Source organism: Glaciibacter sp. 2TAF33 (assembly GCF_052114945.1).
Lineage (GTDB): Bacteria > Actinomycetota > Actinomycetes > Actinomycetales > Microbacteriaceae > Cryobacterium.
Genome location: NZ_JBFRFS010000008.1, coordinates 1 through 57,671 on the forward strand (window position 1 = coordinate 1; position 57,671 = coordinate 57,671).

The window sequence follows — 57,671 nt, forward strand, 5'->3', positions numbered from 1 at the left end:
CTGGCGCACTGACTGGATGGGGCAACAGGCCGGCTGATGGCTGTCGGCGAGTTATACGATGCGAAGCGGCAACGGCCCAGCCGACGGTCGAGGGCCACCGGACCTGTCGGTGCTACCAGCCGGGCGAGGGCTGGGCATGCGCGATCAGCCGCCCGTCAATAGCCCACGGCTATGGTGACCCGCCCCAAGATAGCGCCCGGCTCAGCAGCAGTGCAGGCGTGGCACCTAACGCACCCGTGGCGGTAACGCACGCCCAGCCATCGCACGCCGAGCGGGTGCGGACGCCGACCGGACAAACGGATGCAGCGCACTACTGCGCGTTAGCCGAAGTACACGCCCTCACGCAGTGCACGCCTCACGAAGCGCCCGCCTTGCGGAGGGGCCCGCCTCGTCAGCATCCGGGCAAGTGTTAAACGCAGCGCAGAGCGGAAAGCGCGACGCGCAAGGCACGCCCGGGAGCGATCACTCGTGCAGGTCCTGTTAGCTGGTGGCTGTGAGCTTCCCGCGGCGCGCGCGCAGCTGCTCCAACGCCTCTTCGAGAAGGGACTCAGCCTCTTCCTCGGTGCGACGTTCCTTCACGTAGGCGAGGTGAGTCTTGTACGGCTCGAGCTTGGCGACCGACGGCGGGTTTTCCTTGTCGCGGCCGGCCGGAAGCCCGGACTGCGGGCTGTCGATGATCTCCGGGATCTCCTCGTCGGGCAGGTTGGCCGCGAAGTAGCGGACTGTCTCGTTGCCCAGCGCGTCCCAGTAGGACACCTTGATGCGCTCCGCGTGGAATCCGCGGTCCTGCTCGCCCATCGGCCCGGCTCCGACGCGGGAACCCCGAATTGCGCTTCCACCAGATGCCATTATGTTCCTCCGTTTGAACGATTGACCGGCCGCAAGGACCGGTCGGGTGAAATTGCAGTTACGCGCCGGTGTCGAATTTGGTGATCAGGCCGAGAACCACGATGCAGGCGATCCACAGCAGTCCGAGGATCACGGTGATGCGGTTGAGGTTCCGCTCCGCCACACCGGAAGATCCCAGGTTCGAGGTGACGCCGCCGCCGAACATGTCGGACAGGCCGCCACCGCGACCCTTGTGCAGCAGAATGAGCATGGTGAGCAGGAGGCTCGTAATTCCGAGCAAAACCTGCATCACAACCTGGAGAATCTCCACGCGAAACCTTTCACAATGCGGTGGGCATCACGAAGCACCACCAAGTCACTGGCAATTATAGCCTGACACCCGATCGGCCCATCGGCCCGGCATCGGCCAGGCATCTGCCAGGCCGACTGGCGGGCTTAGACGCCGACGTGCTTCTGGTACCTGATGATGCTCGAGAATTCGTGGATATCGAGGCTGGCGCCGCCGACGAGTGCGCCATCGACGTTCGGTTCGCGCATGAATGCGGCAATATTCGACGCCTTCACCGATCCGCCGTAGAGAATACGGGTCTTGTCCGCGACATCCTGGCCCAGTGCCTCGCTGATCACGACGCGCAGTTGCGCCGCAACCTGCTCCGCCTGCTCGGGCGTTGCCGCCTGGCCGGAGCCGATTGCCCAAACCGGCTCATAGGCGACGACGATATCCGCGGCGGTGTCCACGCCGGCCAGGGCGGCGCGCAGTTGCGACACCGGCACAGCGCTCGGGCCGTGTTCCTCGAGGTCCGCCGCGGTCTCGCCGACGCAGATGACCGGCACCAGGTTGTGCTTGAGCGCGGCGGTCACCTTGGCTGCGACGTGCGCGTCGGTCTCGGAGTGCAGGGTCCGTCGCTCGGAGTGCCCGATGATCACGTACTGGCACTCGAGCTGGGCCAGGAAGGCACCGGAGATCTCACCGGTGAACGCGCCTGAGTCGTGCTCTGACAGGTCCTGGGCACCGAAGGCGAGCGGCAGCTTGTCGGCGGAGACCAGGGTCTGCACGCTGCGGAGGTCGGTGTACGGGGGGAAGATCGCGACCTCGACGGTATCGAAATCGTGGCGGGCGTCTTTCAGGCTCCATGCCAGCTTCTGCACGAACGCGATGGACTGGAGGTGGTCCAGGTTCATCTTCCAGTTGCCTGCGATCAGGGGGGTGCGGCGGGTTGAGCCTGTTACTGCCATCCGAGGACCTCCAGTCCAGGCAGTCGCTTACCCTCGAGGAACTCGAGGCTGGCGCCGCCACCGGTTGAAATGTGACCGAATTGGTCGTCGTTGAAGCCGAGGATGCGCACCGCAGCCGCGGAGTCGCCGCCGCCGACGACGCTGAGGCCGTCGACCTCGGTGAGGGAAGCCGCGATGGTGCGGGTGCCCTCGGCGAAGGGGGCGAGTTCGAAAACACCCATCGGCCCGTTCCAGAACACCGTCTTCGACGAGCGGATGATGTCGGCGAACGCCGCCGCCGTGTCGGGTCCGATGTCCAGGCCCAGACCGGCGCTGCCGAACGGGGTGTCTTCGATCGCATCCGCTGCGGTGACCACGTGGTCGGCGTCCGCGCCGAACTTCGAGGCCACCACGATGTCGGTGGGAAGAACGATCTTCACCCCGCGACGTTCGGCCTCGTCGAGGTAGCCGCGAACGGTGTCCAGCTGATCGCTCTCCAGCAGGCTCGCGCCCACGGGATGGCCCTGCGCCGCCAGGAAGGTGAAGAGCATTCCGCCGCCGATGAGAAGCGAATCCACCCGGGGCAGGAGGTGGCCGATGACGCCGAGCTTGTCTGACACCTTCGACCCGCCGAGCACGACCGTGTACGGCTTCTCCGGCGTCTCAGTGAGCCGGTCGAGTACGTCGAGCTCGGTGGCGATGAGCAACCCGGCTGCGCTCGGGAGAATCCGGGCCAGGTCGTAGACACTGGCCTGCTTGCGGTGCACGACACCGAAGCCATCGGATACCAGGACGTCTCCGAGGGCGGCGAGTTCGCGGGCGAACGCCTCGCGTTCGGCGTCGTCCTTGCTGGTCTCCCCCGGGTTGAACCGGAGGTTCTCGAGCACGACCACGTCTCCGTCGGCGAGGCGGCCGACGGCATCCGTCGCCGACTGCCCGGTCGTGTCCGTGGCGAATGCCACGTCGCGCTCGAGCAGCTCGCCGAGGCGGACCGCGACAGCCTGGAGGCTGTATTTCGGGTTGGGTTCCCCGTCGGGGCGCCCCAGGTGCGAAACGACCACGACGCGGGCGCCCTGCTCGATCAGCGCCGTGAGGGTCGGCAGTGACGCCCGCACGCGGCCGTCGTCGGTGATCCGCCCGTCTTCCAACGGCACGTTCAGGTCACAGCGAACTATGACGCGCTTGCCCTGGAGCTGGCCGAGCGAGTCGATGGTGCGAAGCGTCACTGCCGGGGCCCCTTAGAGTCGCTCGGCGACGTACTCGGTGATGTCGACGAGGCGGTTGGAGTAGCCCCACTCGTTGTCGTACCACGACGCCACCTTGACCTGGTCGCCGATCACCTTGGTGAGTCCGGCGTCGAAGATCGAGGAGTGCGGGTCGCCGACGATGTCGCTGGAGACGATCTCGTCCTCGGTGTACTTGAGGATGCCCTTGAGGGGGCCCTCAGCAGCGGCCTTGTACGCCGCGTTGACCTCGGCGACCGTGACCGGGCGGGAAGCCGTGACGGTGAGGTCGGTGATCGAACCTGTGGGGACCGGAACGCGCAGCGCGTAGCCGTCGAGCTTGCCGACCAGCTCGGGGATGACCAGGCCGAGGGCCTTGGCCGCACCGGTGGAGGTGGGGATGATGTTCGCGGCTGCGGCGCGGGCACGGCGGAGGTCCTTGTGCGGGCCGTCCTGGAGGTTCTGGTCGGCCGTGTACGCGTGGACCGTGGTCATCAGGCCGCGTTCGATGCCGAAGTTGTCCATGAACACCTTCGCGAGCGGCGCGAGGCAGTTCGTGGTGCAGGAGGCGTTGGAGATGATGTCGTGCACGGCGGCGTCGTAGCTGTCTTCGTTCACTCCGAGAACCAGGGTCGAGACGTTCTCGCCGGTCGCCGGGGCGGAGACGATGACCTTCTTGGCGCCGGCCGTGATGTGCTTGCGGGCGTCGTCGGCCTTGGTGAAGAAACCGGTCGACTCGATGACGATCTCGACGCCGAGGTCAGCCCACGGCAGGTTCGCGGGGTCGCGCTCGGCCAAAACCTTGATCGCCTTGCCGTTGATGACGATGTTGTCGCCGTCGAGCTCGACCGTGGCATCGAGGCGGCCGCTGACGGTGTCGTACTTGAGCAGGTGGGCGAGCGTCTTCGGGTCGGTGAGGTCGTTGACCGCGACGATTTCGAGTTCGCTCCCCTTGGCGAGGGCTGCGCGGAAGTAGTTCCGGCCGATGCGGCCGAATCCGTTGATGCCGATCTTTACGGACACAAATGACTCCTGTTACTGAGGGCGCCGACGGCGCGGTTTATTGGGTAAACACGGGGAGTGCACAAGACGGACGCCGGTGTCCCACGGACGGGTCGCGATTGTTCCGCGGGACACCATCACGGTCATGACAGTATCAGCAGGCCGTTCGTCTTCTCGCGAGCCGTCTGGAACCTGGTCTGGACATTGTCCCAGTCGACGATGTTCCAGAACGCCTTCACGTAGTCCGCGCGCACGTTGCGGTAATCGAGATAGTAGGCGTGCTCCCAGACGTCGAGCATGAGCACGGGAACGAGACCCACGGCGAAGTTCGCCTGCTGGTCGAAGAACTGCTGGATCACCAGGCGCTGCCCGATGGAATCCCAGGCCAGGACGGACCAGCCGGAGCCCTGCACGCCGAGCGCTGCGGCGGTGAAGTGCGCCTGGAACTTGTCGAACGAGCCGAAGTGGTCGTCGATGGCGCTGGCAAGTTCGCCGGTGGGCTTGTCGCCGCCGTCCGGGGACATGTTGGTCCAGAACACCGAGTGGTTGACGTGGCCGCCCAGGTTGAAGGCGAGGTCCTTTTCGAGCTTGTTGACGTTGGCCAGCTGACCGGAGTCACGCGCCTCAGCCAGCTGGGCGAGGGCCGTGTTGGCACCCGTCACGTAGGCCTGGTGGTGCTTGCTGTGGTGGAGTTCCATGATGGTGCCGCTGATGCTTGGCTCGAGAGCCGAGTAATCGTACGGCAGTTCAGGCAGGGTGTATTCAGCCATTGCGTGTCTCCTTCGTTGTGAGCGACGTTTTCAGTTTAGTCGAGCGTCTCAAGGTCGTCCGGGAGGTCGGCGTCCGTGCCCGGGATACCCAGGTCGGCCGCCTTCTTGTCCGCCATGGCCAGCAGGCGACGGATGCGACCGGCGACGGCGTCCTTCGTCATCGGCGGTTCGGCGTGGTGGCCGAGCTCGTCGAGGCTGGAATCCCGGAAGTTCAGTCGCAACTCGCCCGCGTACCGCAGGTGCTCGGGGATGTCGGGCCCGAGGATCTCCATCGCGCGGGAGACGCGCGAGCAGGCCGCGACGGCGGCCTGGGCCGACCGGCGCAGGTTGGCGTCGTCGAAGTTGACCAGGCGGTTGGCCGTTGCCCGCACTTCGCGGCGTTGGCGCATCGCCTCCCAGGTGGCCACGGTCTCCTGAGCGCCCATCCGCACCAGCATCGCGCTGATGGCGTCACCATCCCGGATGACGACCCGGTGCACCCCACGCACCTCGCGGGCCTTGGCGGGGATGCCGAGCCGGCCGGCGGAGCCGACCAGCGCCATCGCCGCTTCGTTGCCGGGGCAGGTGATCTCGAGTGCCGCGGACCGGCCGGGGTCGGTGAGGGACCCGCTGGAGAGGAACGCCCCGCGCCAGACCGCGGCGATCTCCTCCTTGGAGCCGGTCGTGAGCCGGTTGGGGAGGCCGCGGATCGGTCGGCGGCGGGCGTCGAGCAACCCGGTCTGCCGGGCCAGGGTTTCACCGCCATCGAGCACACGCACCAGGTAGTGGCTGTTGCGCCGGACGCCGGAGGCTGCGACCACGGAGACCGCGCTGCGCACCCCGTACAGTTCGGCGAGGTCTTTCCGCACCCGGCGGGCCAGGATTGCGGTGTCGAGCTCAGACTCGACGGCGATTCGCCCGGAGATCATGTGCAATCCGCCGGAGAAGCGCAGGATCGTCGCCAATTCCGCCGCCCGCACGGTGGTCTTCGAGACTTCAACGCGGGAGAGTTCGTCTTTGACGTCGATGCTCAGTGCCAATCGGGTGTCCATTTCTGTTTGTGAGCCCGGTCTGCGATCACGCCTGCGGTACCGGGTGGAGGCTATTCGCGACCGAGGTCGCGGTGCTTGACGCTGATGGCGACGCCGGGATAGCGGCCGATCATGCCGGCCAGCTCCCGAGCCATCGCCACGGAGCGGTGCTTGCCGCCGGTGCAGCCGATGGCGATCGTCGCGTGGCGCTTGTTCTCGCGCTGGTATCCGGCCAGCACCGGCTTCAGCGCTGCGGCGTACGCGTCGAGGAACTCGCGGGCGCCTTCCTGCTCGAAAACGAAATCGGCGACCTCGGGGTCGAGCCCGGTGTGCGGGCGGAGTGCGGGAATCCAGAACGGATTCGGGAGGAAGCGGGCGTCGGCGACCAGGTCGACATCCGTTGGCAGGCCGTACTTGTAGCCGAAGCTCATCACGGTCACGTGCACGCCGGCGGTGTCTTCGTCGGCGAAGCATTCGGTGATGGTGGTCGCGAGCTGGTGGATGTTGAGGTCCGACGTGTCGATGACCATGTCGCTGGACTCGCGAACAGCCTGCAACCGACGGCGTTCGGCGCCGATGCCGTCGAGCAGGGTGCCGTCACCCTGCAGCGGATGCGGCCGGCGCACCGATTCGAACCGGCGCACCAGGGCGTCGTCGGTGGCTTCGAGGAAGATCACCCGCACCTGGGTGCCGCTCTTGAGCGACTGCACGATCTCCTGGAAGTCGCTGAAGAACGACCGACCCCGGATGTCGACGACGGCGGCGATTTTCGGCAGGTTGTTGCTGGCCCGTTCCGCGAGGTCGACCAAGGGCCGGAGCATCTGCGGCGGCAGGTTGTCGACGACATACCAGCCGAGGTCTTCGAGGGCGTTGGCCACCGTCGACCGGCCCGCTCCGGACATTCCGGTGACGATCAGCATTTCCTGCTTTTCGTTGTCGGTCGTCATTGTGGAATCTGGCCTTCGGTCGGTGCGGAACAGTCAGTCAAGCCTATCGACCGTGGGAGGGTCAGGCGCGCAAATGCTCGTGAATGGTGGCAGCGAGCACCGGTCCGACTCCCCGCACTTCGGCAATCGACTCGATCTCGGCCTCCTTGAGGCGGGAAACGGAACCGAAGTGGCGCAGCAGCACCTTCACCCGGGCCGGGCCGAGACCGGGGATCTCGGCGAGAACGGTGGTGATGTCCTTCTTGCGCCGGGTGCGCTGGTGGGTGATCGCGAATCGGTGGGCTTCGTCACGGATGCGCTGGATCAAAAACAGTGCGTCGCTGTTGCGGGGCAGGATCACCGGGTAGTCGGAGTCGGGCAACCAGATCTCCTCCAGCCGCTTCGCGATGCCGCACAGCTGGATTCCCTCGATGCCGGAGTCGGCCAGCGCCCGGGCCGCGGCGGCGACCTGCGGCTCGCCTCCGTCGACGATCAACAGGTTGGGACGGTAGCGGAACTTCTTGCGCCGGCGTTCGGCGGCGGCGGCGTCACCCGGGCTGTCATCGGCGGCAGTTGTGCTGTCCGCCTGCGACGGCGCATCCGTGCTCTTCTCGACGGCCTCATCGGCGGCCGGTTTCAGGTAGGCCAGGCGACGCATCAGGGTGCGGTAGATCGAGTCGGTGTCGTCGGTTGATTCGGGGATGCTGAAGCGGCGGTATTCGTCTTTCCGCGGCAGGCCGTCCTCGAACACGACCATGGACGCCACGATGTTGGTGCCGCCGAGGTGGGACACGTCGTAGCACTCCATCCGGAGCGGCGCGTCGGCCATTCCGAGCGCCTCCTGGATGTCTTCGAGCGCCTTCGACCGGGCGACGAAGTCAGAGCTGCGGCGGGTCTTGTAGAGCATCAGGGCGTGGGCGGCATTCTGCGTTGCGGTGCCGAGCAGCGCCGCCTTCTCGCCCCGCTGGGCGGCAGAGAGCTTCACCTTGCGACCGGCGATGGCGCCCAGCCAGGACTGCATGGCCTCGGCGTCCTCGGGGAGTTCCGGCAGCACGATCTCCTTCGGCGGCCGGGCGTCCCCGGTGTACACGGTCTGCATGACCGAGTCGATGAGGTCCCCGGTGGTGACGTCGAGTTCCTTGTCGACCACCCAGCCCTTGACACCGCGGATGCGCCCACCGCGGACGACGAACAGCTGTACCGCGGCGGCGAGTTCGTCCTGCTCGATGCCGAACAGGTCGATGTCGACGTTCTCCCGCAGCACCACGGCGCTCTTCTCGAGCACCGCGTTCAGGGCCACGATCTGGTCGCGGCGCTTGGCGGCCTGCTCATAGTCCTGCTCCGCCGCGGCAGTCTTCATCGAAGCCGTCAGCGCGTTGATCATCTTCCGGTCCTGGCTGGCCATGAAGCTGACGAACTCGTTGACGATCTCGCGGTGCTCCTCGAGCGTCACCTTCTGGGAGCACGGTCCGAAGCAACGGCCGATCTGGCTGGCGAAGCAGGGTTTGCCGCTCTGCATGGCCCGCTTGTAGTTGGCGTTCGAGCAGGTGCGGATCGGGAACGCCTTCAGCATCAGGTCGATGGTCTCGTGCACCGCCCACACCTTCGGGTACGGGCCGAAATACCGGGCGCCGCGGATGCCGGTGGTGCGCGTGACGAGGGCGCGCGGGGCTTCGTCTGCGAGGGTGACCGCCAGGTACGGGTAGGACTTGTCGTCCTTGAACTGCACGTTGAAGGGCGGGTCGAACTCGTTGATCCAGGTCCACTCGAGCTGCAGGGCCTCCACCTCGGTGCCGACGACGGTCCACTCGACGCTCGCGGCAGTGGTGACCATGCGCCTGGTGCGCTCGTGCAGGCTGGCCAGCGGCGCGAAATAGTTGCTCAGCCGGGCGCGGAGGTTCTTCGCCTTGCCGACGTAGAGAACCCGCCCGGTCTCGTCGCGAAACCGGTACACCCCGGGGGTCGTCGGGATTTCGCCCGTCTTGGGGCGATAGCTCAGCATGTCGGACATGGTCTTCTCCGCCGGCGTCAGCTCGCGGCGAGGATCTCCTTCAGGAACGTGCCGGTGTGGCTCTTCTTCACGGTGGCGATGTGCTCCGGCGTGCCGGTGGCGAGAACCTTGCCGCCGCCTGAGCCGCCCTCCGGGCCGAGGTCGATCACCCAGTCGGCGGACTTGATCACATCCAGGTTGTGCTCGATCACGATGACGGTGTTCCCCTTGTCGACCAGGCTGTTGAGCACCAGCAGCAGTTTACGCACGTCTTCGAAGTGCAGCCCGGTGGTCGGTTCGTCGAGCACGTAGACGCTGCGGCCGTTGGAGCGGCGCTGCAGTTCGGTGGCGAGCTTCACTCGCTGCGCTTCGCCGCCGGACAGGGTGGTGGCGCTCTGGCCCAGTCGCACGTATCCGAGGCCGACGTCGACGAGGGTCTTGAGGTAGCGGTGGATCGCGGAGATCGGTTCGAAGAACTCGGCCGCCTCGCTGATCGGCATGTCGAGCACTTCGGCGATGTTCTTGCCCTTGTAGCGGATGGTCAGGGTCTCCCGGTTGTACCGGGCTCCCCCGCAGACCTCGCACGCCACATAGACGTCGGGCAGGAAGTTCATCTCGATCTTGATGGTTCCGTCGCCGGAGCAGGCCTCGCAGCGCCCGCCCTTGACGTTGAAGCTGAACCGGCCGGGGAGGTAGCCGCGCGCCTTGGCATCCATCGTCTCGGAGAACAGCGTGCGGATGCGGTCGAAGACGCCGGTGTAGGTGGCCGGATTGGAGCGCGGGGTGCGGCCGATCGGGCCCTGATCGACGTGGATGACCTTGTCGAGCTCGTCGAGCCCGGTGACCCTGGTGTGTTTGCCAGGCAGCTTGCGTGCGCCGTTGAGCTGGTTGGCGAGCACCCGGTAGAGCACGTCGTTCACCAGCGACGACTTGCCGGATCCGCTGACGCCGGTGACCGCGGTGAACGTGCCGAGCGGGAAGTCGACGCTCACCTTGCGGAGGTTGTTGGCCTGGGCGCCGACCACCGAGATCTGCCGTTCAGGGTCGATCGGCCGCCGGGTTTCCGGGGTGGCGATCGACTTGCGGCCGGAGAGGTAATCGCCGGTGATCGACTTCTTGTTGGTGACCAGGTCGGCGTAGGAACCGGAGTGCACGACCTTGCCGCCGTTGACGCCGGCGCCGGGGCCGATATCGACGATCCAGTCGGCCGTGCGGATGGTGTCTTCGTCGTGCTCGACGACGATCAGGGTGTTGCCGAGGTCGCGCAGGGCGACCAGAGTCTCGATCAGTCGGCGATTGTCGCGCTGGTGCAGGCCGATGCTCGGCTCGTCCAGAACGTAGAGCACGCCGGTGAGGCCTGAACCGATCTGCGTGGCCAGGCGGATGCGCTGTGCCTCGCCACCGGAGAGGGTGGCCGCCGCGCGCGCCAGGCTGAGGTAGTTCAGGCCGACCTTGAGCAGGAAGTCGAGGCGCACCTTGATCTCCCGCAGCACCTGCGCGGCAATGGCCTGCTCCCGGTCGGTGAGCTCCAGCTTGTTCATGAAGGCGCGGGAGTCGGTGAGGCTGAGCTCGCAGACATCCGCGATGCTCGCCTCGTGGACCAGCACGGAGAGGACCTCCGGCTTCAGCCGTTTGCCGTCGCAGACCGGGCAGTTCACCTCGCGGAGGTACTCGCCCCAGCGCTGGCGCTGGGTATCGGTCTCCGCCTGCTGGTACTGGCGTTCGATGTACGGCACGACGCCCTCGAAGCCGGAGGTGTAGCTCATCTCCCGGCCGTAGCGGTTCTTCCACTTCACCTTGACCTCGAAGTTGTCGCCGCGCATGACGGCGTTCCGCACCTCCTCGCTGAGATTCCCCCATGGAGTCTTCAGCGAGAAGTGCAGGTCGCGGGCCAGGCCCTCGAGCAGCTTCTCGTAGTATTGGAACAGTCCCTTGCCCTGGGTAGTCCAGGGCAACACGACGCCCTCGGCGATGCTGAGCTCCGGGTCGCCGAGGAGCAGGTCCTGGTCGACGGCCATCCGGGTGCCGAGGCCCGAGCACTCCGGGCAGGCGCCGAAGGGCGCGTTGAACGAGAACGTGCGTGGTTCGATCTCGGTCAGCTGGACCGGGTGATTGTTCGGGCAGGAGAGCTTCTCGGAGAAGGTCTGCCAGGCTTCGTCGCCGTCCAGGTCGACGAAGTTCACCTGGACCAGGCCGTCGGTGAGCTTGAGCGCGGTCTCCAGCGAGTCGGTGAGCCGGCTGAGGATGTCGGGGGACGCGACAAGGCGGTCGACCACGACGGAGATGTCGTGTTTCTGCTGCTTCTTCAGGGTGGGCGGTTCGTTGAGCTGCACCTGGGTACCGTCGACGAGGGCCCGGGAGTACCCGGTCGCCGCCAGTTCCTTGAACAGGTCGACGAACTCGCCCTTCTTCTGCGAGACGACCGGGCTGAGGATCTGGTACCGGGTGCCGGTCTCCAGTTCCATCATCTGGTCTGCGATCTGCTGCACCGTCTGCGACTGGATGACCTCGCCGCACACCGCGCAATGCGGCACGCCGATGCGGGCCCAGAGCAGGCGCATGTAGTCGTAGATCTCGGTGATCGTGCCCACGGTGGAACGCGGGTTGCGGTTGGTGGACTTCTGGTCGATCGACACGGCGGGGCTGAGGCCCTCGATGAAGTCGACGTCCGGCCGGTCGACCTGGCCGAGGAACTGGCGCGCATAGGCGGAGAGCGATTCGACGTAACGGCGCTGGCCCTCGGCGAAGATGGTGTCGAAGGCGAGGGAGGACTTCCCCGAACCTGACAGGCCGGTGAAGACGACGAGCGAGTCCCGCGGGATTTCGAGGTCGACGTTGTGGAGATTGTGCACGCGGGCCCCGCGCACGCTGAGAACGGACCCTGACTCTACCTTGGAAATTGACACCAGATGAGTCTATGCAGTGCCACTGACACTCTTCGCCGGGCGGGGCATGCCGTCAGCGAACGGGCGGTCAACGCCGTGGTTGGCCGCTCTTGATCGGACGCTAGTTCAGGTGACCGGCGCGTTCCATGTTGCGGAGCTCCCGCTTGAGTTCGGAGACCTCATCGCGGAGGCGGGCGGCGAGTTCGAACTTGAGCTCCCCCGCCGCCTCGAGCATCTGCCCGTTCAGGTCGGCGATGATCGACTCCAGGTCGTTCGCGCCGTTGGCGGCCAGTCCTTCGCGGCGCAGGTTCGGCACCGGGCTCTTCTTGCGGGCGTCCCGGTTGGCCAGGAGTTGCGCGGTGTCGGCTTCCTCGCGCGCCAGGATGTCGGTGATGTCCGCGATCCGCTTCCGCAACGGGGTCGGGTCGATGCCGTGCAGCGTGTTGTACGCCACCTGCTTCTCCCGGCGCCGGTTGGTCTCCTCGATCGCCTGCGCCATCGACGGGGTGAGCCGGTCGGCGTACATGTGCACCTGGCCCGACACGTTCCGCGCCGCACGCCCGATGGTCTGGATCAGCGAGGTCGACGACCGGAGGAAACCCTCCTTATCGGCGTCGAGGATGGCCACCAGCGACACCTCGGGCAGGTCGAGGCCCTCACGGAGCAGGTTGATGCCGACCAGCACGTCGTAGATGCCTGCGCGCAACTCGGACAGCAACTCGACCCGGCGCAGGGTGTCGACGTCCGAGTGCAGGTACCGCACCCGCACCCCGGCCTCGGTGAAGAAGTCGGTGAGTTCCTCGGCCATCTTCTTGGTCAGGGTGGTGACGAGAACGCGCTCGTTGCGTTCGGCGCGCAGCCTGATCTCCTCGAGCAGGTCGTCGATCTGGCCCTCGGTGGGCTTCACGACCACTTCGGGGTCGATCAGGCCGGTCGGGCGGATGATCTGCTCGACGACGCCATCCGCTATGCCCATCTCGTACTTGCCGGGCGTGGCCGACAGGTACACGGTCTGGCCGACCCGGCTCTTGAACTCGTTGAACTTGAGCGGGCGGTTGTCGAGGGCGCTGGGGAGCCGGAACCCGTGTTCGACCAGGGTGCGCTTCCGCGACGAGTCGCCTTCGTACATGGCGCCGATCTGGGGCACGGTGACGTGGGACTCGTCGATGACGACCAGGAAGTCGTCGGGGAAGTAGTCGAGCAGACAGTGCGGGGCCTCACCGGGGTTACGCCCGTCGATGTGCCGGGAATAGTTCTCGATGCCGGAGCAGAACCCGATCTGCTCCATCATCTCGAGGTCGAAGTTGGTGCGCATCCGCAGCCGCTGCGCCTCGAGGAGTTTGCCCTCGCGCTCCAGCTGGGCGAGGCGGTCGGCCAGTTCCTCCTGGATGGTGCCCATCGCCCGGTGCATCACGTCGGTGCTGGCGACGTAGTGCGATCCGGGGAACACGGAGACGGCGTCGAGCTTGCGCACGATCTCCCCGGTGAGCGGATGCAGGCTGTACAGCGCCTCGATCTCGTCACCGAACATTTCGATCCGGATGGCGAGTTCCTCATACATCGGGATGATCTCGATGGTGTCGCCCCGCACCCGGAAGTTGCCGCGGGAGAAGTCGACGTCGTTGCGCTGGTACTGCATCGACACGAACTTGCGGATGAGCCAGTCGCGGTTGATGTTCTGCCCGACCTGGAGGGCGATCATCGCCTCCATGTAGCCCTCCGGGGTGCCGAGGCCGTAGATGCAGGAGACCGTGGACACCACGATCACGTCACGCCGGCTCAGCAGCGAGTTGGTGGTGGAGTGCCGCAGCCGCTCCACTTCCGCGTTGATCGAGCTGTCCTTCTCGATGAACGTGTCGGTCTGCGGAACGTAGGCCTCTGGCTGGTAGTAGTCGTAGTAGGAGACGAAGTACTCGACGGCGTTGTTGGGCATCAGTTCGCGGAACTCGGTGGCCAGCTGCGCAGCCAGGGTCTTGTTGTGGGCGAGTACCAGGGTGGGCCGCTGCACGGCCTCGATCAGCCAGGCCGTGGTCGCCGACTTACCGGTACCGGTCGCACCGAGCAGCACGACGTCGGTCTCGCCGGCGTTGATCCGGCCGGCCAGCTCCTTGATCGCACCCGGCTGGTCACCGCTCGGTGTGTACTCGCTGATGACCTCGAACGGGTGTACGGCGCGCGTTGCTTGCATCCTTCCAGTCTACGGAGCACCACTGACATTGGGCTGGGGGGCGGTGGGCTGGGGGGCGGTGGTCCCGCGGGCATGGGGCTGGGCGCCCGGGTTCCGCACCCGTTCCCACAGCGCATCGGCCTGCTCCAGCGTCTGCGCCAGTGCGCCGCCGGTGTCGATGACGACGTCCGCGACGGCGAGCCGTTCGGTGTCGCTCGCCTGCGCGCCCAGCCGGCGGGCTGCATCCGTCTCGCTCATCCGGCGGAGCTCGACCAGCCGGGCCAGCCGGGTGGCCTCATCGGCGTGCGCGACCACGACCAGGTCGAACGGATGGCTTACCCCGGCCTCCACCAGTAACGGCACGTCGTAGACGACGACAGCGTCAGGGTCGCGCGCCTCCGCCTCGCCGATCAGGGTATGGGTGAGGGCGCGCACCGCGGGGTGCACGATCGCATTGAGCTGTGCGAGCGACTCCGGGTGCCCGAATACCCGCGAACCGAGGGCGGCCCGGTCCAGGCTGCCGTCGGGCGCGATCACGTCGTCGCCGAAGGTGGCGCGGATCCGGGCGAGCCCGTCCGTGCCCGGCTCGACCACGTCGCGGGCGAGCGTGTCGGCGTCGAGGTGCACGGCGCCATGCTCAGCCAACCGCTTCGCGATCGTGCTCTTGCCGGATGCGATCCCGCCGGTCAACCCAATCAAGTACACGCCTGCAATGCTAACCGTGCCGGGCCGAAGCCTGGTTCACGTGTCCCCCGTCGCCCGGGAGCCCAGCGGGCTACGCCAGCACCGGTGGCTCCGCCAACCAGCACTCCGTGAGGTAGGGCAGGTCGACCGCGGTGCCGCTGGTCTCCGCATGCCGGTCCAGCACCGCCTCGATCCGCCCCAGCATCGCCTGCTGCTCGGCCGGCGGTGCCACCAGGTAGTAGCTGCGCGTTGTCGACAGGGCGAGGATCCCGGCGCGGGTGGTGTGGTGCAGCCAGCTGTCGGCGCGCTGCCCGGTCACGACGAGCCCCGCACCCAGCGTCGGCCGGTAGCGGCCGGCTTCGTGCAACCCCTGGTGCATCGCCGCGGAGAGTTCGTCCACCCACCCCACCGATTCGTCCCTGCTGTTCCAGACCAGCGCCAGCCGCCCGCCCGGTCGCAGCACGCGCGCCACCTCGGCGCTGGCGGCCTCGGCGTCGACCCAGTGCCAGGCCTGCGCGACGGTCACCAGGTCGACGGATGCGTCGGCCAGCGGAATCTGCTCCGCCGAGCCCCGCAGCGTGGTCACCTGCGGCAGCCGCGACCGCAGCACCCGGAGCATGTCGTCGGACGGGTCCACCGCGGTCACGGTGGCGCCGCGCCGCACCAGTTCCGCGGTGAGCTTGCCGGTTCCCGCCCCCAGGTCGAGCACGTCGACGGCACCGCCGAGCAGCCACGACACCGTTTCGCCCGGGTACCCGGGCCGGTGCAGGTGGTAGCCGTCAGCGCCGCGCTGGAACGAGTCTGCGTGGGCGCGATTCCGGGCGTCTGGCATGCTTCCAGCCTAGGCAGGGCGCGGCCACGCCGCCGATGCGGTGAACGGGTTGAGCTGCGGTGCACAATCGCTGGAATTTTCGCCGTGGGGCCGGTTTTTTCCCATTACGGCGCCTTTTCGGCAGAATCCCCGCAGTTGCGCACGACCCCCCAGCACGCCACCCGCCGACGCGCGCCCCAACGTCACGCCCCACAGCTCGTTGCTTAACCGACACCGGCCGGACCCCGAAGGGCCCGACCGGTGTCCGTGCTGCTGGTGTGACTAGTTGCTGCTGTTGCCCGAGAGCTTCTCGCGAAGAGCCGCGAGTGCCTCGTCGTCGGCGAGGGTGCCGGCGCCGGCCGACTCGCTCGAGAACGCCGAAGCGGCAGCGCCGGTGGCGGTGTCGGCAACGGCGATGAGCTCGTCGTTGGCCGATGCGACCTGCTTCTTGTGGGCTTCCCAGCGAGCCTGGGCTGCAGCGTAGTCCTGCTCCCACTTCTCACGCTGGGTCTCGAAGCCCTCACGCCATTCGTTGGTCTCCGGGTCGAAGCCCTCAGGGTACTTGTAGTTGCCCTGCTCGTCGTACTCGGTGAGCATGCCGTACAGCGCCGGGTCGAACTCGGTGCCCTCGGGGTCGACACCCTCGTTGGCCTGCTTGAGGCTCAGCGAGATGCGGCGACGCTCGAGGTCGATGTCGATGACCTTGACGAAGACCTCGTCGCCGACCGAGACAACCTGCTCGGCCAGTTCAACGTGCTTGCCGGAGAGTTCGGAGATGTGGACCAGGCCCTCGATGCCCTCTGCAACACGAACGAACGCGCCGAAGGGGACGAGCTTGGTGACCTTGCCCGGTGCGACCTGGCCGATGGCGTGGGTGCGGGCGAAGACCTGCCACGGGTCTTCCTGCGTGGCCTTGAGCGACAGTGAGACGCGCTCGCGGTCCAGGTCCACCTCGAGGATCTCGACGGTGACTTCCTGGCCGACCTCGACGACCTCGCTGGCGTGCTCGATGTGCTTCCAGCTGAGTTCTGAGACGTGAACCAGTCCGTCGACGCCACCCAGGTCGACGAACGCACCGAAGTTGACGATCGACGAGACGATGCCCTTGCGGACCTGTCCCTTCTGGAGGTTGTTGAGGAATGTGGTGCGGCTCTCGGACTGGGTCTGCTCGAGCAGGGCACGACGCGAAAGCACAACGTTGTTGCGGTTCTTGTCGAGTTCGAGGATCTTCGCCTCGATCTCCTGGCCCAGGTACGGGGTCAGGTCGCGCACGCGGCGCAGCTCGATCAGCGAAGCCGGGAGGAAGCCGCGGAGGCCGATGTCGACGATCAGGCCGCCCTTGACGACCTCGATGACGGTACCGGTGACGACGCCGTCCTCGTCCTTGATCTTCTCAACGTCGCCCCATGCGCGCTCGTACTGTGCGCGCTTCTTCGACAGGATGAGGCGGCCTTCTTTGTCTTCCTTCTGGAGAACAAGGGCCTCGACCAGGTCGCCGACCTTGACCACGTCTGCCGGGTCAACGTCGTGCTTGATGGAAAGTTCGCGGGAGGGAATGACGCCCTCGGTCTTGTAGCCGACGTCGAGGAGAACCTCGTCGCGGTCGATCTTCACTACGGTGCCCTCGATGAGGTCTCCGTCGTTGAAGAATTTCAGAGTCTTTTCGACCGCGGCAAGAAAATCTTCAGCAGATCCGATGTCGTTGATGGCGACCTGCTTGGGTGCCTTTTCGGTCGTTACGATTGTCATGTAGTAGTTGCTCCAGGATGGACATGTTTGGGCCAGCGCAGAAGACGGCGGGTATCGGACCAGCAGTCTGTGGGCTCCGCGATGGCAGCGGATAGTAAGTCACAAACGTGACGTTCAAGCTTAGCTGTTTTGAACTGCCGCCGGCAACCCGCGTCCCGCGGTGATTTGCGCGAGTGCGGGCTCCAGATCCGGGTACTCGAATTCGTAGCCCGCCTCCAGCATCCTCTCCGGAATCACCCAGCGGCTTTTCAGCACAAGTTCAGTTTCGGAGCCGATCAGCGCCGTGCCGAATTCAAGCATCCATCGAGGTGCCGGCAGGCCGAACGGCACCTTCAGCACCCGGCGCAGGCTGCCCATCAGGGTGCGATTGTCGACCGGGTTCGGTGCCGCCGCATTCACGACGCCATCGATCTCGGGCCGGGTCTCCAGGAAGCGGATGATGCCCAGCACGTCGTCGAGGTGGATCCAACTGAATTTCTGCCGACCTCCTGGGGTGCGCGGCTCGTGGTAGGTGCCGGCAGCGCGGCGCGCCCGGGTGGGGAACCAGCGGCCGTCGAGTTGCGGGCCGCCGAGCCCGGCCCGGGCCAGCCGGATCAGCGGGACCAGGGCGCTGCCGTCGCCGAGGACGATCGCCATCCGGAGCGCCACCCGCCGGGTGCCGGGAAGCTCCTGGCGGAACAGCTCCGTCTCCCAGGCGGTGGCGATGCCGACCGAGAAACCGGTGCCGAGCTCACCGTGGGTCTCGGTCATCGGCCGGTCGTCGGCATGCCGGTAGATCGTGGCGGTGGATGAGTTCACCCAGAGCGCCGGCGGGACGGTGCAGGCGCGGATTGCTTCGGCGAGTTCCCGGGTGGTGTCGACCCGGGAGCGCAGGATCTCGGCCCGGTTCACCGCGTTGTATCGGCAGTTGACGCTCTTGCCGGCGAGGTTGACCAGGAGGTCGGCGCCGTCGAGGAGCGCTGTGATCGCAGCGGTGTCGCCCCAGGAGGCGTCGGGTCCGGATCGGCCGACCAGGCTCACCGTTCGCCCCTCGGCGCGGAAGGCACGGGCCAGGGAGCGGCCGATGAAGCCGGATGCCCCGGCGATCACGACGCGTCCATTCACGACAGGCCCTCCCCCGGCTGATTCACGGTGTCGGCTATGCCAGCAGCGCCGACCGCAGGGTGTCGAGGCCGACACCGCCGAGGTCCAGCGCCTTGCGGTGGAACTCCTTGATCGAGAAGGCATCGCCCTCGCGCTCCCGGTAGGTGTCCCGCAGCTGCTCCCAGATGCGCTGGCCGACCTTGTACGACGGCGCCTGGCCCGGCCAGCCGAGGTAGCGGTTGACCTCGAATTTCACGAAGCTGTCGTTCATGTTGACGTTCTTCCGCATGAAGTCGAACGCGTAGTCAGCGGTCCACGGGCCGGCACCGTCCGGAGTCTGCTTCTCCAGGTGCACGCCGATGTCCAGCACCACGCGGGCGGCGCGCATCCGTTGCCCGTCGAGCATGCCGAGACGGTCCGCCGGGTCGTCCAGGTAGCCGAGTTGCTCCATCAGCCGTTCGGCGTAGAGCGCCCAGCCCTCCGCGTGGCCGGATGTGCCCGCGAGCTGCCTGCGCCAGGTGTTGAGCTTGGCCCGATTGTACACGGCCTGTCCGATTTGCAGGTGGTGGCCGGGGACGCCCTCGTGGTACACGGTGGTGAGTTCTCGCCAGGTGTCGAATTCGGTGATGCCCACCGGCACCGACCACCACATCCGGCCGGGGCGGGAGAAGTCGTCCGTCGGGCCGGTGTAGTAGATGCCGCCCTCCTGGGTGGGCGCGATCAGGCACTCGAGCCGCTTGATCTCGTCGGGGATGTCGAACTGGGACTGCGACAACTCGGTGACGGCGCGGTCGCTGGTCTCCTGCATCCATTTCTGCAGCGCATCGGTGCCGTGCAGTTTGCGGCTCGGGTCGGTGTCGAGGAACGCGATCGCCTCCAGCACGCTCGCGCCGGGCTTGATCTGGCCTGCGATGCTCTCCTGCTCGGCGACCATGCGGGCGAGTTCCTCGACACCCCAGTCGTAGGTTTCGTCGAGGTCGATCACGGCGCCGAGGAAACGGCGGGATTGCAGGGCGTAGATGTCACGGCCGACGGCGTCTTGCTCGGTCGCCGCGCTCTCCAGCTCGTCGCGGAAGAACCGGGCCAGCTTGCCGTATGCCGCTGCCGAAGCGTGGGCGGTGGTTTCGAGTCTCGTGGCCAGTGAGGCGGGAAGGCTGCCTTCCGCAAGCGCCGCGTCGGCGACGAACGCGTTGAAGAAGCCGTCGTTCGCGGCGTGCCGTGTGGCCTGGTCGAAGACCTCGCGAACCTGCCGTTTGGCGGGCGTGATGCCGCGCTCCATGCCGAGCCGCAACGTTTCGATGTAGCCGTCGATGGCTTGGGGAACGCTGGCCAGGCGGGACGAGATGTTCTCCCAGTCGTCCACTGTCGCGGTGGGCATGAGGTCGAAGATCTCCCGGATGCCCTGGGCCGGGGATGCGATCACGTTGAGGTCGCGCAGTTGCAGTCCCGCTTCGGAGCTCTCGACTTCCAGGGCGAGGCTCGACCTCAGGTCGGTCGTGGTGACCGTGTCGACCTCATCAACGGGGGTGGCGGCATCCAGTTTGGCGATGACCTTCTTCACCTCGGTGATGAGGCGGTCGTGGCCCGCCGGGGAGTAGTCGCCGAAGCGGCCGTCATTCTCGGTGCGCCCGATGTAGGTGCCCACCGTCGGGTCGAGCTCGACCAGCGTGTCGACCCACTCCTCGGCGATCTGGTCGATCGGCGTCGGAGTGCGTTGGGATTCATTCGTCATGGCCAGAGCCTATGACACGTCGCTCTCCCCGCAGCGGATCCCGCCGTCAACTGGGACCGTGCCGCACCCCACCCGGTCGGCGAACCGGGCTTACGGTGGCGGCGTCGTCGGGGGCGTTCAGTGCGCGGCATCGTCCCAGTTCGCCCCGCGGCCCACCTGCACCTCGAGCGGAACCAGGAGCTCAGCGGCGGACCCCATCTGGTGCGTGACAATGCTCGAGAGCGCGTCCCACTCCCCCGGCGCGACGTCGAAGATCAGCTCGTCGTGCACCTGGAGCAGCATCCGTGAGTCCAGGCCCCCTGAGCGGAGGTCGGCGTGGATCCCGATCATCGCGAATTTCATGATGTCGGCGGCCGAACCCTGGATCGGCGCGTTCAGTGCCGCCCGTTCTGCGTTGTCGCGGAGCACCCGGTTCGGGCTGGCCAGGTCGGGGAACGGGCGACGACGCCCGAAGATGGTCTCGGTGTAACCGTCCACCTTGGCCTGCTCGACGACCCGCCGCAGGTAGTCCCGAACCGCGCCGAAACGGGCGAAGTAGTCGCTCATCAGCTGCTTGGCCTCTGCCGTTTCGATCCGCAGCTGCTTCGACAGGCCGAATGCGCTCAAACCATAGGCGAGGCCGTACGACATGGCCTTGACCTTTGTGCGCATCTGCGGGGTCACCTCCGCCGGCTCCACCCCGAAGATCCGCGAGCCGACGAACCGGTGCAGGTCTTCCCCGGCGTTGAACGCCTCGATCAGCCCGGCGTCCTCAGACAGGTGCGCCATGATCCGCATCTCGATCTGGGAGTAGTCGGCGGTGAGCAGCGCCTCTGCGCCGTCGCCGGCCTGGAAGGCGGCACGGATGCGCCGGCCCTCCTCCGTCTTGATCGGGATGTTCTGCAGGTTCGGGTCGTTGGAGGAGATCCGCCCGGTGGTGGTGCCGATCTGCAGGTAGTTGGTGTGGATCCGCCCGGTGCCGTCGATGGCCTTGTCGAGGGTTTCCACGATCTGGCGCAGCTTCGTGGCGTCACGGTGCTGCAGCAGGAGATCGAGGAACGGATGCGGGTTGCTGGCCTGCAGGTCGGCGAGGGCACCGGCATCCGTGGAGAACCCGGTCTTGTTGGCCCGGGTCTTGGGCATGCCGAGCTGGTCGAACAGCACCTCCTGGAGCTGCTTGGGCGAGCCCAGGTTCACCTCCCGGCCGATTTCGGCGAAGGCGCTCGCGGCGAGCCCGGCCGCGCGGTCGCCCAGCTGGACGGAGAGCGCGGACAGCTGGTCGTGGGAGACGGCGACGCCGCTCAGCTCCATGTCGACGAGCACGCGCAGGGTCGGCATCTCGATGTCGGTCAAGACCCGGCGGGAACCGTCGTCGAGCATCGCCAGCACGCCGGCGGCGACCCGGAGCGTGTACCAGGCCTCCAGCGGGATGATCGGCCCGGAGCTGTCGTCGGGGACCAGTTGGTTCGGGTCTACCACGGGGAGGGACTCGTCGAGGTAGCGGGTGACCAGGTCAGCCAGGGTCTTGTCCGGCCCGCCGGGCCGCAGCAGCCAGCCGGCCACCAGCGTGTCGACGGCGAGGCCGTTGAACGCGAGGCCAGCCCGGCTGAGCGCTTTGAGCTGGAACTTCGCGTCGTGCATGATCTTGGGCGAGTCGCCGGCGAGCCAGGTCTCGAGCGGGGCGTGGTCGCTGCGGTCCTTCTGCCAGGGCAGGCTCACGGTCTCGGTCGGGCTGGCCAGGCCGAAGCCGATCGGCCGGCCGTCAAACACCTCGACCGTGACGCCGAGTCCCTCCGGCGACTCCTTCTCCGCCCGGGCGATCCAGCCGGTGAGTTCCTCACCCTGCAGGAACTGCGCCGCCGGTGTCTTCGGCGGCTCGGGCCGGAGCTCAGCGGCCGTCTCGATGATGGCGTCCGCGACCGGACCCTCCCCGCCTTCGAGCTTGATCACCCGGTCGAGCAGGGCCTTGAACTCGAGCTTGTCGAACACCTCACGCACCGAGTCCTGGTTCATCGAGGCGCGTTCGAGAGCGTCGACGGTGACCGGGAGTTCGACATCCGTGATCAGCCGGTTGAGCCGGCGGTTGCGGATGGCGTTCTCCTTCTGCTCGCGGAGGTTGTTGCCGACGACGCCCTTGATCTCCTCGGCGTGCTCGAGGATGCCGTCGAGGCTGCCGTAGAGTCCCAGCCACTTCAGCGCGGTCTTCTCCCCGACCTTGGAGATGCCGATCAGGTTGTCGCTGGTCTCACCGACCAGGGCGGCGATGTCGGGGTACTGGTGCGGCTCGATGCCGTAGCGCTCGCGCACCCGGGCCGGGTCGTAGCGGGTGAGCTGGGACACTCCCATCGCAGACGGGTAAAGCAGGGTGACGTTGTCGTTGACCAGCTGGATGGTGTCACGGTCGCCGGAGACGACGAGCACGTTGTAGCCGGCCGCGGTGCCCTGCACGGACAGGGTGGCGAGGATGTCGTCGGCCTCGTAGTCCTCTTTGGTGAGGGTGGGAATGTTCATCGCCGCGAGGGCCTCCTGCAGCAGCGGGATCTGGCCGGCGAACTCCGACGGCGTCTCGTTGCGGGTGCCCTTGTACTCGGGGTAGTCGCGGGTGCGGAACGACGACCGGGAGATGTCGAAGGCGACGGCGAGGTGGGTGGGTCGCTCGTTCTTCAGAAGCAGCAGCAGCATCGACAGGAAGCCGTGGATGGCATTCGTGTGCTGACCGGTTCGGGTCTGGAAGCTGTCCACCGGCAGGGCGTAGAACGCCCGGAATGCCAGTGAATGGCCGTCGATGATCATCAGGGTAGGCTTTTCGGAATCCGACACCGTCCCAGCCTACAAGCGTCGTCTGACAGGTCGGACCGAGGCCTGAAGGGGACAATGATGGACAACTTCGAGGATGCCATGGCCTGGGTGCAGCGGCACGGTGCCGGCGCGCTGGCCGAGAAGATGGGCATCGAATTCCTCGAGTTCTCGATCGAACGCGCGGTGGCACGGATGCCGGTCGAGGGCAACACCCAGCCGGCCGGGCTCCTGCACGGGGGCGCCTACGTCGTCCTCGGCGAGTCGCTCGGGTCGATGGCGGCCAGCCTGCACGCCGGCGAGGGTCGCATGAACGTGGGCATCGAGATCAACGCCACGCACTCGCGTGCGGCGACGTCGGGGTTCGTGACCGGGGTGTGCACCCCCATCCACCTGGGCCGCACCCTCGCCACCCATGAGATCGTGGTGACGGATGAGCGGGGGCGCCGCTGCTCGACCATCCGGATGACGAACCTGATCAAAGAACGGCCGGCATCCGCTTAACGCGGGAATCATCGTTCCCCCCGGAACCCGTCTCACGGGCTTCCCGGCGGAAACGGCGATCGTGGCCGCGTGGTGCGGTGGGGTTTACTTCTTGACTGAAAGCTGTTCGATGATCGCCTGGGCGACATCGTGCATGGTCAGGCGGCGGTCCATCGACGCCTTCTGGATCCAGCGGAACGCCTCCGGCTCGGTGAGGCCCATCTTCTCGTTGAGGAGGCCCTTGGCCCGGTCGACGAGCTTGCGGGTCTCGAACCGCTCGACCAGGTCGGCGACCTCGGCCTCGAGGGTGATGATCTGGCTGTAGCGGGAGAGGGCGATCTCGATCGCCGGCAGCAGGTCGTTCGGGGTGAACGGCTTGACCACGTAGGCCAGCGCGCCGGCTTCGGTCGCACGCTCGACGAGTTCCTTCTGGCTGAATGCCGTGAGCAGCACAACAGGGGCGATGTGCTCCTTGGACAGGCGCTCAGCGGCGCTGATGCCGTCCAGCTGGGGCATTTTGACGTCCATGATGACCAGGTCGGGGCGCAATTCCCGGGCCAGGGCAACCGCGGTCTCGCCGTCGCCTGCCTCACCAACCACTTCGAATCCGTTGTCACGGAGAATTTCGACGATGTCGAGGCGGATGAGGGATTCGTCTTCCGCGACGACAACACGGCGGGGAGGAGCTGGGGTCTGGTCTTGGTCGGTCACGACCAAAAGCCTACGGTATTCTGAACCAGGTGTTGTGAGCCGGTGTGGCGGAATGGCAGACGCGGAGCACTCAAAATGCTTTGTTCGAAAGGACGTGTGGGTTCGAGTCCCACCACCGGCACCACCTTCTGCCCGCGCTCGGAGCCGCCGGTGTGACATTCGCGACGGCTTCCGACGGGGCGCGACTGTGGTACCTGACGCGCGGGGACCACGGGGATGCGATCGTGCTCATCGCGGGACTGGCGGTGAGCCACGCCGGGTGGCTGGGCGTCATCGACCGCTTCGCCGCCGGCCACCGGGTGGTCGTGTTCGACCACCGCGGAGTCGGACGCAGTGACGATTCGTTTGGCGTGCCCTGGTCGACACGCGACTTCGCGGCGGACGTCGTGGCGGTGCTCGACGCCGCCGGAGTCGACCGGGCCCACGTCTACGGCCACTCCATGGGCGGCCGTATCGCCCAGTGGCTCGCCGCCGATGCGCCGGAACGCGTGGGCGCCCTCGCCCTCGGCGGCACGACGGTCGGCGACCGGCACGGCGTCATCCGCCCGCAGGAGGCAACGGATGCCCTGGCCAGCGGCAACCGCGACGCGCTGCTGGACTTCTTCTTCACCCCTGAGTGGATCCCGCGGAATCCGGATGCTGCCGAGGCGGCCCTGCCGAACGCGCGGAGCCGGGAAGCGCGGCGGATCCATTTCGGCGCGAGCGCCGGGCACGACGGCTGGAGTGCGCTGCCGCGGATCGTCTCACCGACCCTGGTCATCCACGGGAGGGATGACATCCTCTGCCCGCCCCAGAACGCCAGGATCCTCGCCGACCACATTGCGGGCGCCCGGCTGCGCCTCATCGAGCGGGCACGGCACGGGTACTACGTCGAGGTCCCGGAGTCATCCGACGATGTCCTGGAGCATTTCGAGCGGCATCGCCTGGGCCACTCCCCGACGGTCTGAGGAACTCCGCCCGCCCCTGTCCGCTCGGCTCACCGCCGCGCGCCAGCCGCTGAGGGACGTATAAAGCATCTTCGTCGGGCCTCGGGAAGGTGTTTTATACGTACCTCACCCATCGGTGGCGCGGGTGCGGCAGCGGTAGTGGGGCGGGTGCGACAGCGGTCCCGGCCTCCTGACCGCTCAGGCGTCCTCCTCGACCGGGTCCGCCGCGGCCACCAGGTCTTCCTCGGTGCTGCCGATGAGGAGGAACAGGCCGGCGTACGGCGGAAGCCGCACGGCGAAGCTCTGGAGGTCGTCCACCCTGCCGATCTCGATGCCGGTCTCTGCGTCGGTGACGGTGCGACGGGTGGTGAGGGCTGACGAGCGGACGGTGCCCTCGATCGTCTCGCCGGTGAAGTTCAGCACTGTCACCTGCAGGGCGGCGTCCTCGTCGGCGGGGTCGCCCCCGTCGAGCCGGTGCACCATGACCAGCATCCCGGGGTGCGCGACGTCGGGGATGTCGATCTGGGTGCCGACATCGATCCCGAGCGCCGTGCGGATCGCCAGGATCCTGGCCACCTGGTTCGCGAACGAGTCAGCGGATGCGAGCTGCTCAGGCAGCGTGCCGTACAGCGATCGCCCGCGCGGCATCCCGGAGCTCGAAACCGTGGCTCCGGGATTCACGTTCATGAGGTCGTGGGCCCCGCGGTGCACCCACCGGGTGTCGCCCTCCGCGATCAGGTCGTGCACCTGGTCAGCGGGCAGCGGCAGCATCCCGAGCAGGTCCCATGCCGACAGTGCGAACACACCCGGCTGCCAGGCGTTGAACATGACCAGGAGCAGGTGCGCCTGGCGAATGTCGTCGACGTGCGATTCGGTGATCGAGTCCAGCGTGCCCAGGCCCTGCGAGGCCGCGATCACGGAGGCGGTGGTGCAGGCGATCCCGTTCGTGGTGAAGACGAGGTTGTAGTCTGCGGCGTCCCCGGTGAGTTTCTCGACCAGGTCGCCCCTGATTGTCTCTGCCAGTGCAGCCCCCATCACCTCTTCGCCGCGGAACGGGTACAGGTCGGCGCGGTGCAGCGTCGCCCAGTGCACCAGCTCATAGGTGAGTTCGTCATGGTTCTGCAGCGCGTGGACCAGGCTGACCGGTTCCACCCCGGTGGCCAGCGACGTCCGCAGCGTCAGGCGGAGGAACTCCGTGTCGCCCATGGCCAGGGCATGCTGGTACGCCGGCCGGTTGATGAAGTCGTACGACAGGTCGGCGCCCACACGGCCGGTGTCTCGGATGTCTTCCATGGTGAGGTTCAGCTCCTGGAAGGAGAACCCGCCGACCTTCCGCACCATCCCGGCGATGAGGTGGTTGGCGGCTTCGGACAGCGGATGCCCCTCCGACCAGGCCGGCAGGCCCTCCGCGCTCTTCTCGACGCCGAGGAAGCCGTTGGCGTCGAGGCGCAGCGCGCTTGAACCCAGGTCACCGAGTGAGTGCAGGGCATCGCCGATCACCAGGCGCATCCCGGCGAATGTCGGGTCGAGCCAGTTGATCGAGGGCTGGCCCTGCTTGAAGTAGTGCAGGTAGACCCAGCGCCGGGTCCGCCCGTCCGCGCCGAGCACCGGCCCGGTCGCACTCCAGTTGGTCTCCTTGGTCCCCGGCGAATAGAAGATCACGCGTTGCAGCTGGCCGATGATGTAGCCCTGGTCCGCCAGCAGGGCTTCGGTGGCGGCGTCCAGGTTGACCGAGTCCCGGCCTTCGGGGACGGTCGGGAGCGAGGACCAGTCCTCCTCCGGGATCTCGACCATGTGGTAGATGCCCGGGTAGTCCTTGTAGCCCATTTCGGCCAGGCGGTAGTCTGCGCCTTTGCCGGTGTGGCCGGGGACGATGTCGTCGATCACGCTTCCGCCGTGCCGGTCGGCGACATCGGACAGCTGCCGGAACTCGTCCTCGGCCCCGAAGGCCGGGTCGATCTCGGTGCTGATCCGGTCGAAGTGCCCGTCGACGCTGGCGGTCCGGTTCCACCCGGTGATGCCGCCGGCTTGTTTGACCGGGCCGGTGTGCACCGCGGTGATGCCGATCTTCTCGAACGCGTCCCAGAGCGCCTCATCGCCCAGCGCCCCGAGGTAGGACTGGTCGGCCCGCGTGATCAGGGAGATCGGGTAGGCCGTGAACCAGACCGAGGAGATGCCGATTGCGCGGCGCGGATCGGGCCGGGCGTACGGGGTGCGCCACATGCTCGGCTGCCCGGACAGGCCCCGGCCGAGGATCTCGGCATCCCTCAGCATCGACTGCCGAGTCAGCCACTCCACATAGGAGGGGTTCGACGCGTCAGCGGAGCGGGGGTCGGAGAAGGAACGACGGATGCTGCTGGCGCGGAGGTTCGCCCGCGGGCGGAGACGCCCGGGCCTCGCCGGGTAGCGCTCCTCGTCGTATGTGATCTCGATGGGCTCGATCTCCTCTTCGTCGCTCATCGCGATGCATTCTCCTCTGGTCGTTCGTGCTCGGCTCGGGTGCGCCCGGTCTCGGGGCCCTCGGTGTGGGAGCGTTCGGCGAAGTGCGCGAGCGCTGTGATGGGGATCGGGAGCCACTCCGGGCGGTTCCGCGCCTCGTAGACCGCCTCGTACAGCACCTTGTCCAGCTCGAACGCGTCCAGGAGGGCATGGTGCCGACGCAGGTCGACGCCGGACCGCTCGACGTAGCCGTCCAGGAAGGCGCGGCGGCAGGCCGCGGCCCATGTGGCCGGGGCAGTGTCGTCTGCGGGCGCATCCCGGCCGGCCGGGGAGACGGCTGCCGCGTTCATGGCGCCGGACGCCGCGGCGTATTCGAAGCTTCGCAGCATCCCGGCAACGTCCCGCAGCGCGTAGTCGAGGCGTCCGCGCTCGATCATGGGGCGCATGGGTTCTCCCTCGAAGTCGAGCGCGATCCACCGCCCGGCCGGGGTCGCCAGCACCTGTCCGAGGTGGAAATCGCCGTGGATGCGCTGGACGCGCGGCCAGTCGTGGTTCCGGGTCTCCCGGTAGACCGCTTCGACCCACTGGCGGTACTCCGCCACCGACGGCACTTCATCCGCCGCCAGGTCCAGGCGGCGCTGCCAGCTTTCGATCGCGCTGTCGATGTCCCCGTCTGCCGGTTCGCGGGTGGGCAGAACGGATGCGAGGACGGCGTGCATCTCAGCCGTCAACACACCGAGTGCGCGGGCGGGGCCTGTGAAATCGGTTCCCGCGGCGGCCGCCCTGAGGGCGATCCGCCAGCCGTCCTCGGCGCCGAAGATGAACTCCTGGGCGAACGCGAGGTGGCCGGTGGCGCGCCCGGTGGCCTCCCCGACGTCGTCCCACTCCCCCACGACGGCGCCGACCGGTTGCGGCACCACGGGTGAGCCGGCCGCGGCCAACGCACCTTGCAGCACCACATCGGGATTCTCGCCGTGGTGCAGGGTGCGGAACACCTTGCAAATCACCCGTTCGGCTGGCCCAGGCCCCGCCAGTTCATAGATGATCGAGGTGTTCGACTGCTCGCCGGTGAGCACCGCAGACGAAGCGACCTCCCGCGGCGAGCCGGTTCCGAACGCGACCCCTGCGGCGCCGGCGCCGTCCGGGGTGGCAGACGTGCCGAGCATGATCATGCGCAGCAGTGCTCGCGCGTATGCGGGGTCGTGCGGCGCGTCATACACGTAGACCGGTCGCCCGGGCTCCGGGTGGTAGATGCCGACCAACGCGCCTTCGGCGCCCGCGAGCGGCTCGGTGCGCTCAGTGACCGGCACCTGGTACAGCACCGGCGTGCGCCCGCTCTCGTCCATCAAGAGATGGGTGTGGATGCCCACCCCGCCGCCCGGGAGGTCCCAGCCGCCGATCCGACGAAGCAGCGGCAGGGCGGTCTTGCCTGCGAACCAGCGCTGCACTGGCAGCCATTCCGCGATCAGGCTGAACGGTGTCGTGTCAGGGCGCATGTTCGAAGACTATTACCGGTTTGCCTCGCGCGTGGCCCGCATCCGGTTATTGCGTGGATCGTGCGTGAGTTCGGCCAGGCCGAGCTCCTCCAAGAGCGGCGGGAGGTACATGCCGAACCGGCCGCGGTAGCCCTTCCGCAGGCCGTACCAGCCGCCCCGGGGGTTCTCCGCGGACCGGCCCCAGGCCTCGACCGTGCCGTCGGCGGCGGGTTTCTGTTCGTCTGCGGCGCCGAGGGGCACCCAGTCACCCTGCTCGAGCAGCCAGGCGTGGAGTTCGTCGATGGCGCGCAGGTCGTAGCTGAGGCGGGTGGATCCCACCTGGCAGACCAGGGCGGGAGGGTCGGCCTGGTCGTCACGGTACATGGTGTACTGCGACGAACCGGGTGGGGTGCTGAGCACCCAGGGATCGTCGGGAGTGCCACTGGGCATCGTTCGTCTCCTCACGCTCGCGAGCCCATGCTATCCCTGCCCCGCGAGAACGCACTTGTTGGGTCTAACACGCTCGCATAACCCCAACAAGTGCGTACTCGGCGAAGCGGCGGCTACTGCTTGCGCACGTACGCGGGGGCGACCTCGTTGTGGGCGTCCCCGACGCGATGAACGCGGATGTCGTTGGTCGAGCCGACGATTCCGGGAGGGGAACCGGAGATCACGACGACCCGGTCGCCGATCTCGGCGAGGCCCTCGCCGAGCAGGATGTCATCGACCTGGCCGAACATGGCGTCGGTGTGGGTGACCCGGTCGACCAGGTAGGTCTGGATGCCCCAGGTCAGGGCCAGGCGCCGGCGGATGCCGGGCTCCGGTGTGAAGGCGATCATGGGGATTTTCGCGCGCAGGCGCGCCATCCGCCGCGCGGAGTCGCCGGACTCGGTGAAGATGCAGAGGAACTTGGCATCGACGAAGTCGGCCACCTCACTGGCGGCGAGGGTGATCGCGCCGCCCTGGGTGCGCGGTTTCGTGGTCAGCGGCAGGATGCGCTCCAGGCCGTGTTCCTCGGTGGAGAGCACGATACGGGCCATGGTCTGCACGGTGACGACCGGGTACTCGCCGACGCTGGTCTCACCGCTCAGCATCACGGCATCCGCTCCGTCGAGCACCGCGTTGGCGACGTCGGAGGTCTCCGCGCGGGTCGGCACCGGGCTGTGGATCATCGATTCGAGCATCTGGGTGGCGACGATGACCGGCTTGGCCATCCGGCGGGCGATCTCAACGGCGCGCTTCTGCACGATCGGCACCGCCTCCAGCGGCAGCTCGACGCCGAGGTCGCCACGGGCGACCATGATCGCGTCGAACGCGTCGATGATCTCTTCGAGGTGATCGACGGCCTGCGGCTTCTCGATCTTGGCGATCACCGGGACGCGGCGGCCTTCCTCGTCCATGATCTGGTGAACACGCTTGATGTCGACCGCGTCGCGGACGAAGGACAGCGCGATCAGGTCGGCGCCGAGCCGGAGGCCCCAGCGGAGGTCGTCCTCGTCCTTCTCGGACAGCGCGGGCACATTGACCGCGACACCGGGAAGGTTGATGCCCTTGTTGTTGGAAACCGGACCGGCGACGATCACCTTGGTGGTGACGACCGTGCCATCCGTCTCAACCACCTCGACCTTGACCTTGCCGTCGTCGATCAGCAGGAAGTCGCCGGGATTCACGTCCTGCGGGAGTCCCTTGAAGGTGGTGCCGGAGAGCTCCCTGGTGCCCACGACGTCTTCGGTGGTGATCTTGAAGATGTCCCCGACGGCGAGCTCGTACGGTCCGCCCTCGAACTTGCCGAGGCGGATCTTCGGGCCCTGCAGGTCGACCATCACGGCGATCGCCCGGCCGGAGTCGTTCGCCGCCTTCCGCACATTGGCGTAGATGCCCTCGTGCACGTCATAGCTGCCGTGGCTGAGGTTCATCCGGCAGACATCAACGCCGGCGTCGATGATGCCCCGGATCTGCTCATAGCTCGATACAGCCGGCCCGAGGGTGGCAACAATTTTCGCGCGTCTCATACTGGTGAATCTCCGGTTTCCGCGCTTGTGGCGCATTTCGTGCTGTTGTTACTAAGTCTGGCTGAAGAGTGGGTGGGTGTCAGATCGCGAAGGCCCGGTCGGTCGGCTTCACGGGTGCCGGCAGCTCTGTCTCGCCTTCGAGGTAGCGGTCGACCGCGGCGGCGGCGGCTCGTCCTTCTGCGATCGCCCAGACGATGAGCGACTGGCCCCGGCCGGCGTCCCCGGCAACGAAGACACCCTCCTGGCTGGTCTGGTAGTCGACGCCACGTTCGACATTACCCCGCTGGTCGAACGGCACCTCGAGCTGGCGGGAAAGTTCCTGCGACTCCGGGCCGGTGAATCCGAGCGCCAGGAGCACAAGGTCCGCGGGGATCTCCCGCTCGGTGCCCGCCTTGGGCACCCGGCGGCCGTCGAGGTATTCGGTCTCGGCCACCCGGATCGCGCGCACTTCGCCGGCGTCGTTGGCCAGGAACTCGATCGTCGAGGCCAGGAACTGGCGGTTGCCGCCCTCCTCGTGTGCGCTCGACACTTCGAACAGCGTCGGCGCCATCGGCCACGGCTGGTGGTCGGGGCGCGAGGTGCCCGGCTGCTTGCCGATGGCGAGGTTGGTGACGGATGCGGCGAGCTGGCGGTGGGCGGTTCCGATGCAGTCGGCGCCGGTGTCGCCGCCGCCGAGGACCACGACATGCTTGCCGGCGGCGGTGATCTGGTCGTCGACGCTGTCTCCGGCGCCGACCTTGTTCTGCTGCACCAGGTACTCCATGGCGAAGTGCACGCCGGGAAGGTCGCGGCCGGGGATCGGCAGGTCGCGGGGCACCATCGCGCCGGTGGCCACCACGACGGCGTCGTAGCGGGCACGCAGGTCGTCCCAGGTGATGTCCACGCCGATGTTGACGCCGGCGCGGAACCGGGTTCCCTCGGCCGTCATCTGCGCCAGGCGCATCTCGAGGTGCTTCTTCTCCATCTTGAAGTCGGGGATGCCGTAACGCAGCAGCCCGCCGATGCGGTCATCGCGTTCGAAGACGGCGACGGTGTGCCCGGCCCGGGTGAGCTGCTGGGCGGCGGCGAGCCCGGCGGGCCCTGACCCGACCACGGCAACCGTCTTGCCGGTGAGCCGGCCCGGCGGCTGCGGCTGCACCCATCCGTTGGCGACGGCGTTGTCGATGATCGAGACCTCGACCTGCTTGATGGTGACGGCGGGCTGGTTGATGCCCAGAACGCAGGCCGACTCGCAGGGAGCCGGGCAGAGCCGGCCGGTGAACTCGGGGAAGTTGTTGGTCGCGTGGAGGCGCTCGATGGCCTGGCGGCCTTCGTCCCGCCAGGTCAGGTCGTTCCACTCCGGGATCAGGTTGCCCAGCGGGCAGCCCTGGTGGCAGAAGGGGACGCCGCAGTCCATGCAGCGGCCGGCCTGGCGCTTGAGCACGGCGGAATCGCCGGCCTCGTAGACCTCTTTCCAGTCCATCAGGCGCACGGACACCGGTCGCCGGGCCGGGAGCTCGCGCTCGGTCGTCTTCAGGAATCCCTTCGGATCAGCCATTGGTTACCTCCAGGATGCGGGTCCAGACGACGTCGCCGTCAGGGTCGAGGCCCTGGTCGACGGCTGTCTGCCTGGTCGCCAGGACCGCCGCGTAGTCACGCGGAAGAACCTTGACGAACTGTGTCAGTGTGGTGTCGAGGTCGGCGAGCAGGCGCGCTGCCAATGCCGACTCGGTCTGCGCGACATGCTGTTCGAGCAGGTCGCGGACGATCTCGCGGTCGGCGCTGCCGAGCGGATGCAACTCGAGTTCACCGGTGTCCAGAGCCTCCCGGTTCACGGCTTCGGCGCGCAACTTGTAGACGTATGCGGTGCCGCCCGACATGCCGGCGCCGAGGTTCCGGCCGGTGCCGCCGAGGATCACGGCCAGTCCGCCGGTCATGTATTCGAGGGCATGGTCGCCAACCCCCTCGACCACGGCTGTCGCGCCGGAGTTGCGGACCAGGAAGCGTTCGCCCACGATTCCGCGGATGAACATGCTGCCCTGGGTGGCCCCATAGCCGATCACGTTGCCGGCGATCACATTGCGCTCGGCCTGGAACACGCTGTTCCGGTCGGGCCTGACGATGATCGAACCGCCGGAGAGCCCCTTGCCGACGTAGTCGTTGGAGTCGCCCTCCAGGCGCAGGGTGATCCCGCTCGGTAGGAAGGCGCCGAGCGACTGGCCGGCGCTGCCGGTGAGGGTGATGTCGATCGACCCGGCCGGCAACCCGTTCACGCCGTGCCGGAGGGTGACCTGGTGGCCGAGCATGGTGCCCACCGCCCGCTCGGTGTTGCGGATCGGCAGGGAGATCTCGACGTGGCCGCCGTGTTCGAGCACGTTGGCGCTCTGGAGGATGAGCTCGTTGTCGAAGTGCTCGGCGAGTTCGTGCTCCTGCGGGCGACCGTACTGGCGCGGCTCAGCGTCGGAGAAGTCCGGGCCGACCAGGATCGGGGCCAGGTCGAGGCCGGACGCCTTCCAGTGGCCGAGCGCCCGGTTCACGTCGAGCATCTCGTGGTGGCCGACGGCCTCCTCGAGGCTGCGGAAGCCCAGCTCGGCCAGGTACTCGCGCACTTCCTGGGCGATGAACTCGAAGAAGTTGACGACGTAGTCCGCCTTGCCGGTGAAGCGCTTGCGCAGTTCGGGGTTCTGGGTGGCGACGCCGACCGGGCAGGTGTCGAGGTGGCACACCCGCATCATGATGCAGCCCTCGACGATCAGCGGGGCGGTCGCGAAACCGAACTCCTCGGCGCCGAGCAGCGCGCCGACGATGACGTCGCGGCCGGTCTTCAGTTGCCCGTCGACCTGCACCACCACCCGGTCGCGCATGCCGTTGAGCATCAGGGTCTGCTGGGTCTCGGCGAGGCCGAGCTCCCAGGGTGTTCCGGCGTGCTTGAGCGAGTTCAGCGGGCTGGCGCCGGTTCCGCCGTCGTGGCCGGAGACCAGGATCACGTCGGACAGCGCCTTCGCAACCCCCGCCGCCACGGCACCGATCCCGGACTGGCTGACCAGCTTGGTGTGGATGCGCGCCCGGGGGTTGGCGCGCTTCAGGTCGAAGATCAGCTGCTTGAGGTCCTCGATGGAGTAGATGTCGTGGTGCGGCGGCGGGGAGATGAGCCCGACGCCGGCGGTGGCGTGCCGGGTCCTGGCCACCCACGGGTAAACCTTGGTCGGTGGCAGCTGGCCGCCCTCTCCGGGCTTGGCACCCTGGGCGAGCTTGATCTGGATGTCGTCGGCGTGGGTGAGGTACATGCTGGTGACGCCGAACCGGCCGGAGGCGACCTGCTTGACCGCGCTGCGGCGTTCGGGGTCGAGTAACCGCTCCAGGTCCTCCCCGCCTTCTCCGGTGTTGGACTTGCCGCCCAGCCGGTTCATCGCGATGGCGAGGGTCTCATGGGCTTCCTGAGAAATGGAGCCGTAGCTCATCGCACCGGTGGAGAACCGCTTGACGATCGATGCGACGGATTCCACCTCGTCCAGCGGGACGCTCGGGCGGGACTGCGTGTTCAACTGGAACAGCCCGCGCAGCGTCATCAGGCTCTCGGCCTGGTCGTCGACGAGCTTGGTGTATTCGCGGAACACGTCGTAGCGGCGGGCGCGGGTGGAGTGCTGCAGCCGGAACACCGTCTCCGGGTTGAACAGGTGCGGGGAACCGTCCCTGCGCCACTGGTACTCGCCGCCCGTGGACAGCCGCTCGTGGGCTTTCACCGCGGCGTCCTCCGGGTAGGCGTGGAGGTGCCTGGACAGGTTCTCCGACGCGACCACGTCGAGGCCGACGCCGCCGAGCTTGCTGGTGGTGCCGGTGAAGTACTTGTCGACGAACGCCTGGCTGAGGCCGACAGCTTCGAAGGCCTGGGCGCCGGCGTACGAGGACACGGTGGAGATCCCCATCTTCGACATGATCTTCAGCACCCCCTTGCCGAGTGCCTTGATCACGTTGCGCACGGCCTGCTCTGGCGTGACCGTGTCGATGTGGCCGCTGCGGACCAGGTCCTCGCAGGTCTCCATCGCGAGGTACGGGTTGACAGCGGATGCCCCGTAGCCGATCAGCAGGGCGACGTGGTGTACCTCGCGCACGTCTCCGGCTTCGACGACGATGCCGACCTTCATCCGGTTCTCGGTGCGGATGAGGTGGTGGTGGACGGCGGCGATCATCAGGAGCGAGGGGATCGGTGCGAGGTCCTTGTTGGAGTCGCGGTCAGACAGCACGATGAAGTGCGCTCCGGCCTCGATGGCGGCGTCGACCTCGGTGCAGAGGACATCGATCCGGTCGGCCAGCGCGTTGGGCCCCTCGTCGAACCGGTACAGGCCGCGCACGGTGTGCGTGGTGCCGCTCCCCGGCGCGGCGTCGATGTGCTGGATCTTGGCCAGCTCATCGTTGTCGATCACCGGGAAGTCGAGCACGACCTGCCTGGCGTGCTCAGGGCCGGCGACCAGCAGGTTGCGCTCCGGGCCGAGGCCGAGCTTGAGTGAGGTGACCACCGCTTCCCTGATCGAGTCCAGAGGGGGGTTGGTCACCTGGGCGAACTGCTGGGTGAAGTAGTCGAACAACAGCCGGGGTCGTTCGCTGAGCACGGCGATCGGGGTGTCGCTGCCCATCGCGCCGAGCGGCTCGGCACCGGTGCGCGCCATCGGGGCGAGCAGGACGCGGACTTCCTCCTCGGTGTACCCGAAGGTGCGCTGGCGGCGCACGACCGATGCCGGCGGGTGAACGATGTGCTCCCGTTCCGGGAGGTCCTTCAGGTTGATCCGCCCGGCGTCCAGCCAGTCTCCCCAGGGCTCGCTCGCGGCGAGTTCGGCCTTGATCTCGGTGTCTTCGATCAACCGGCCGGCGACGGTGTCGACGAGGAACATCTTGCCGGGGCGCAACCGGCCCTTCCGCACGATCCGGCCGGGGTCGATGTCGAGCACGCCGATCTCGCTGGCCAGCACGACCAGGCCGTCGTCGGTGATCAGGTAGCGGCCGGGCCGCAGCCCGTTGCGGTCGAGGGTGGCGCCGACGAGGGAGCCGTCGGTGAACACGATCGCGGCGGGGCCGTCCCACGGCTCCATCAGCATCGAGTGGTATTCGTAGAAGGCGCGCCGCGCCGGCTCGAGGTCCGGCTGGTTCTCCCACGCCTCAGGCACCATCATCATCACGGCGTGCGGCAGGCTGCGCCCGGACAGGGTGAGCAGCTCGACGACCTCGTCGAACGAGGCCGAGTCGCTCGCGCCGGGGGTGACGATCGGCAGCAGCGGGTCCAGGTCGCCGAGCAGCTCGGATTCCAGCTGTGACTGGCGGGCCCGCATCCAGTTGCGGTTGCCCTGGACGGTGTTGATCTCCCCGTTGTGGGCGATCATCCGGAACGGCTGGGCGAGCGGCCAGGACGGGAAGGTGTTGGTGGAGTAACGCGAGTGCACCAGGGCCAGCGTCGAGGCGAACCGCTCGTCGGAGAGGTCGGGGTAGAACGGCTCAAGCTGGAGCGTGGTGACCATGCCCTTGTAGACCAGCGTGCGGCAGGACAGTGAGGCGAAGTACACCTCGAGTTCGCGTTCGGCGCGCTTCCGCAGCCGGAACGCCTGCCGGTCGAGTGCGATGCCGCTGACCGGCTCGCCGCCGGCGTCGGTGTGGGTGCTCTGCACGAAGAGCTGCTGGATGGCGGGCATCGCGGCCCTGGCCAGGTTGCCGACCTGGTCGGGGCGCACCGGCACCTCACGCCAGCCCAGCACGGCCAGGCCTTCGGATTCGACGATGCCGGCCATGGCGCGCTTGATGGCGCTGCGGGCGGTCGGGTCGGTGGGCAGGAACACGTTGCCGACGGCATACCGGCCGGCTTCGGGAAGGGCGAAGTCGGCGACGGCGCGGAGGAACGCGTCGGGGACCTGGGTGATGATGCCGGCGCCGTCGCCGGTGCCCGCGTCGGAGCCGACGGCGCCGCGGTGCTCGAGGTTCCGGAGGGCGTCGAGCGCCGCAGTGATGATGTCGTGACCGGGGGTTCCGCGGAGCGTGGCCACCATCGCGAGCCCGCAGGCGTCACGCTCGTCTGCCGGGTCGTAGAGGCCTTGCCTGGCGGGCGCACTTCCGAACCGCGCGAACGGTGACCCGAGCGCAACGCTTGCGGTTGGTTGGATTTCTGCCATCTGCTGTCCTCACATGATGATCGGCACACAGGGACGACATTGGCCCGCTGAAGGGGGAAGCACGGCCCCGAAACCAAGGGAAACGGGGCCGGGTGCAGCTCTGGGGTTACCGGGGCCTAGACGTGCGAGTCGCGTGGGCTTGTGGCGACGGACCCGCCCGATTCGCTCGTTCCTACGGCTTCATCGCCCTGGTCGGGAATATCCGAATCGGTGTCGTCAGATTCTACCTCAGGGTCCGGTGCAATCCATTCCCGGCCGGGAACATACGGGCTGAGTTCGACGCCGGTGTGGCGGGACCGCTGCACCACGATGATCGCGAGACCGATCAGGATGGCTGCGAACGAGGCCCAGACGTTGGTGCGGATGCCGAAGAACATCTCGCTCGGATCGACCCGGATCGATTCGAAGAAGCTGCGCCCGATGCCGTACCAGACCAGGTAGACGCCGAACGCCTTGCCCCAGCGCAGGCTCAGTTTCCGCTCCAGGAACAGGATCACGGCGACCCCGATCAGGTTCCAGATGATCTCGTACAGGAACGTGGGGTGGAACAGGGTTCCCGCCGGAAGGCCGACCGGGAACGCCGGGTTGTCCGACTCGATCTGCAGGCCCCACGGCAGCGTGGTGGGCAGCCCGAACAGCTCGTGGTTGAACCAGTTGCCGAGGCGGCCCATCGCCTGGGCGAGCAGCATGCCGGGGGCCAGCGCATCCGCGAAGGACCAGAAGCGGATGCCGGTGATCCTGCACCCGATGTAGGCGCCGATCCCGCCGCCGATCAAGGACCCGAAGATGGCGTTTCCGCCTTCCCAGATGTAAAGCGTGCGCCACAGGTCCGCGCCGTCGTAGAAGTAGTCGCCGGGGTGGGTGAAGACGTGGTACGCGCGGGCGCCGATGATTCCGAGCGGCACGGCCCAGAGGATGATGTCCAGCACGACGCCCGGTTCGGCGCCCCGCTTGGTCAGCCGGCGGCTGGTCATGACGGTGGCGGCGATGATGCCGGCCAGGATGCACAGCGCGTAGGCGTGGATGCGGAACGGGCCGAGGTCGAAGTAGCTCCAGTCGGGGCTGGGGATGCTCAGCAGAACGGTGGTCGGAAGCGCGGACACGTGTAATACCTTTCGTCGTGACGCGTTGCCACCCGGGCGAGGCGCGGGAGACGGCTTGTCGGAGCCTCAGTCAATTTACCCTAAACCGTGCGCGCGACATCCCGCGCACCGCTGGAGAGCTCGGCGGCGAGGCGGCCGACGGCGTCGACTCCACCCTCTGCGAGTGCCTTGACCAGCGCGGATCCCACGATGGCGCCGTCGGCGTAGCCGAGGATCTCCCGCACCTGCACGGCGGTGGAGATGCCGAGACCCACGCAGGCACTGGTGGAACCGGCGGCGCGGAGCCGTTCGATCAGCACCCTGGCCGCGCTGTCGACGTCACTCCGGGCGCCGGTGATGCCCATCGTCGACACGGCGTAGACGAAGCCCCGGCTGGCGTCGACGGCCTGCCGCAGGCGGGCGTCGGACGAAGAGGGGGCGGCGAGGAACACGCGGTCAAGGCCCGTGCGGGCGCTGGCGCCCAGCCAGTCGCCGGCCTCGTCGGGGATGAGGTCCGGGGTGATCAGCCCGGCCCCGCCGGCGGCCAGCAGGTCGTCGGCGAACCGGTCGACGCCGTACTGCACGACCGGGTTCCAGTAGGTCATCAGCAGCACCGGCGCGGACGTCTGGGCTGTGATCGCGCGCACCGCCTCGAATCCATGCCGCAACCGGAATCCGTCGGCCAGGGCTTGCTGGGTGGCCCGCTGGATCACCGGCCCGTCCATGACCGGGTCGGAGTACGGCAGGCCCAGTTCGATGATGTCCACGCCGTTGGCGGTGAGCGCCACCGCGGCGTCGATGCTGCCGCTGAGGCTGGGGAAGCCGACCGGGAGGTACCCGATCAGGGCGCCGCTGGCCGCGTCGCGTCGGGCCGCGATGGTTCGTTCGACGGCGCCGGCCGGGGAGGTGCTGAGGGATGCTTCCGTGTTCATAGCTGCTGGGCGCCTTCGTCGAGCAGGTCGAAGTAGCGGCCCGCGGTCTCCATGTCCTTGTCACCGCGGCCGCTGAGGTTCACCAGGATGGTGGCGTCAGGGCCGAGCTCCTTCCCGAGCTCGAGCGTGCCGGCCAACGCGTGCGCGGACTCGATCGCGGGGATGATGCCCTCGGTGCGGCTCAGCAGCCGGAATGCCTCCATCGCCGCGGCGTCCGTCACCGGTCGGTAGCTGGCCCGGCCGATGCTCGACAACCAGGAGTGCTCCGGTCCGACGCCGGGGTAATCGAGGCCGGCCGAGATCGAGTGGGACTCGATGGTCTGGCCGTCCTCGTCCTGCAGCAGGTAGCTGCGGGCGCCGTGCAGGACGCCGGGGCGGCCTTTGGTGATGGTGGCGGCGTGCCGTTGGGTCTCCGCGCCTTCGCCGGCGGCTTCGAACCCGTAGAGCGCAACGTCGGGGTCGTCGAGGAAGGCGTGGAAGATTCCGATCGCGTTCGAACCGCCGCCGACGCACGCGGTCACGGCGTCAGGCAGTCGTCCGGTGAGTTCGAGTACCTGGGCGCGGGCCTCTTCACCGATGATCTTCTGGAAGTCGCGCACCATCGCGGGGAACGGATGCGGCCCGGCGACGGTCCCGAAGATGTAGTTGGTGTTCTCGACGTTGGTGACCCAGTCCCGCATCGCGTCGTTGATGGCGTCTTTGAGGGTGCGGGAGCCGGTCTTGACCGAGACGACTTCCGCGCCGAGGAGCCGCATGCGTGCCACGTTCAGGGCCTGCCGCTCGGTGTCGACCTCGCCCATGTAGACCACGCAGTCCAGTCCGAACAGGGCTGCGGCAGTGGCCGTTGCCACGCCGTGCTGGCCGGCGCCGGTCTCGGCGATGACGCGGGTCTTGCCGATGCGCCGGGTGAGCAGCACCTGGCCGAGCACGTTGTTGATCTTGTGCGAGCCGGTGTGGTTGAGGTCCTCACGCTTGAGGATGACCCGGGCACCGCCGGCGTGCGCGGCGAAACGGGGAACCTCGGTGATGATCGACGGCCGGCCGGTGTAGCTGCGGTGCAGTTCCATCAGTTCGGCGGCGAACGCCGGGTCCTGCTTCGCGATGGCGTATTCGGCGGTGAGTTCGTCGAGGGCCGCGATCAACGACTCGGGGACGAAGCGTCCGCCGAAGTCGCCGAAGTATGGGCCCGATTCGGTGCGTAAGGACATTTATACCGCCAGGAATTCGGAGAGGGTGCGAAGAGGGTCGCTGGTGACCAGCGCTTCGCCGACGAGGACGACGTCGGCGCCGGCGGATCGGTAGTGGGCGACATCCGCTGCGGTCTTCACGGCGGATTCGGCCACCCGGATCACACCGGACGGGATCCGGTCGGCGAGCGAGCCGAACAGGTCCTGGTCCAGCTCGAACGTCGACAGGTTGCGGGCGTTCACGCCGATCAGCCCGGCGCCGATGTCGATGGCGCGGCTGACCTCGTCGCCGCTGTGGGTCTCGACCAGCGCGGTCATGCCCAGCGCCCTGATCAGGTCGTGGAGGGTGACGAGGGTGTCCTGGTCGAGGGCCGTGACGATCAGGAGCACGAGGTCGGCGCCGGCGGCCCTGGCTTCGAACACCTGGTAGGGGTCGCCGATGAAATCTTTGCGCAGCACCGGGATCTCCACGGCGGCCCGCACCTGCTCGAGGTCGGCCAGGGATCCGCCGAACTTGCGGCCTTCGGTGAGCACGCTGATCGCGCTGGCACCGCCGGATTGGTACGAGACCGCGAGGGCCGCGGGGTCGGCGATTTCAGCGAGGGGGCCACGTGACGGGCTGGAGCGCTTGACCTCGGCGATGATCTTCACCTGGCCTGCGGGCGCGAGGAGGCCGAGCGCGTCGAGCGCGGGAGCCTGGGCGGCGGCCGCAGCTTCGACGCTCGCGAGGGGACGGGTCAACTGGCGGGCCCTGGCGTCGGCCAGGGCGCCGGAAAGGAGTTCTGACAGCACTCGGTCAGTGGCCCGTGCTGCTGGTGGTGCTGACGCCGTATCCGACCCGGCTCATGATCCAGCCGACGATGAGGCCGACGACGAGCAGGGCGGCGGAGGCCCACACCAACCAGGGCAGCTCGAGGAAGAAGGCGATTGTGCCGATGACGAAGGCCACCAGCATGATCGTGACAGCGGTCCATGACGCCGGTGAATGACCGTGACCGGGGTCGGCTGACTCGATGCTCATTGTTCTCCTTAGTGCGTTCAGGTACCGCCCAAGTCTAGCGGCTGGGCACTCAGCGGTTCGTCAGAGGTCGGTGACGGATGCCGAACCGCCGCCGCGACGCCGCCCTGCTCGCTCCGGGGCGTGCACTGAGGCGCGTATATGGCGCCTTCCACGCACCAACGAAGGTGCGTTATACGTAACTCGCGGCGGTGCTGCCCGGCTGTGCAGCGGCATCCGTTTGACGGTGTTCAGGCGGTGGGGTCCTCGCCGCGGCTGAGGTCGTCCCAGTCGCCGACGGAGTCCCGGCTGCCCGCGGCGGATTCGCCGCCGGGACTGGCACCCGCGGGAGTGGCCGCACCGGCGCTTGCGGGGGCGGCGTTTCCGCGGGCTGCGCCGGCGGAACCGGCAGGTGCCTCGCCGGGGGCGGCATCGGTGGCAGCGGGAACCAGTCGCACCGCCTGGTAGCGCGCGGTCGGGCCCGGCCAGCGGTGCTGGGTCGCCAGCACCCCGATGCCCGCGACGACCATGATCACGGCGGCGGCGAGGGCCAGGTACGGCCAGCCCGTCAGGGCGGCACTGGCGACACCGCCCTGGATGGACTCGTGGCCGGCGATTCCGGTCGCGGCGGTGACCGCGGCGGCGCTGGCACCGGCCGGGTCGACGACCGCGCTGATCGCTGCGAGGAAGACGGAGCCGCCGAGCAGCACCTCGAGCGCACCGAGGACGATCCTGATCACCGGCCCGGCGATGGTCAGCGCGCCGGCGAGGGCGAGTCCGGCCAGCGCCAGCGCGGTCACGGCGGGGGCGGCCGTGGAGCCGGTCACGGCGAGGTGGGTGGTGGCTGAGCCCTGGATGATGACGTTCGCGTCGACCCAGGTCTGCGTCCAGGCCAGCAGCGCGAGTGCGCTGGCGCCGATCACCGTCACGACGAGCAGGAGTTTGACCCGGCGGCCGCGACGGTCGGGGGCGACGGCGCTCATCAGCGCACCCGGCGCATGGCGTTGGCGACGGCCACAGCACGCAGCGGCGCCGCCGCCTTGTTCTGCGACTCCTGGTATTCGGACGCCGGGTCGGAGTCGGCGACGAGGCCGCCGCCGGCCTGCACCCGGGCGATGCCGTCCTTGATGGTGGCGGTGCGGATGGCGATGGCGAGGTCTGCGTCGCCGGCGAAGCCGAAGTACCCCACCACTCCCCCGTACACTCCGCGCTGCGCGGGCTCGAGGGCGTCGATGATCTCCAGTGCCCGCGGTTTGGGCGCACCGGAGAGGGTCCCGGCCGGGAAAGTCGCCCGGAACACGTCGATCGCGCTCTTGCCGGGCAGCAGGTCGCCCTCCACGGAGGAGACCAGGTGCATGATGTGGCTGAACCGTTCGATCCGCATGAATTCGGTGACCTCCACCGAGCCGGCGCTGCAGACCTTGAGCAGGTCGTTCCGGGCCAGGTCCACCAGCATCAGGTGCTCGGCGCGCTCCTTGGGGTCACCGGCGAGTTCGTCGGCATAGTCGGCGTCTGCCTCCGGGGTCGCCCCGCGGGGCTTCGAGCCGGCAATCGGGTGGGTGAACACCCGGTCGTTCTGCACCTTGACCAGCGCCTCAGGTGAGGAGCCGACGATCCAGTACGGGTCGCCGCCGGTCGACTCGAGGCTGAGCAGGTACATGTACGGGCTCGGGTTGAGGCTGCGAAGCACCCGGTACACGTCGATCGGATGCGCCGTGCATTCCTGGTCGAACCGTTGGGAGATGACGACCTGGAACACGTCGCCGTCGACGATGTGCCGTTTGGCGGTATCGACGGCGGCCAGGAAGTCGCTGCGTTCGGTGCGGTACACCGGGTTCGGGGCGATGCTGAGGTCGACCTCGGCCAGCCAGGCTTCCGACGGCTCGGCCAGCCGGGCCTGGAGGGAGTCGAGACGTTCCTGGGCGGCCGCCCAGAGCGTCTCCGCGGACTCCTCCTGGTCGTTCAGCACGTTGGCGATGAGCTGCACGGTGCCGAACTTGTGGTCGAGCGCGACCAGGTCGGCCACGAAGCTGAAGGCCTGGCCCGGCACGTCGTAGTCGGCGGGCGGCTGGTCGGGAAGGCGTTCGATCTGGCGGATCGCCTCCCACCCGATGAAGCCGACGAGCCCGCCGGTCAGCGGCGGATGCTCGGGCAGCCGGGGCGTCTGCCACCGTTCGTGCAGGTGGGCCACCGCGGCGAGCGGGGCGAGTCCCGCGGCCTCACCCAGGGCCCGGTCGGCGGAGAGCCCGTAGTCGACCCAGCGCGTCTCGTCGCCGTGCTGGGTGAGCACGCCGAACGACGACACCCCCACGAAAGAGAACCGGGACCAGATGCCGCCCTGCTCGGCCGATTCCAGCAGGAACGTCCCGGGCTTGCCGGCGGCGAGCTTGCGGAAGATGCCCACCGGGGTCTCCCCGTCGGCGAACAGCTCGCGGATCACCGGGATCACCCGGTGTCCGTTGACGAGCGCCTCGAACTGCGCTGCGGTGGTCGAACCGGCGGTGCTCGATCCGGCGGTGCTCGATCCTGTGGCGCTCGATCCGGTGGCGCTCATTGCCCGGCCTCATCCTGCGCGGGGCGGCTGCCGGCCACGACGGCGACGTCGCGACCGTCGAAGCAGGTGTGCGTGCCGGTGTGGCAGGCGGCGCCGACCTGGTCGACGCCGACCAGGAGGGTGTCGGCGTCGCAATCGAGGGCTGCGCTCTTGACGTATTGCACGTGGCCGGAGGTGTCGCCCTTCCGCCAGTACTCCTGGCGGCTGCGCGACCAGAACGTGACCCGTCCGGTTGTCAACGTGCGACGGAGGGCCTCGGCATCCATCCAGCCGAGCATGAGCACCTCGCGGGTGTCCCACTGCTGGATGACGGCGGGCAGCAAGCCGTCGGCGTTGAACGCGGCGCGGTCGATCACGGCCTCCGTCGACTCGGGCGTGGTCGGGCTTTCTGAGGTCATCGTCTCACCAGCATCCCGGCATCCGTCAGCTCGCGCTTCACGTCGCCTATCGAGAGTTCCCCGCTGTGGAAGACGGATGCCGCCAGCACGGCATCCGCGCCGGCCGCGACCGCGGGCGGGAAGTGTTCCACGCGGCCGGCTCCGCCGGAGGCGATCACCGGCACGGTGCTGATCTGGCGCATCAACCGGATCAGCTCGGTGTCGAAACCCTGCTTGGTGCCGTCGGCGTCGATGGAGTTGACCAGCAGCTCCCCCGCGCCGAGCTCGATGGCCGTTGCCGCCCAGGCGAGGGCGTCAAGCTCGGTTTCGGTGCGGCCGCCGTGCGTGGTCACCACGAAGCCGGAGTCGGTGTTGCCGGAGCGTTTCACGTCGAGGGAGAGCACCAGCACCTGCGCGCCGAACCGGTCGGCGATCTCGGAGATCAGGGCCGGCCGCGCGATGGCGGCACTGTTGACGCCGACCTTGTCGGCGCCGGCGCCCTGCAACCGGGCCACGTCCTCGGTGCTGCGGATGCCCCCGCCCACCGTGAGCGGGATGAACACCTGTTCAGCGGTGGCGCGCACGACGTCGTAGGTGGTCGCCCGGTCGTCGACCGTCGCCGTGACGTCGAGGAAGGTGAGCTCGTCCGCGCCCTGCTCGTAATAGCGCCGGGCCAGTTCGACCGGGTCGCCGGCGTCGCGGAGGTTCTGGAAGTTGACGCCCTTGACGACGCGGCCGGCGGCGACATCGAGGCACGGGATCACCCGGACGGACAAGGTCATGGGCGTCTCCCTACAGCCGGGCGTTGTGGATCGAGCTGACCAGGATGGCGCGCGCACCCAGCCCGTAGAGTTCGTCCATCACGTTGTTCATGTCGACCCGCGGGATCATCACCCGCACGGCGACCCAGTCGGGGTCGTGCAGCGAGGACACGGTGGGCGACTCGATGCCGGGGGCGAAGACGCAGGCGGCGTCGAGTTGCACCCGCGGGATGTCGTAGTCCATCAGCACGTACTGGCGGGCGACCAGCACCCCCTGCAACCGGCGGAGCAGGGTGGACACCCCCGGCTTCTCGTCTGCGGCGCTGATCAGCACGGCGGTGGATTCGAGGATGACCGGGCCGAAGATCTCCAGGCCCGCCTTGCGGAGCGTCGAGCCGGTGGAGACGACGTCGGCGACGGCATCCGCTACCCCGAGCTGCACGGCCGACTCGACGGCGCCGTCGAGGTTGACCAGGTCGACGCTCACGTCGTGCTCGGCGAGGAAACTGCCGACCAGTCCCGGGTAGCTCGTGGCCACGCGCACGCCGCCCAGGTCGGCGAGCGCGTCGAAGCGGCCAGCGGGACCGGCGAAGCGGAACGTGGACGAGCCGAAGTCGAGGCTGGCGATCTCGGTGGCGCTGGAGTGCGAGTCGAGCAGCAGGTCCCGGCCGGTGATGCCGACGTCGAGGGCGCCGCTGCCGACGTAGGTGGCGATGTCGCGGGGGCGGAGGTAGAAGAACTCGACGCCGTTGCGCGGGTCGGCGACGACGAGGTCGCGGGGGTCCCTGCGGCCGGTGTAACCGGCCTCGAACAGCATCTGGGCGGCGGTTTCGGACAACGAACCCTTGTTGGGCACGGCAATTCTGAGCATGGGACGGCTTTCAGGTGTGGGGGTCGACGCGGTCATCTGTGCAGGGCGGTCACAGATGTCGGTAGACGTCGGCCGGGGTCAGCCCCTTGGCCAGCATGAGCACCTGGAGGTGGTACAGCAGCTGGGAGATCTCCTCTGCCGCTTCGTCGTCGCTTTGGAACTCGGCGGCCATCCAGACTTCGGCGGCCTCTTCGACGATCTTCTTGCCGATGGCATGCACGCCGGCATCCAACTCGCGCACGGTGCCGGAACCCTCGGGCCGGGATGCGGCCTTCTCGCTGAGTTCGGCGAAGAGTTCGTCGAATGTTTTCACCTCTACAGGCTACTAGTGCGTGTGGTCGTTAGTGAGCACCCAGGTGAGCGTCCGCCGCCGCGCGGAGCAGCGCGATCTGTGTGGCCGGCTCTGCGGCATTGAACACGCTGGAGCCGGCCACGAAGGTGTCGGCGCCGGCCTCGGCGGCGGTCACGATGGTCTCCTCGTTGATGCCGCCGTCCACCTGCAGCCAGACGTCGAGGCCACTGCCCCGGACCGCGTCGCGCAGCGCGGTGAGCTTGGGCATCGTCGACGCCATGAACGACTGGCCGCCGAAGCCGGGCTCGACCGTCATCACCAGCACCTGGTCGAATTCCGGCAGCAGCTCGAGGTACGGCTCCACCGGGGTGCCGGGCTTCAGGGCGATTCCGGCCCGCGCGCCGATCGAACGCAGCGTGCGGGCCAGGCCCACGGCATCCGCTGCCGCTTCGGCGTGGAAGGTGACCGAGTATGCGCCGGCCTCGGCGTAGCCGGGCGCCCAGCGGTCGGGGTCGTCGATCATCAGGTGGACGTCGAGGGGCAGCGGCGAAACCTGCTGCAGCCGCTCGACCATGGTGAGGCCGAAGGTCAGGTTCGGCACGAAGTGGTTGTCCATGATGTCAACGTGCACCAGGTCGGCGGTACTGATGCGCCCGAGTTCGCGTTCGAAGTTGGCGAAATCGGCGGCGAGGATGCTGGGGTTGATCCGGGAGGGCATGGATTCACCCTACCGAGGATCAGAATTCCCCACGCGCGCACCGAACGCCCGCGCGACCCGGCACGCCGGGCAACGGGCGGTGCTGGTCAGGCGGTGCGGCTCAGAAGGGTGATGAACATGGCGTCGGTGCCGTGGCGGTGCGGCCACAACTGCACGCTGGTGCCTCCGCCCGGCGCGTCCGTTGTCGGGAGGTCGAGTGGGCTGCTGGAGAGGCCCTGCAGAACGGATGCCGTGTCGAGCCGGGTCACCCGGTCGCCCCATTTCTTCATCGCGGTGGCCACGATCCCCTTCGTCTCGGCCAGGTGCGGCGAGCAGGTGACGTAGGCGAGCACCCCGCCCGGCTTGAGCGCCCCGAGGGCCGCGTCGATCAGGTCGGACTGCAGCCCGGAGAGCGCGGCGACGTCGGCGGGCTGCTTGCGCCAGCGCGCCTCCGGCCGGCGGCGGAGGGCGCCGAGGCCGGTGCACGGGGCGTCGAGCAGGATCCGATCGAACTCGCCCGCGTGGTCGTCGGCGATCCGGGTTCCGTCGAGCTCCCACACCGGCACCTCGGCGGGCACCGGGGCGAGGGCGTTCCGCACCAGCTGTGCCCGGGCCGGCACCAGTTCGTTGGCGACCAGTTCGGCGCCGCCGGCGAGGGCTTCTGCGGCCAGCAGCGCCGCCTTGCCGCCGGGTCCGGCGCAGAGGTCGAGCCAGCGTTCTCCGGGCTGGACCGGGCGGGCCCGGCTGAGGGCGAGCGCGGCGAGCTGGGAGCCTTCGTCCTGCACCCGGATCCGGCCGTTGTGGGCATCGACCAGGTCGAACGGGTCCCCGCCGGCCAGCACGAACCCGATCGGCGAGTACGCGTCCGGCGCACCGAGGGTCGCGGTGCCGCCGGCCTCGGTGCCGCCGGTCGCGGTGTCGCCGGCCAGCCCGGGCAGGGCGACCATGTTGACCCGCGGCGGCGTGTTGTCGGCGGCGAGCAGGTCGACCAGTTCATCGCCGCGGCCTTCGTCGCGGAGCGCCTGCCGGAAGGCCCGCACCACCCAGACCGGATGCGAGAATTCGGCGGCCAGCCGGTCGTCGGCATTCTCCGCCTGGGCCAGGACCCGCTCCCGCCAGTCGTCGGCGCTGGTGCGGGAGATGGTGCGGAGCACCCCGTTGGTGAAGCCGACCGCGGACCGCGACGCCACCTGGCGGGCCAGCGACACCGATTCGTTGACCGCGGCGTGGGTGGCGACCCGGGTGCCGAGCAGCTGGTGGGTGCCGAGGCAGAGCACGTCGAGGACAGCGGGGTCGATGGCGCTGACCGGGCGCCCGGCGGCCAGGGCGATGACGCGGTCGTAGTAGCCCTGCATTCGCAGTGTGCCGTAGGTGAGTTCGGTGGCCAAGGCAGCGTCTGCGGTGTTCAGGGCGGCGCGCTTGATCCGCACCGGCAGCAGCAGATTGGCGTAGGCGTCGGACTCCCGCACCGCGGCGATCACCTCGTAGGCGACCCGGCGAGCCGGCTGCACGAAGTCGGAGCTGCGAGAGTCGCTCATGAGGCCACCAGTTCCCCGGCCCGGTCGGCGGCCGCGGCGGTGCCGCGCCACCAGTCCAGGGCCGGCATCGGTTTCTTGCCGGCCGGCTGCACCACCCGAAGCTCCACCGGAAGGGTGCCGGTGCCGACCAGGAGCCGGTTCTCGTGCAGCCTGATCGCTCCAGCGGGTTGCGCCGGCGCATCCGCTGCCGGTGCCACCTCGAGCAGCTTCAGCCGGCCGTCGCCGACGGTGGTGAACGCGCCGGGCTCTGGGGTGACGCCGCGCACCCGGCTCAGTACTGCCGTGGCCGGCGCTGCCCAGTCGACGCGGGCGTCGTCGATGGCGAGTTTGGGGGCGAGCGTGACCGACCCGACCTGCTCGAGCGGATGCGCGGTGCCGGCGGCGAGGTCGTCGACGACGGTGCCGAGCAGTTCCGCACCGTCATCGGCGAGGGCGCTGAGCAGCGAACCGGCCGTGTCGTCGGCGCCGATCGGCCGGGTGGTGGTGCCGAAGACCGGACCGGCGTCGAGCTCCGGCACGAGCTGGAACACCACGGCGCCGGTGATGTCGTCGCCGTTGATCACCGCGTGCTGCACCGGAGCGGCGCCGCGCCAGCGCGGCAGCAGCGAGAAGTGCAGGTTGACCCAGCCGAGGCGGGGCACGGAGAGCAGCGGCTCCCGCACCAGTCCGCCGTACGCGACGATGACGCCGAGGTCGGCGTGGAGCGCGTCGATCGCCGCGGTGGCGTCGGCGTCCAGCCGGTTGGTCTTCAGCACCGGCAGGCCGAGTTCCGCTGCTGCTGCGGCGACCGGCGACGGGGTGAGCACGCGCTTCCGGCCGAGCGGGGCATCCGTTCTGGTGACCACCGCGACGATGGAGTGGGGACCGGCGGCAAGGGCGCGCAGGGACGGCACGGCGGCCTCCGGGGTGCCGGCGAAGACGAGTTTCATTTAGAGCAGCTCCGGGTCATCGAATCGTACTTTGAGTGTAGGCGGCGGGCGGAAGGCGCCGGCCGCGGACTTCCGCCGCCGGCTGGCGTTCCGCACGATCGCGGCCTTCAGCGCGTGCGCGACGGAGTCGCCGGTGTTGTAGGCGAAGCGCACGATCGCGCGCACCAGGCCGGGTTCGGTGCTGACCGGGCCGAGCACGTCAAGCCCGTCGATCGCCGCCAGGTCGGCGAGTGCGGCCTCGACGCCGTCGACGGTGCCGGTGACGGATGCGACCCGCACGGCCGGCGGGAAGCGGAGGGTGCGTCGGTCAGCGAGTTCGGTTGCGGCGTACGCCCCTTGCTGCCAGGCGTTGAGGGCGCGGGCGAGGGCGCCGCCGACCCCGACCAGGACCACGCTGGCGCCGGGCGCGGCCAGCGCGGCCGCGTTCGACCACCAGCGGAGGCAGTCCTCCCCCACGCGCAGGGACTCGCGGGCGAGCATCCGTTCGCCATCGAGGAGCAGGATGGAACGGTAGCCGCCGGCCGGGATGGGTTCGGCGCCGCGGGTGGCGATGACCAGGGCGGGCTCGGCGCCGAGTTGCTGGACGGTGTGCTCGCCGTCGGCGACGATCACACGCACGCCGGGGAAGGCCCGGCCGAGTTCTTCGGCGGTGCGGGCGGTCCCCACGGTGACCAGCCGGTACTGGCGGCCATCGCAGTGGCTGCACTGCCACGCCACGGCGAGGGCGCCGCACCAGCGGCAGGACGGGGTGGCGCCGGCTGAGGCGATCCCGAGGGGGCCCTGGCAGCGCGTGCAGCGGGCCGACTGCGTGCAGGTCTGGCAGGCCAGGACCGGGGCGTATCCGGGGCTCGCTACCTGCACCAAGACCGGGCCGGAGTCGAGGGCGTCCCGCGCTGCCTTCCACGCCGCGGACGGGATGCGCGCCGCGCGGGCCTCGGCGACCAGGGCGCCCTGGAAGTCGGTCGGGATCACCCTCGGGTGGGAGGACTTCGCCGGGTGCACCTCGCCCAGCCAGCCGAGCTCGACCAGGCGCTCCGCCTCGACACTGCGCGAGTGGCCGAGCAACACCAGGGCGCACCCGCTGTGCTGCTGGCGCACCAGCGCCGCGTCGCGGGTGTGCACGTAGGGGCTGAGCGGTTCGGCGTGCAGCGGGTCACCGTCGTCCCACACGGCGACCAGGCCGAGCTGGGCGGCCGGCGCGTAGACCGCCGAACGGTTGCCGAGGATGATCCGGGGTTCCGCGCCGAGGCAGGCGAGGAACGCCCGGTAGCGGTCAGCGCCGGGTTGCCGGGCGTCCACCCGGCTCACGGTGCCGGCCGGGGCGAGCTGGTCGAGGGCGGCCTGAACCTGGTCCTGGTCGCGGTAGTCGGGCACGGCGAGGATGGCGGAGCGGCCGGAGGCCAGGGTGGCGACGGCGAGTTCGGCGAGGGTGAGCGCCCACCGCCCGATGGTGCTGCCGCTCCCGGGGTTTGCCCCGACCGTGACCAGCTGCGGCACCGCTGAGACGGCGACCCGCAGCCCGTCGGCGATCACGGCGCCCAGCGCGCCCGCCGGGTAGTCGGCGAAGAACGGGGTGGCGGCCGGTCCGCCGCGTGCGTCCTCGGGAGTCCCCGGTGCGGCCGCGGGCTTATCAATCGGCGCGCCGGCGGGCTCGTCGGCCGGCGCGGCGGCCGGCCGGCCGACGTCCGCCGCATCGACCGCCGCAGCCCGGGCGGCGAGCCAGGCCTTCTCCACCCGGACCTGGCGCGGCGGAACGGCCAGCCGGATGATGTCGCTGGCATTGCCGGCTGCGCGGTCGGCAACGGCGCGGGCCAGCGCCCAGACCTCCGGTGTGAGAACCGGTGCCCGGGAGACGACGGCTTCGATCGGGCTGAGCGTCCCCTGGAAGCCGGTCGCGCCACTCGTCGCCGGGTCCAGCACCTCGACCAGGTAGCCGGTGGCGACCCGGCCGGCGGAGCGAAGCGTGACCTTGACCCGCACGCCGGGCCGGGCATCCGCTTCGAGTTCGGCGGGAATGGCGTAGTCGAAGAGGTGATCGAGCTGCGGGAGTGGCGAATCGATGACCACGCGGCCCACCCGCACCGCCCCGGTCACGCCGCCCCCTCCCGCGAACCCGCAGTTGTTGGGCTTAAGAGTCGCGGATAACCCCGACTACTGCAGTTTCGCGGAACACGGACGGGGAGGACGGGCACTCAGAGTCCGGCCGCGCTTCTCAGGTCGTCGACCCGGTCGAGCTTCTCCCAGGTGAAGTCGGGAAGCTCGCGGCCGAAGTGGCCGTAGCTCGCCGTCTGCGCGTAGATCGGGCGCAGCAGGTCGAGCGAGCGGACGATCGCGGCGGGCCGCAGGTCGAAGACGTCGGTGATCGCCCGGGTGATCTGCGCATCGGGCAGGGCGCCGGTACCGAAGGTCTCGACGTAGAGCCCGACCGGTGCGGCCTTGCCGATGGCGTAGGCGACCTGCACCTCGAGCCGCTCGGCGAGGCCGGCGGCGACGGCGTTCTTCGCCACCCAGCGCATGGCGTATGCGGCGGAGCGGTCGACCTTGGACGGGTCCTTGCCGCTGAACGCGCCGCCGCCGTGCCGGCTGGAGCCGCCGTAGGTGTCGATGATGATCTTGCGGCCGGTCAGGCCGGCGTCACCCTGCGGGCCCCCGATCTCGAACCGGCCGGTCGGATTGATCAGGGTCTGCACGCCGGAGGAGTCGAGGTCCACCGCGGCGAGCACCGGACGGATGACGAGTTCCTCGACCTCGGCGCGCAACCGGTGTGTTGAGACCGACGGGGCGTGCTGGGTCGAGACGACGACGGTTTCCACCGTGCGCGGGGTGATCCCCTCGTACCCTATGGTCACCTGGGTCTTGCCGTCCGGACGGAGCCAGGTGAGCTCCCCCGACTTGCGCACGGCCGCGAGGCGTTCCGCGAGGCGGTGCGCGATCCAGATGGGGATCGGCATGAGCGACGGGGTCTCCCGGGTGGCATAGCCGAACATGATGCCCTGGTCGCCGGCGCCCTGCCGGTCGAAGTCGTCGACGCTGGCCTGCTCCCGGGTCTCGTACGCATCGTCCACGCCCTGTGCGATGTCAGGCGATTGCCCGCCGATGGAGATCTCGACGCCGCAGGAGCGGCCGTCGAACCAGACGTCCGAGGAGTTGTAGCCGATGTCGGTGATGCATTTGCGCACGATCGACGGGATTTCGACGTACGCCTCTGTGGTCACCTCGCCGGCGACGTGCACCAGCCCGGTGGTGACCAGCGTCTCGACGGCAACCCGGCTATGCGGGTCCTCGGTGAGGAGCGCGTCGAGGATGGTGTCGGAGATTTGGTCGCAGATCTTGTCGGGGTGGCCCTCGGTGACTGATTCTGACGTGAAAAGACGAAGGTCGCTCATCTGGCCTATCTCTGTATGTGCCGGTCTGTATGTGCCGGCCTGTGTGCATGCCGGTCTGTGTGCGGGGCTACGCGGACGGCCGCGTGACCACCGCATCGAGAATGCGGTCCGCCACCAGCATTTTGGTTCCGGATGCCCTTGTCACTATATCTCCGGACCGGTCGATCAGGACGACATCGTTTCCGTCTGTGGCGAAGCCTTCGCTCCAGCCGACCCGGTTGATGACCAGGTAGTCGCAGCCCTTGCGGGCGATCTTGCCGCGGCCGAGCTCCAGCAGCGCATCGGCGTCTGTTTCGGTCTCGGCGGCGAAGCCGACGATCACCTGCTCGCGCGGGCGGTCGGCCGACAACCCCACCAGCACGTCGGGGTTCTTGACCAGCTCGATCGTGAGCGTGTCGCCGGTGTCTTCCTTCTTGATCTTCGCATCCCGCACAGACACCGGCCGGTAGTCGGCGACGGCGGCCGCCATGATGACCAGGTCCGCGTCGGCGGCGGCGGCGCGCATCGCTGTCTCCAGTTCGAGTGCGGTGGCCACCGGAACCAGTGTGACGCCCTCCGGCGGCGGCACCTCCAGGTGCGCGGCCACCAGGGTGACCGAGGCCCCGCGGGACACGGCGGCGGAGGCCAGGGCGATGCCCTGCTTGCCGCTGGACCGGTTCCCCAGGAACCGCACCGGGTCGAGTGGCTCACGGGTTCCGCCGGCGCTGATCACGATGTTCATCCCGGCGAGATCCGGTTCGACAGCGGATGCCGTGTGCGCCGGCTCTGCGACGGAACCGGCGGCCTCGAGCGCGGCCAGAGCGGCGGCCACAATGGTCTCTGGCTCCGCCATCCGGCCCGCGCCGACGTCGGACCCGGTGAGCTGGCCGGTGCCGGGGCCGACGACGATCACGCCGCGGGAGCGGAGGGTGGCGATGTTGGCGATCGTGGCCGGGTTGTTCCACATCTCGGTGTGCATCGCCGGCGCGATCACCAGGGGCGCGGTGCTGGCCAGGATGGTGTTGCCGAGCAGGTCGTCGGCGAGGCCGGCCGCGAGTTTCGCGATGCTGTTCGCCGTCGCCGGCGCGACCACGATGAGGTCGGCGGACTGGCCGATGGCCACGTGCCGCACTTCTGCGACCCCCTCGTAGAGGTCGGTGTGCACCGGGTTACGGGAGATGGCCTCCAGCGTCGGCTTCCCGACGAACCGGAGCGCGGCATCCGTCGCGACCACCTGCACGACATCCCCGTGCAGCACGAAAGCGCGCACGACACCGACGGCTTTGTATGCAGCGATGCCACCGGTGATACCGACGACGATCGTGCGAGCTGGCGACATCCTGCGCGCTGGGGTGATGTGCTGTGGTGCTATTCGGCGATCGGGCGGGAAACGAGCTTGTCCTCGTTGATCTCGCGAAGCGCCACGGACAGCGGCTTGTCGTCGATGGTCGAGTCGACCAGCGGTCCGACGTTGTCGAACAGGCTGCCTTCGTGCAGGTCGGCGTAGTAGTCGTTGATCTGGCGGGCCCGCTTGGAGGCGAAGATGACCAGGGCGTACTTCGAGTCGACCTTGGAGAGCAGGTCGTCGATGGGCGGGTCGATGATTCCGGTGGGCTTGGTAGCCATGGGAGACACTCCTTTAGTGCTGTAGCGGTGCGTCGAAACGGACGCACGAAATCAAGGCTGGCGCGTTTACGAGCGCGACAATGCCTTGCGAATCTGCATCAAGTCTACGACCTCGCGGGCTGCTTCTGCCACGTCATGGTTCACGACCCGGTAATCGAACTCCCCCTGGGCCGCCAATTCAAGCTTCGCGGTCTCCAAACGGCGGGCCTGTTCCGCGGAATCCTCGGTGTCGCGCCCGATCAGGCGACGCACCAGTTCTTCCCAGGTGGGGGGAAGCAGGAAGACCAGGGTGGCTTCCGGCATGGCGCGGCGCACCGCCCGTGCGCCCTGCAAGTCGATCTCCAGTAGAACGCTGTTGCCGGATGCGATCGCCTGGTCAACCGGACCGCGCGGGGTCCCGTACCGGTACGCGTTGTGCACGGTCGCCCACTCGAGCAGCTCCCCCGCTTCCACCATCCGGTCGAATTCGGCGTCATCGACGAAGTAGTAGCTGACGCCCTCGGTCTCGCCCGGGCGCGGGGCGCGAGTGGTGGCCGACACCGAGAGTCGCACGTCGGGGTAGTTCTCCCTGATGTGCGCGGCGACGGTGCCCTTTCCCACGGCGGTGGGCCCGGCCAGGACCACCAGGCTGGAGTGGGTCTCCGCCCGGCGGGAGGTGGGCTTGGTGGAGAGGAAGTCGCGGAGCCGTTCACGCTGGTGCACGCCGAGGCCGCCGAGGCGCTTGTTCGACGAGATGACCAGTTGATCCATCAGGCGGTGCATCTTGGTGACGCCGATCGCCGGGATGCTGGTGAGGAGCTCGGTGACCCGGAGCCGCCCTTCCACCCCGTGCGGGTCCTTCACCGCGGCGGAGAGAACCTCCAGTGCGGTGCGCTCCCCCGCCGCGACCTGGGCCTTGACTTCGGCCCGGGCGCGACGGGCGGCGACGGCTGCGCGGGACGCCGCGACGCGGTCGACCTCGGGCGGCTGGGGGCGGTTGTCAGGCACGGGGCCCTCCTGGTGTCGGTGTCGATGGTGCCGGTGGCGGTGCGGTCGGTGCGTGCCGTGCGGTCGGTGCGGGCGGTGTCGGTGTTGCCGGTGTCGATGCCGTCGTGCGCACCTCGTCGGCGCGTCGGGCGATCGCGTCACGGATGCGGCCGGGACCGGCGGCGAGCACGCTGCGCGACTCACTCACGATCACCGCGGGCGCGTACGCGCCGAACAGTTCGGACAATTGTGCCACGTCGGCGCCCTGATGGCCGAAGCCGGGGGCAAGTACCGGCGTGAACGGGGCGGAGGGGGCGGCCCGCACGTCGACGCCGAAAGTGGCGAGGTCGAGCGTGGCGCCCAGCACGACGCCGAGGGACCCGATGGGCACAGCACAGGCAGCGGATGCCGCGCGGTTGCGCTCCGCCACGTCGGCAAGGACCGCACCGGCGACCGTGAGCCCGGCGGCCGGCCCGTCCTGAACGACGGCGCGCTGCAGCACGGCGGCTTCCGGGTTGGAGGTGGCGGCGAGCAGGAACAGGCCCTTGCCGGCCGCGACGGCCAATTCGATGGCGGGGCCCAGGGATCCGACTCCCATGTAGGTGCTGACGGTGAGGGCGTCGGCTTCGAGCGGGGATCCCGCCGTCAGCCACGCCTGGCCGTAGCCCGCCATGGTGGTGCCGAGGTCTCCGCGCTTGGCGTCGGCGATCGACAGCAGGCCGGCATCGCGGGCATCCGCCAGCACCCGCTCCAGGGCGGCGAAGCCCGCCGAGCCGAACCGCTCGAAGAACGCCACCTGGGGTTTCACGATCCCGGCGCTGCCAGCGGCGGCCTCGACAACACGGCGACCGAATTCCTCGGCGCCGGCCGCGGAATCGGGCAGGCCCCACTCGTGCAGCAACCAGGCGTGCGGATCGATGCCCACGCAGAGCGGGCCCCGGCCGGCGAAAACGGCCGCCAGCCGGTGCCCGAACGCCTGGGCCTGGATCATCGCGCCGCCGTGAGCAGGGCGGCGTCGCGCGCGATCGCGTATTCCTGCAGTGACGTGACCTCGAAGCCGGCCCGGATGGCGTCGATCGAGCCGACGGCGGCGGAGAGCTCGGCGATCGTCGTGAACAGGGGCAGGTCCGCCGCAACGGCCGCCGCCCGGATCTCATACCCGTCGGCGCGGGCGGTACGGCCACCCGGCGTGTTGATGACGATGTGCACCTCTTCGCGCTTGATCAGTTCCACGATCGACTCGTCGGCCGAGTCCCCCGCGACACCCGATTTCTCGCTGAACTTCCGCACGATCCGGGCGTCGATGCCATGGCGCGCCAGCACCTCGGCGGTGCCCTCGGTCGCGACGATGTCGTAGCCCAGCTGCTGCAGGCGCAGCACCGGCAACACGATGGCGCGCTTGTCGCGGTCTGAGACCGAGACGAACACCGTGCCGGAGAGCGGGATGCCGCCGTAGGCGGCGAGCTGGCTCTTCGCGAACGCACGCGGGAAGTCCCGGTCGATGCCCATGACCTCGCCGGTGGAACGCATCTCCGGGCCGAGCACCGAGTCGACGACGTCGCCGCCCGGGGTGCGGAACCGCTTGAACGGGAGCACGGCTTCCTTCACCGCGACCGGGGCGTCCATCGGCACCCGGGAGCCGTCGATGAGCGGCAGCTGTCCCCCAGCCTTCAGCTCGGCGATGGTGCGGCCGACCATGATCAGCGACGCGGCCTTGGCCAGGGTGATGCCGAGGGCCTTGGCGACGAACGGCACCGTGCGGGAGGCACGCGGGTTGGCTTCGAGCACGTAGAGCACCCCGGCGCCGATCGCGAACTGCACGTTCAGCAGCCCGCGCACGCCGATGCCCCGGGCGATCGCCAGGGTGGCCTCACGCACCCGGTCGATCTCCGCGCGGCCCAGGGTGACCGGCGGCAGGGTGCAGCTGGAGTCGCCGGAGTGGATGCCGGCTTCCTCGATGTGCTCCATCACGCCGCCGATGTACAGCTCGTGGCCGTCGTAGATGGCGTCGACGTCGATCTCGATCGCGTCGTCGAGGAACCGGTCCACCAACAGCGGATGCGACGGGCCGATGATGCCCTGTCCCTGCATCCGGGTGAAGTAGTCCGCCAGCGACGGGCTGTCGTAGACGATCTCCATGCCGCGGCCGCCGAGCACGTAGCTGGGGCGTACGAGCACCGGGTAGCCGATCTCCTCAGCCACGGCGACCGCGCCGGTGTAGTCGATGGCGGTGCCGTTCCGGGGGGCGAGGAGGTTCGCCTCCTCGAGGATGCGGCTGAATTCGCCGCGTTCCTCGGCCAGGTCGATGGCGGAGGGGGTGGTACCGAGGATGGGGATGCCCTCGGCTTCGAGGCCCTTGGCCAGGCCGAGCGCGGTCTGGCCACCGAGCTGCACGACCACGCCGACCAGTTCACCGCTGGCGCTCTCGGCGTGGATGACCTCGAGC

At 68.6% G+C, this 57,671-nt stretch carries 47 protein-coding genes and 1 tRNA gene (1 of these 48 running past the window's edge); 3 read left to right on the forward strand and 45 right to left on the reverse strand.

The window, feature by feature from the left end; genetic code table 11:
* Positions 1-480: 480 nt before the first annotated feature.
* The 17 genes from AB4Y94_RS09245 to polA all read right to left on the reverse strand — a co-directional run bounded on the left by AB4Y94_RS09245 (position 481) and on the right by polA (position 22,895).
* The gene (locus AB4Y94_RS09245) at positions 481-849 is read right to left on the reverse strand and encodes an RNA polymerase-binding protein RbpA (RefSeq protein WP_441727461.1); all 369 of its coding nucleotides are present in this window, start codon (positions 847-849) and stop codon (positions 481-483) included.
* Between the two features lie 58 nt (positions 850-907).
* On the reverse strand, positions 908-1,159 hold the full coding sequence (secG, locus tag AB4Y94_RS09250; RefSeq protein WP_441727462.1) for a preprotein translocase subunit SecG: 252 nt from the start codon (positions 1,157-1,159) through the stop codon (positions 908-910).
* A gap of 125 nt (positions 1,160-1,284) precedes the next feature.
* A complete protein-coding gene (tpiA, locus tag AB4Y94_RS09255) occupies positions 1,285-2,085 on the reverse strand; it encodes a triose-phosphate isomerase (protein ID WP_441727464.1) in 801 nt (266 codons plus the stop codon).
* Positions 2,076-3,290 (reverse strand): phosphoglycerate kinase, encoded by a 1,215-nt coding sequence (locus AB4Y94_RS09260; RefSeq protein WP_441727466.1) that lies wholly within the window; start codon positions 3,288-3,290, stop codon positions 2,076-2,078. The genes tpiA and AB4Y94_RS09260 overlap by 10 nt, the downstream gene beginning before the upstream one ends.
* Positions 3,291-3,302: 12 nt before the next feature.
* Positions 3,303-4,310, reverse strand: a complete 1,008-nt coding sequence (gene gap, locus AB4Y94_RS09265; RefSeq protein WP_441727468.1) for a type I glyceraldehyde-3-phosphate dehydrogenase — start codon at positions 4,308-4,310, stop codon at positions 3,303-3,305.
* Between the two features lie 122 nt (positions 4,311-4,432).
* Positions 4,433-5,059, reverse strand: coding sequence for a superoxide dismutase (locus AB4Y94_RS09270; RefSeq protein WP_441727469.1), 627 nt, complete (start codon positions 5,057-5,059; stop codon positions 4,433-4,435).
* Between the two features lie 35 nt (positions 5,060-5,094).
* Positions 5,095-6,078, reverse strand: a complete 984-nt coding sequence (gene whiA / locus AB4Y94_RS09275) for a DNA-binding protein WhiA (RefSeq protein ID WP_441727780.1) — start codon at positions 6,076-6,078, stop codon at positions 5,095-5,097.
* A 62-nt stretch (positions 6,079-6,140) separates the two neighbouring features.
* Positions 6,141-7,016, reverse strand: coding sequence for an RNase adapter RapZ (rapZ, locus tag AB4Y94_RS09280; RefSeq protein ID WP_441727471.1), 876 nt, complete (start codon positions 7,014-7,016; stop codon positions 6,141-6,143).
* Between the two features lie 61 nt (positions 7,017-7,077).
* Positions 7,078-9,006: an excinuclease ABC subunit UvrC gene (gene uvrC / locus AB4Y94_RS09285; protein ID WP_441727473.1), complete on the reverse strand. Its 1,929-nt coding sequence runs from the start codon at positions 9,004-9,006 to the stop codon at positions 7,078-7,080.
* A gap of 17 nt (positions 9,007-9,023) precedes the next feature.
* A complete protein-coding gene (uvrA, locus tag AB4Y94_RS09290) occupies positions 9,024-11,891 on the reverse strand; it encodes an excinuclease ABC subunit UvrA (protein WP_441727475.1) in 2,868 nt (955 codons plus the stop codon).
* 100 nt (positions 11,892-11,991) lie between these two features.
* On the reverse strand, positions 11,992-14,058 hold the full coding sequence (uvrB, locus tag AB4Y94_RS09295) for an excinuclease ABC subunit UvrB (RefSeq protein ID WP_441727476.1): 2,067 nt from the start codon (positions 14,056-14,058) through the stop codon (positions 11,992-11,994).
* A 9-nt stretch (positions 14,059-14,067) separates the two neighbouring features.
* A complete protein-coding gene (coaE, locus tag AB4Y94_RS09300) occupies positions 14,068-14,742 on the reverse strand; it encodes a dephospho-CoA kinase (RefSeq protein WP_441727477.1) in 675 nt (224 codons plus the stop codon).
* A 70-nt stretch (positions 14,743-14,812) separates the two neighbouring features.
* On the reverse strand, positions 14,813-15,553 hold the full coding sequence (locus tag AB4Y94_RS09305) for a class I SAM-dependent methyltransferase (protein ID WP_441727478.1): 741 nt from the start codon (positions 15,551-15,553) through the stop codon (positions 14,813-14,815).
* 261 nt (positions 15,554-15,814) lie between these two features.
* Positions 15,815-17,281 (reverse strand): 30S ribosomal protein S1, encoded by a 1,467-nt coding sequence (gene rpsA, locus AB4Y94_RS09310; protein ID WP_441727480.1) that lies wholly within the window; start codon positions 17,279-17,281, stop codon positions 15,815-15,817.
* Positions 17,282-17,401: 120 nt separating this feature from the next.
* Positions 17,402-18,385, reverse strand: a complete 984-nt coding sequence (locus AB4Y94_RS09315; RefSeq protein WP_441727482.1) for an epimerase — start codon at positions 18,383-18,385, stop codon at positions 17,402-17,404.
* A 34-nt stretch (positions 18,386-18,419) separates the two neighbouring features.
* Complete coding sequence (locus AB4Y94_RS09320) at positions 18,420-20,096, reverse strand: DUF885 domain-containing protein (protein WP_441727483.1); 1,677 nt, start codon at positions 20,094-20,096, stop codon at positions 18,420-18,422.
* Positions 20,097-20,213: 117 nt separating this feature from the next.
* Positions 20,214-22,895: a DNA polymerase I gene (polA, locus tag AB4Y94_RS09325; protein ID WP_441727484.1), complete on the reverse strand. Its 2,682-nt coding sequence runs from the start codon at positions 22,893-22,895 to the stop codon at positions 20,214-20,216.
* A 57-nt stretch (positions 22,896-22,952) separates the two neighbouring features.
* Between polA and AB4Y94_RS09330 the strand changes: the two genes are divergently transcribed.
* Positions 22,953-23,375: a hotdog fold thioesterase gene (locus AB4Y94_RS09330; RefSeq protein WP_441727486.1), complete on the forward strand. Its 423-nt coding sequence runs from the start codon at positions 22,953-22,955 to the stop codon at positions 23,373-23,375.
* An 84-nt stretch (positions 23,376-23,459) separates the two neighbouring features.
* Here the strand turns inward: AB4Y94_RS09330 and AB4Y94_RS09335 are convergent, their stop codons facing one another.
* The gene (locus tag AB4Y94_RS09335; protein WP_441727488.1) at positions 23,460-24,065 is read right to left on the reverse strand and encodes an ANTAR domain-containing response regulator; all 606 of its coding nucleotides are present in this window, start codon (positions 24,063-24,065) and stop codon (positions 23,460-23,462) included.
* 38 nt (positions 24,066-24,103) lie between these two features.
* On the opposite strand from AB4Y94_RS09335, the gene AB4Y94_RS09340 reads away from it, so the two are divergent.
* Both AB4Y94_RS09340 and AB4Y94_RS09345 read left to right on the forward strand, forming a co-directional pair.
* Positions 24,104-24,189: transfer RNA gene (locus AB4Y94_RS09340), tRNA-Leu, on the forward strand.
* Positions 24,190-24,217: 28 nt separating this feature from the next.
* Entirely contained in the window at positions 24,218-25,012 is a 795-nt protein-coding gene (locus AB4Y94_RS09345; RefSeq protein ID WP_441727490.1) for an alpha/beta fold hydrolase, read from the forward strand.
* A gap of 177 nt (positions 25,013-25,189) precedes the next feature.
* Here AB4Y94_RS09345 and treS read toward each other — a convergent pair whose 3' ends face one another.
* From treS to carB, 27 genes are all read right to left on the reverse strand, one after another.
* Positions 25,190-27,451 carry a maltose alpha-D-glucosyltransferase gene (gene treS, locus AB4Y94_RS09350; RefSeq protein ID WP_441727491.1) on the reverse strand — a complete coding sequence of 754 codons (2,262 nt, stop codon included), beginning with the start codon at positions 27,449-27,451 and terminating at the stop codon, positions 25,190-25,192.
* Positions 27,448-28,926, reverse strand: coding sequence for a maltokinase N-terminal cap-like domain-containing protein (locus AB4Y94_RS09355; RefSeq protein ID WP_441727493.1), 1,479 nt, complete (start codon positions 28,924-28,926; stop codon positions 27,448-27,450). The genes treS and AB4Y94_RS09355 overlap by 4 nt, the downstream gene beginning before the upstream one ends.
* Positions 28,927-28,938: 12 nt before the next feature.
* Positions 28,939-29,355 carry a DUF6855 family protein gene (locus AB4Y94_RS09360; protein ID WP_441727495.1) on the reverse strand — a complete coding sequence of 139 codons (417 nt, stop codon included), beginning with the start codon at positions 29,353-29,355 and terminating at the stop codon, positions 28,939-28,941.
* Between the two features lie 113 nt (positions 29,356-29,468).
* Complete coding sequence (gene pyk / locus AB4Y94_RS09365; protein WP_441727496.1) at positions 29,469-30,917, reverse strand: pyruvate kinase; 1,449 nt, start codon at positions 30,915-30,917, stop codon at positions 29,469-29,471.
* Positions 30,918-30,996: 79 nt separating this feature from the next.
* The gene (locus AB4Y94_RS09370; protein ID WP_441727498.1) at positions 30,997-32,454 is read right to left on the reverse strand and encodes a glutamate synthase subunit beta; all 1,458 of its coding nucleotides are present in this window, start codon (positions 32,452-32,454) and stop codon (positions 30,997-30,999) included.
* Positions 32,447-37,051 carry a glutamate synthase large subunit gene (gene gltB, locus AB4Y94_RS09375; protein WP_441727499.1) on the reverse strand — a complete coding sequence of 1,535 codons (4,605 nt, stop codon included), beginning with the start codon at positions 37,049-37,051 and terminating at the stop codon, positions 32,447-32,449. Before gltB ends, AB4Y94_RS09370 begins: the two co-directional genes overlap by 8 nt.
* Before the next feature lie 116 nt (positions 37,052-37,167).
* Positions 37,168-38,154 carry a prolipoprotein diacylglyceryl transferase gene (gene lgt / locus AB4Y94_RS09380; RefSeq protein WP_441727500.1) on the reverse strand — a complete coding sequence of 329 codons (987 nt, stop codon included), beginning with the start codon at positions 38,152-38,154 and terminating at the stop codon, positions 37,168-37,170.
* A gap of 80 nt (positions 38,155-38,234) precedes the next feature.
* Entirely contained in the window at positions 38,235-39,065 is an 831-nt protein-coding gene (trpA, locus tag AB4Y94_RS09385) for a tryptophan synthase subunit alpha (RefSeq protein ID WP_441727501.1), read from the reverse strand.
* The gene (gene trpB / locus AB4Y94_RS09390) at positions 39,062-40,273 is read right to left on the reverse strand and encodes a tryptophan synthase subunit beta (RefSeq protein WP_441727502.1); all 1,212 of its coding nucleotides are present in this window, start codon (positions 40,271-40,273) and stop codon (positions 39,062-39,064) included. The genes trpA and trpB overlap by 4 nt, the downstream gene beginning before the upstream one ends.
* Positions 40,274-41,044: an indole-3-glycerol phosphate synthase TrpC gene (gene trpC, locus AB4Y94_RS09395; RefSeq protein ID WP_441727503.1), complete on the reverse strand. Its 771-nt coding sequence runs from the start codon at positions 41,042-41,044 to the stop codon at positions 40,274-40,276. It lies immediately after the preceding gene.
* Positions 41,045-41,048: 4 nt separating this feature from the next.
* Entirely contained in the window at positions 41,049-41,273 is a 225-nt protein-coding gene (locus tag AB4Y94_RS09400; protein WP_441727504.1) for a DUF6704 family protein, read from the reverse strand.
* Positions 41,274-41,500: 227 nt separating this feature from the next.
* The gene (locus AB4Y94_RS09405; RefSeq protein ID WP_441727506.1) at positions 41,501-42,232 is read right to left on the reverse strand and encodes a Trp biosynthesis-associated membrane protein; all 732 of its coding nucleotides are present in this window, start codon (positions 42,230-42,232) and stop codon (positions 41,501-41,503) included.
* The gene (locus tag AB4Y94_RS09410; protein ID WP_441727507.1) at positions 42,232-43,803 is read right to left on the reverse strand and encodes an anthranilate synthase component I; all 1,572 of its coding nucleotides are present in this window, start codon (positions 43,801-43,803) and stop codon (positions 42,232-42,234) included. The genes AB4Y94_RS09405 and AB4Y94_RS09410 overlap by 1 nt, the downstream gene beginning before the upstream one ends.
* Positions 43,800-44,201, reverse strand: a complete 402-nt coding sequence (gene hisI / locus AB4Y94_RS09415; protein ID WP_441727509.1) for a phosphoribosyl-AMP cyclohydrolase — start codon at positions 44,199-44,201, stop codon at positions 43,800-43,802. The genes AB4Y94_RS09410 and hisI overlap by 4 nt, the downstream gene beginning before the upstream one ends.
* The gene (gene hisF / locus AB4Y94_RS09420; RefSeq protein ID WP_441727510.1) at positions 44,198-44,962 is read right to left on the reverse strand and encodes an imidazole glycerol phosphate synthase subunit HisF; all 765 of its coding nucleotides are present in this window, start codon (positions 44,960-44,962) and stop codon (positions 44,198-44,200) included. The genes hisI and hisF overlap by 4 nt, the downstream gene beginning before the upstream one ends.
* A gap of 10 nt (positions 44,963-44,972) precedes the next feature.
* Positions 44,973-45,812, reverse strand: a complete 840-nt coding sequence (gene hisG / locus AB4Y94_RS09425) for an ATP phosphoribosyltransferase (RefSeq protein ID WP_441727512.1) — start codon at positions 45,810-45,812, stop codon at positions 44,973-44,975.
* A gap of 49 nt (positions 45,813-45,861) precedes the next feature.
* Complete coding sequence (locus AB4Y94_RS09430) at positions 45,862-46,125, reverse strand: phosphoribosyl-ATP diphosphatase (RefSeq protein WP_441727514.1); 264 nt, start codon at positions 46,123-46,125, stop codon at positions 45,862-45,864.
* A gap of 28 nt (positions 46,126-46,153) precedes the next feature.
* The gene (gene rpe, locus AB4Y94_RS09435) at positions 46,154-46,822 is read right to left on the reverse strand and encodes a ribulose-phosphate 3-epimerase (RefSeq protein ID WP_441727516.1); all 669 of its coding nucleotides are present in this window, start codon (positions 46,820-46,822) and stop codon (positions 46,154-46,156) included.
* An 86-nt stretch (positions 46,823-46,908) separates the two neighbouring features.
* Positions 46,909-48,339, reverse strand: coding sequence for an RsmB/NOP family class I SAM-dependent RNA methyltransferase (locus AB4Y94_RS09440; protein WP_441727518.1), 1,431 nt, complete (start codon positions 48,337-48,339; stop codon positions 46,909-46,911).
* A complete protein-coding gene (gene fmt / locus AB4Y94_RS09445) occupies positions 48,336-49,268 on the reverse strand; it encodes a methionyl-tRNA formyltransferase (protein WP_441727519.1) in 933 nt (310 codons plus the stop codon). Before fmt ends, AB4Y94_RS09440 begins: the two co-directional genes overlap by 4 nt.
* Positions 49,269-51,362, reverse strand: coding sequence for a primosomal protein N' (locus tag AB4Y94_RS09450; RefSeq protein WP_441727521.1), 2,094 nt, complete (start codon positions 51,360-51,362; stop codon positions 49,269-49,271).
* A gap of 98 nt (positions 51,363-51,460) precedes the next feature.
* A complete protein-coding gene (metK, locus tag AB4Y94_RS09455; RefSeq protein WP_441727522.1) occupies positions 51,461-52,654 on the reverse strand; it encodes a methionine adenosyltransferase in 1,194 nt (397 codons plus the stop codon).
* A 67-nt stretch (positions 52,655-52,721) separates the two neighbouring features.
* Positions 52,722-53,972 carry a bifunctional phosphopantothenoylcysteine decarboxylase/phosphopantothenate--cysteine ligase CoaBC gene (gene coaBC / locus AB4Y94_RS09460; RefSeq protein ID WP_441727524.1) on the reverse strand — a complete coding sequence of 417 codons (1,251 nt, stop codon included), beginning with the start codon at positions 53,970-53,972 and terminating at the stop codon, positions 52,722-52,724.
* Positions 53,973-54,001: 29 nt separating this feature from the next.
* Positions 54,002-54,259, reverse strand: a complete 258-nt coding sequence (rpoZ, locus tag AB4Y94_RS09465; protein ID WP_441727526.1) for a DNA-directed RNA polymerase subunit omega — start codon at positions 54,257-54,259, stop codon at positions 54,002-54,004.
* Positions 54,260-54,325: 66 nt separating this feature from the next.
* Positions 54,326-55,246, reverse strand: coding sequence for a guanylate kinase (gene gmk / locus AB4Y94_RS09470; protein ID WP_441727528.1), 921 nt, complete (start codon positions 55,244-55,246; stop codon positions 54,326-54,328).
* On the reverse strand, positions 55,239-56,216 hold the full coding sequence (gene pyrF / locus AB4Y94_RS09475; RefSeq protein ID WP_441727529.1) for an orotidine-5'-phosphate decarboxylase: 978 nt from the start codon (positions 56,214-56,216) through the stop codon (positions 55,239-55,241). The genes gmk and pyrF overlap by 8 nt, the downstream gene beginning before the upstream one ends.
* Positions 56,213-57,671 carry the 3' end of a carbamoyl-phosphate synthase large subunit gene (carB, locus tag AB4Y94_RS09480; RefSeq protein WP_441727530.1) on the reverse strand. It continues 1,856 nt past the right edge of the window, so 1,459 of the gene's 3,315 nt are visible here — the last part of the coding sequence; its start codon lies off the right edge, out of view; it ends in the stop codon at positions 56,213-56,215. The genes pyrF and carB overlap by 4 nt, the downstream gene beginning before the upstream one ends.

Excerpts from the sequence above, each read along its gene's own strand:
- AB4Y94_RS09245 (WP_441727461.1), bottom strand. The coding sequence starts at position 849 with ATGGCATCTGGTGGAAGCGCAATTCGGGGTTCCCGCGTCGGAGCCGGG.
- tpiA (WP_441727464.1), bottom strand. The coding sequence starts at position 2,085 with ATGGCAGTAACAGGCTCAACCCGCCGCACCCCCCTGATCGCAGGCAAC.
- AB4Y94_RS09270 (WP_441727469.1), bottom strand. The coding sequence starts at position 5,059 with ATGGCTGAATACACCCTGCCTGAACTGCCGTACGATTACTCGGCTCTC.
- rapZ (WP_441727471.1), bottom strand. The coding sequence starts at position 7,016 with ATGACGACCGACAACGAAAAGCAGGAAATGCTGATCGTCACCGGAATG.
- uvrC (WP_441727473.1), bottom strand. The coding sequence starts at position 9,006 with ATGTCCGACATGCTGAGCTATCGCCCCAAGACGGGCGAAATCCCGACG.
- uvrB (WP_441727476.1), bottom strand. The coding sequence starts at position 14,058 with ATGCAAGCAACGCGCGCCGTACACCCGTTCGAGGTCATCAGCGAGTAC.
- AB4Y94_RS09305 (WP_441727478.1), bottom strand. The coding sequence starts at position 15,553 with ATGCCAGACGCCCGGAATCGCGCCCACGCAGACTCGTTCCAGCGCGGC.
- rpsA (WP_441727480.1), bottom strand. The coding sequence starts at position 17,281 with ATGACAATCGTAACGACCGAAAAGGCACCCAAGCAGGTCGCCATCAAC.
- AB4Y94_RS09320 (WP_441727483.1), bottom strand. The coding sequence starts at position 20,096 with ATGACGAATGAATCCCAACGCACTCCGACGCCGATCGACCAGATCGCC.
- AB4Y94_RS09330 (WP_441727486.1), top strand. The coding sequence starts at position 22,953 with ATGGACAACTTCGAGGATGCCATGGCCTGGGTGCAGCGGCACGGTGCC.
- treS (WP_441727491.1), bottom strand. The coding sequence starts at position 27,451 with ATGAGCGACGAAGAGGAGATCGAGCCCATCGAGATCACATACGACGAG.
- AB4Y94_RS09355 (WP_441727493.1), bottom strand. The coding sequence starts at position 28,926 with ATGCGCCCTGACACGACACCGTTCAGCCTGATCGCGGAATGGCTGCCA.
- AB4Y94_RS09360 (WP_441727495.1), bottom strand. The coding sequence starts at position 29,355 with ATGCCCAGTGGCACTCCCGACGATCCCTGGGTGCTCAGCACCCCACCC.
- pyk (WP_441727496.1), bottom strand. The coding sequence starts at position 30,917 with ATGAGACGCGCGAAAATTGTTGCCACCCTCGGGCCGGCTGTATCGAGC.
- AB4Y94_RS09370 (WP_441727498.1), bottom strand. The coding sequence starts at position 32,454 with ATGGCTGATCCGAAGGGATTCCTGAAGACGACCGAGCGCGAGCTCCCG.
- gltB (WP_441727499.1), bottom strand. The coding sequence starts at position 37,051 with ATGGCAGAAATCCAACCAACCGCAAGCGTTGCGCTCGGGTCACCGTTC.
- trpA (WP_441727501.1), bottom strand. The coding sequence starts at position 39,065 with ATGAACACGGAAGCATCCCTCAGCACCTCCCCGGCCGGCGCCGTCGAA.
- trpB (WP_441727502.1), bottom strand. The coding sequence starts at position 40,273 with ATGTCCTTACGCACCGAATCGGGCCCATACTTCGGCGACTTCGGCGGA.
- AB4Y94_RS09400 (WP_441727504.1), bottom strand. The coding sequence starts at position 41,273 with ATGAGCATCGAGTCAGCCGACCCCGGTCACGGTCATTCACCGGCGTCA.
- AB4Y94_RS09405 (WP_441727506.1), bottom strand. The coding sequence starts at position 42,232 with ATGAGCGCCGTCGCCCCCGACCGTCGCGGCCGCCGGGTCAAACTCCTG.
- AB4Y94_RS09410 (WP_441727507.1), bottom strand. The coding sequence starts at position 43,803 with ATGAGCGCCACCGGATCGAGCGCCACAGGATCGAGCACCGCCGGATCG.
- hisI (WP_441727509.1), bottom strand. The coding sequence starts at position 44,201 with ATGACCTCAGAAAGCCCGACCACGCCCGAGTCGACGGAGGCCGTGATC.
- hisF (WP_441727510.1), bottom strand. The coding sequence starts at position 44,962 with ATGACCTTGTCCGTCCGGGTGATCCCGTGCCTCGATGTCGCCGCCGGC.
- hisG (WP_441727512.1), bottom strand. The coding sequence starts at position 45,812 with ATGCTCAGAATTGCCGTGCCCAACAAGGGTTCGTTGTCCGAAACCGCC.
- rpe (WP_441727516.1), bottom strand. The coding sequence starts at position 46,822 with ATGCCCTCCCGGATCAACCCCAGCATCCTCGCCGCCGATTTCGCCAAC.
- AB4Y94_RS09440 (WP_441727518.1), bottom strand. The coding sequence starts at position 48,339 with ATGAGCGACTCTCGCAGCTCCGACTTCGTGCAGCCGGCTCGCCGGGTC.
- fmt (WP_441727519.1), bottom strand. The coding sequence starts at position 49,268 with ATGAAACTCGTCTTCGCCGGCACCCCGGAGGCCGCCGTGCCGTCCCTG.
- metK (WP_441727522.1), bottom strand. The coding sequence starts at position 52,654 with ATGAGCGACCTTCGTCTTTTCACGTCAGAATCAGTCACCGAGGGCCAC.
- coaBC (WP_441727524.1), bottom strand. The coding sequence starts at position 53,972 with ATGTCGCCAGCTCGCACGATCGTCGTCGGTATCACCGGTGGCATCGCT.
- rpoZ (WP_441727526.1), bottom strand. The coding sequence starts at position 54,259 with ATGGCTACCAAGCCCACCGGAATCATCGACCCGCCCATCGACGACCTG.
- pyrF (WP_441727529.1), bottom strand. The coding sequence starts at position 56,216 with ATGATCCAGGCCCAGGCGTTCGGGCACCGGCTGGCGGCCGTTTTCGCC.